Genomic DNA, 57,671 nt, shown 5'->3' with positions numbered 1-57,671 from the left:
GCAAACGAAAAAAAGGCGTTTCACTTCTTTAAAATTTCAATTGTCAGTCTGAGCGAAATCGAAGACCTCATAGCCTTGCCACACAATACAAATATGCTTCTTTTGACAAACTCTTTTTATATGCGTAAGACCTAATTTTCTATGTGTTAAGTCAAACTTTTCACAACTTACATCTCACATTTAACAGCTTACTTTTTACCCGATTTTCCTGAGTTTTTTTCAGCGTTGTATTTCTTTACCAATTTCAGTGTATGATCCAGTGATCGCAAATCTGTCCAATCGTCATGTCCCGGAACAATATATTTTGGGTGTTTAAATTTGGTCTGTACCTTCTTAATAGATTTTTCCCATGCTTTTACATCAGAATCACCTAAGTACCCTAAATCTTTTGCTTCAACACTCTTTACAAAACAACCACCATAAAGTACTTTTTCTTTATTAAACCAAGCTACAATATTATCCGGCGCATGACCTTTACCGGGATAATAGACCTCAAACTTATATTTTCCAACTGTAAATGTGGTATCATTTGGCAACACAAATTCTGCTCTTGCTTTGTTCTCTTTCTTTAGAATTTCATCAGTAGCTTTTCCCGTATAGGTTTTAATTCCTTTTTGTCTGTAAAATTCTATCCCTCCGGCTCTGTCGTCATGAGAATGTGTTGCAAAACACATAATCACTTTTTTGTTGTGTTTTGCTTTTATACTATCCAATAAGGGTTGAAATTGCTCTTTATCCCACGGAGCATCGAACAGCACAACGCCATCAGTTGTAACAAGATACATGGCATTTGCCGAAATCAGAGTTCCATTATAATCATGGAATGTTTTATAAACATAAAAGTCACCTGTGAGATGACTTATGGGTAATAACGAATTCTTAGTTTGTCCAAAACTGCTTGACAGCATGGTTAAGAAAAATAGTATTGTTCCTAATTTTCGCATTTTTATGATTTGAAAAAATGAATTTTTAATTTTTTACTCGTGTCCAATATTGTGTTCTTCCCATAATCGAAAGTCCAACATAACCACGTAGTTTCAGTTTATCAGCATTCTCTAATGTGATGTAACATTTGTATTTCTTACCTGTTGTAGGATCCAAAATAGTTCCTCCATTATATTCACTGCCATCTTTTTTAAGTCCGTTTATAATATTCATACCTAAAATTGGCTTGTTTTTTTCTGCTCCGTCGCACTTGACACACACATCTTTCTTGTGATCAGCACGAAGTATTTCTACAATTTTACCGTATACTTTTCCGGATTTTTCATAAACCTCTACAATTGATTTTGCCTCACCTGTTTCATCGTCAATCGTTTTCCATTTTCCAATAACGGTCTGACTTTGAATTGTACCTAATGTTAGAAAAAACACCCCAATCGTTAACATCCAATTTTTCATAATTTATTTGTTTTTTTGTTTTAATTTTCTGATCGTGGCATTCAATTCAAATCCCAAAAGCAGAATCATACAGTTTATCCAAATGTAAAACATTAGAATTAATAATGTCCCAATAGAACCATAAAGTTCGTTGTATTTTGAGAATTTTAGTACCCAAATCCCAAAAAAGAACGACGATATTACAATTAAGACTGTCGTAAAAACAGACCCAATACTAATAAACGGCACTTTATTATATTGTTTAGTACCATAACGCAATAATAGCGAAGATGTTATCAGAATCATCAATATTACAAACACATATCGTCCCCAAATAATAAGCGGAATACGATCACTTAATACATCCTGAATAATTGTTTTCTGGATAAAAACCTCAAAGACCACAATAGTCGCAACCGTTACAAACAAAATAATGGTCATAATCAGCGAAATAGCTAAAGCCACCAGATATTGTCTAAAAAAGCCCCGTTTATCAAAAACATGTTTTGAGGATTCGAAACCACTCAGAATTCCATTAATTCCGTTAGCCATTAAAAAAGTGGAAAGCAAAAATCCGGAAGACAATAAACCGGAATGACTATTATTTAAAATATCACTAATAATTTTACTAATGGCATCATAGGTATTTGGAGGCACGCCCTGATGCACAAACTGCAGAAAATCTGCCTGAAATCCCTCGATCGGGATAAAAGGGATTAAGTTTAAAATAAATAAAGCAAAAGGAAACAAGGCCATAAAAAAACTGAATGAAACAGCACTGGCATGATAAGAAAACGCACCTTCAATAATCCCTAAAGTATAGAGCTCCAATAAATCATACAGAGAAAACCCCTCTAGCCAAGGTAATTTTATTCCTTTAAAAACCCGGACTATAGAACGCAATACCGGAATTTTTTCAATCCGATCTTCTATCTCTTGAGACATATTTTTACCATTTTAGATTTTAGATTTTAGATTTCTGATTTTAGATTTTTAACACTGTGCGATAAGCTCTTCACAACTCACAACTCACATCTCACATCTCACATCTCACAACTCACCTTAAAAAGCCTTCAAACTCAAATCCATATTGTAAACAGAATGCGTTAAAGCACCTGATGAAATGTAATTCACCCCGCATAAAGCATATTCACGAATGGTTTTTTCGTTGATATTTCCTGAAGATTCTGTTTGACATTTGGTACCGATTAATTGTACTGCCGTTTTAGTATCCTCATAATTAAAGTTATCAATCAGGATTCTGTAAACTCCATTACTCAATAGAATTTCACGAATTTCATCTAAGTTTCTCGCTTCTACAATGATCTTTAAATCTAAATTATTAGCTTTCAGATAGTCTTTGGTTTTCTTAATGGCAAGTGTAATTCCGCCTGCAAAATCAATATGATTGTCTTTTAACATTATCATGTCGTAAAGCGCGAATCGGTGGTTTTTACCTCCTCCGATTTTTACCGCCCATTTTTCGGCTACTCTGAAATTTGGAGTGGTTTTACGGGTATCTAATATTTTAGCCCCTGTTCCTTCTAAAAGACGAACATATTGCCCCGTTTTTGTCGCAATTGCCGACATACGCTGCATGGTATTTAAAACAACTCTTTCTGACTTCAAAATAGATCGAGAGCTTCCCGAAACTTCAAAAACAACATCACCATATTCTACATGTGTCCCGTCTTCTATAAAAGTTTTAATTTTTAATGTCGGATCCACGTATTCAAAAATCATTTTCGCAAGCGCAACACCTGCAATAATACCCTGATCTTTTACCAAAAGCTTAGCCTGACCGTGTGCGGCTTCAGGAATACAAGCCAACGAACTATAATCGCCTGTACCAACATCTTCTCTAATGGCGTTACTAATAAGTAGTTGTAATTCGGTTTGAAATTGTACTTCGCTAATCATTTTTTAAAATTTTATAAGATGCTAAAGTAGGATATATTTTGGGCATTTGAAAGGGAAACAAAGTCTAAAAATTTCAAAACACTAAAAAAAACACTAGCTCTTACTCTATAAAAGCTAAAAATTCCAAAACTTTTTAAGTTCCTTTTTCCGTACTCAATAAAGGTATTACACTAAGAATAATTCACTTTTAATAACTAAGAAAAGTAAAATTAAAAAACTTAATTCTTTTACTTTTTTAATACTCCTGTAAATAAATACTCTTTAGCTCATTGGGCGTAATTTTTTATAACACATAGAAACATAGATTTGAAAACGTTAAGAGGCGTTTCACTTATTTTAAATACTCATAGTCCGATTAATAGAAATATTTTTTTACCCACTCTTTTTCGAATTAAATCTTATGAGAATTACTATTATAAAAAAACAACTCTCAAAAATTTCTAAAAACGCTGTTATTTACTTAAACCAATTACTCACAAGAAATTTCAACACTATATTTTCATACCTTAAATATCAAGCTAAACTTAATGCAAAAAGAACTGAAAAATCAATTCACATTAAATATCTTTGAGGCTCATCAAAGAAAATTATGGGATTAATTAAAGATATATACTCTGTTGCTTTTTATGAAAATTTTGGTCAGGCGGTTGCTCAGGTGCATCCGTCATTTGACAAACAAAAATTCATTGACACCATTTATGAAGGGGATTTTGCTCAAAAAGAATGGAAAGAACGCATGAAACACACCACTGTTGTTTTTCATCAGTTTATGCCTCAAAATTTTCCGGAAGCGGTTATTCTAATTGATAAAATTATTGAGAACTTAAAGAAAAACAACTTTGTCGACAGTAATCTTGCCTTTATCTTTTTTGCAGATTATATCGAAATATATGGTTTGGATGATTTTAAAACTTCGGCGAAAGCTTTTATATCCATCACACAATTTATCAGCTGTGAATTTGCTGTTCGCCCTTTTATTCTAAAATACAAAGAAAAAATGATTGCCGAAATGCTAAAATGGTCTTTACATGAAAATCATCATGTGAGACGATTGGCCAGCGAAGGAAGTCGTTCGAGGTTACCGTGGGCTATGGCAATTCCGTTTTTGAAAAAAGATCCTGCTTCAATTTTACCTATTCTGGAAAATTTAAAGAATGACCCATCAGAATACGTGCGCCGAAGTGTGGCAAACAGTTTAAATGATATTGCCAAAGACAATCCCGACATTGTACTCCAAATAGCCGGACAATGGAAAGGAATCAGTAAAGAAACCGACGGAATTATCAAACACGGCTGTCGTACTTTGTTAAAACAAGGACATCCAGAAATTTTAAGCCACTATGGCTTAGAAAGCTCCAATATTGAACTTTCGTATTTTGAAATCAAAACTCCGATTGTGAAGATTGGCGACTATTTACAGTTTCAATTTCAGTTAAAAAATGGCAATAAAGAGCCCAAAACAGTTCGCTTAGAATATGCCGTGCATTACAAAAAAGCGAAAGGATATTTGGCTAAAAAAGTCTTTAAGATAAGCGAGAAAATCTATCAGCCGGAGGAGTCAATTAAAGTCGAAAGAAATCAGTCTTTTAAAATAATTACTACCCGTGTTTTTCATACGGGGATCCATGAATTATCAATTATCATTAACGGGGCGGAAAGTGAGGCTCTTCGTTTTGAGTTGATTTAAACGGGAACGGTCCTTTAGGGCGGTCATTTGAAACGGATAATTGGAGCGGGTATTGGGACGCGGATTTTACGGATTCGCTGGGCGAAAACGCGGATAAAAACGGATTTTTTTGTTTCTTGTTTTGTGTGTTCGTGAATATTTTGAAATGCTTTTTTATCAATCTGGTTTTTACTTTGTAAAAGTTTTATGTGGTGACTTGACTTAACCAATTCTTTTCTGTTGCTTTAATTAAATATAACTGCAACTATTTAGATTTCTCTTAAGACTTTTTACACAAAACCATCCTTAATTAAAAAATAAAAAGATGTTATAATTCTCCCAAAAAGTATATTTTTTTTCTGAATCATCAGACTTTTATTCTTACTTTTACCACCGTGAAATGGATCAACATCATATTATCAATTTACTTAGTCGTACTAGCGTCTTTGCCATGTGCAGATACGTTGGAGAGCGAAAACAAATCGCATGCAAGCGAAACAGTGAGTAAATCTGATAACCCGTCTCACGAAAAAGGACTGGATCTTTGTGCTCCGTTTTGCAGCTGCAATTGTTGTGCGGCTCAGGTGTTAAGTGCAACTCCTGTTATTACATGGTCTTTTACCGCCGAAAAGGTTCTAATTAAAAAACCTTTATCCACTTACGATTCAATCCTTACTTCTAATTTCTACGGAAGTATTTGGCAACCGCCTCAAATAGTATAATGAAGCCCGAGTAATTTCGGGTAGATGTGTCGTGGGCTTTCCACAAAAAAACAGGCAAATTTTGTCTGATTTCTCATTCATTATATCCAAAAAAATGCTAGATAACATTATACAATTTAGTATAAAGAACAAATTCATTATACTTTTAATTACCCTGGTCCTTATTGCCTGGGGAAGTTATTCCCTTAAAAATTTACCGCTGGATGCTCTTCCTGATATTACCAACAATCAGGTACAAATTATTACTACCGCACCTACATTAGCAAGCCAGGAAGTAGAGCAATTAATTACTTACCCTTTGGAACAGTCTGTGAAAACGATTCCAAAAGTGATCGAACTGCGCAGTATTTCCCGCTTCGGACTATCGGTTGTTACGGTTGTTTTTGAAGAAGGTGCCGATACGTATTGGGCACGCGAACAAGTTTTTCAAAGACTCAAACAAGCAGAGGAAATCATTCCTAAATATGCAGGAACACCCGAATTGGCTCCTATTACAACAGGGCTTGGTGAAATTTACCAATATGACGTATACGCCAAAAAAGGATACGAAGACAAATACAATGCAACCAGTTTAAGAACGATTCAGGATTGGATTATTGTACCTCAGCTACAAGGCGTAAAAGGAGTCGCTGAAGTAAGCACCTGGGGAGGAAGCTCAAAACAATACGAAATCTCCGTTGACCCCAACCGATTAAACAGTGCCGGTGTCACGATCACAGAAATTTTTGATGCGCTCGAAAAAAACAACCAGAATACGGGTGGTGCTTATATCGAAAAAGATGAATTTGCGTATTTCATTCGCGGTGTCGGAATGGCGTCCGGAATTAAAGATATTGGAAATATCGTTGTTAAAAACCGAAATGCAACTCCAATTTTAATTCGTGACGTAGCAACGGTACAACTCGGAAATGCGATTCGTTTCGGTGCCACAACCAAAGATGGAAAAGGTGAAATTGTAGGCGGTCTAACACTGATGCTTAAAGGAGAAAATTCTAAAGCTGTTGTAGAACGTGTGAAAGAAAAAATGGTTCAGATCAATAAAATGCTACCGGAAGGTGTTGTTGCCGAAGCTTTTATCGACAGAAGTAAATTAGTAGATAGCGCAATCGGAACAGTTACCAAAAATCTGCTTGAAGGAGCTTTAATCGTGATTTTTGTATTGATATTATTCTTAGGAAACCTTCGTGCTGGATTAATCGTAGCTTCTGTGATTCCCTTAGCGATGCTTTTTGCCGTAATTCTAATGAATGCCTTTGGCGTAAGCGGAAACTTAATGAGCCTCGGTGCAATCGACTTTGGGATTATAGTGGATGGTGCCGTGATTATTGTCGAAGCCACCATGCACCATTTGCAAAAACTCAAGAAAAAAAGAGAACTAACACAATCTGAAATGGATGAAGAAGTTTATGCTTCGGCCTCAAAAATCAGAAATAGTGCCGCTTTTGGAGAGATTATCATCTTAATTGTATACCTGCCTATTTTGGCTTTGATCGGAACCGAAGGTAAAATGTTTAAACCAATGGCAATGACGGTAGGTTTTGCTGTTATTGGTGCGTTTATTTTGTCTCTTACTTATGTACCGATGATGAGTGCTTTGTTCCTGTCTAAAAGCACAGAACACAAACCTAATTTTAGCGACAGAATGATGGCTTGGTTTGAAAAAATATATACTCCGTTTTTAGAAAAAACACTTCGTTTTAAAAAAGCGGTTTTAGGTATCGCAGTGGCCTTATTTGCTCTTGCGTTAATCATCTTTCAAAATATGGGAGGAGAATTTATCCCCACTATCGAAGAGGGAGATTTAGCTATTAATGCAACGATCATGACCGGAAGTTCCTTGACGCAAATGGTAAAAACTACTACGGAATATGAAAAAATGCTGAAGGCAAAATTTCCGGAGATTAAAACCATCGTCACCAAGATCGGAAGCGGAGAAATCCCAACGGACCCAATGCCCATAGAAAGCGGTGATTTGATTATTGTTTTAAAAGACAAAAAAGAATGGACAAGTGCCGACAATTGGCAAGATTTAGCTCATTTGATGAAAGCCGAAATGGAAAAAATACCGGGAGCCAACATCGAAGTTTCACAACCGATACAAATGCGTTTTAATGAATTAATGACTGGCAGCCGAAGCGATGTTGCGATCAAAATATTTGGTGATAATCTCGATGTACTCGAAAGAAAAGCCAATGAGCTCATGCAGAAAATCAATAAAATTGATGGTATTGGTGATCTTAAAGCCGACAAAGTAACCGGATTACCTCAGATTACCATTAAATATGATTATGATAAAATCGCCTTATATGGTTTAAATATTGAAGACTTAAACAAAATTCTGCGTTCTTCTTTTGCCGGAGAAGCTGCAGGCAAAATTTACGAAGAAAACAGGCGATTTGACATTGTGGTCCGAATGAACAAAGACAATCGAAACGATATTAGCGATGTAAGCAATCTGTTTATTCCATTGCCAAATGGACAACAGGTGCCCTTATCACAAGTTGCAACGGTCGATTACGAACAAGGACCAGTACAAGTAATTCGTGAAGATGGTAAACGCCGAATTACAATCGGGCTGAACGTTCGTGGACGTGATGTAAAAAGTGTTGTAGAAGAAATTCAGCAAAAACTGGACAAAAACTTCAAACTCCCTGCGGGATATTATGTGACATACGGAGGTCAATTTGAAAATCTTATTGAAGCTAACAAACGTCTTTCGATTGCTTTACCCATTGCGCTGGGTTTAATTTTGGTGCTTCTTTATTTTACTTTTAAAAGTGCTAAACAAGCTGCCTTAATTTTTACCGCAATTCCGCTTTCAGCCATTGGTGGCGTATTTGCTTTATGGCTGCGCGGCATGCCGTTTAGTATTTCAGCCGGAATTGGTTTTATTGCACTCTTTGGAATCGCTGTTCTTAACGGAATCGTTTTGATTTCCTATTTCAACCAATTAAAACTGGAAGGAATTGACAATGCATTGCAACGTGTTTTAATTGGCACTAAAACAAGATTACGCCCGGTTCTGATGACCGCAGCGGTAGCCTCTTTAGGATTTTTGCCAATGGCCTTATCTACAAGTGGTGGTGCCGAAGTTCAAAAACCATTAGCAACCGTTGTAATTGGCGGTTTATTCTCGGCAACATTACTAACGCTAATTGTTTTGCCTATACTCTATTTATTATCCGAAAAACAAATTAAACTAAAATCAAAAATGATAAAACCGATAGTAACTGTTCTTTTACTGGTGGTTAGCAGTTTTTCATTTGCTCAGAATAAACAGTCTGTTACGTTGGAAAAAGCAATTGAATTGGCGAAATTCAACAATATCAATCTAAAAATTGCCGATAAAGAAGTAGAAAAACAAACGATCCTTAAAAAGACCGCTTTTCAACCTGATGCTTTACAAGTACAGTACCAAGGCGGACAGTTTAATAGTGTTAGTTACGACAGCAATGTTTCTGTACAACAGTACTTTCCTATTGGAAAAATTACCAAAGCCAACCGACAATTACAGGAAGAATTGGTCAAATTGGCCGAAAAACAAAAAGCTATGTCGGAGTATGAAATTGAAAAGGCCGTAACATTAGCTTATTATCAGTATTTATATGGTGTTTCTGTACAAAAACTAAATACCGAGTTGTTCAATGTTTATGCTTTATTTTTAAAAAATGCCGAGCTTCGTTTTAAAACAGGTGAAAGCGGAAACATAGAGGTGTTGAGTGCTAAGGCCAAAGGCAAAGAAATTCAAACCCAAAAAGAACAATTGGAATACGATTTGGTCATTTATCAAAAACAATTGCAGTTTTTTGTTCAAACCAAAGAAGACATTGTTCCCGATACAGCAACAGCTTTACAGTTTACAGCTCTTGCAGATTTAAACCAATCTAAAGTAGAGAATCTGGTTACAGACTACTACCAACAACAAATTTCGGTTTATCAGAAAGAAGCCAATACATACAAAGCACAACGAACACCAAAACTGGGTTTGGGGTATTTTGCCCAAACCATTGACACTAAATCTTTGTTTCAGGGATTTACTGCCGGCTTGCAAATTCCACTGTTTGGTGGGGTGAATACAGCTAAAGCCAAAGCGGCTGCCGTTAACATTGCCCAATCAGAATTGGAATTAGAGAAAAACAAATTTACGTTGGAACTACAAATGCAGGAATTGAAAAATGAATTTGAAAAGCAGCAAAAAGGGCTTTCTTATTATCAAAAAGAAGGTTTGCAATATGCCGAGCAAATTATCACAACAGCTCAAAAAAGCTACGCAAATGGCGATATGAGCTATTGGACCTATATCAGCTTTTTAAATCAGGCCATTGATATAAAGAAACAATATGCCGAAACTTTGAATACTTACAATCAAAGTGCTATTCGTTTACAATTCCCTTCCATTTCTAATAATTAATATTCATCATAATGAAAAATATAAAAAACACAACAAGCCGTTTTATCCTCTTATTCTTCCCTATTGCTTTTTTGCTATTGTTTTTAACGTCATGCAATGAAAAAAAGACGGAAGAAGCACCTGAAGAAGAAAAGGAAGGAAACGAAGTAGCTTTAACGGCAGCACAATTTAAAACTGTTGGTATTCAATTCGGAACTGTAGAAAACCGCAACCTCAATACCATCATTAAAGCTAATGGATATACGACGGTTCCTCCTCAAAATTCAGCCAAAATTGCAACATTACTTGGCGGAACAGTCAAAGATATCTTAGTTCTGGAAGGTACTTATGTAAACAAAGGAAAAGTATTGGCCACGATTCAAAATCTGGAAGTAGTTGAAATGCTGGAAGAATATAAATCAGCTACAGCCAATATTGAATATTTACAATTAGAGTACAACCGTCAGAAAACACTGGCGGACGAAAATGTAAATCCACGAAAAACATTTCAGGAAGTAAAGGCAAAATTAGCCGTAGAAAGAGCAAAAGCACAGGCTGCAAAAAACAAATTACAAGCGCTTAATATTAGTCCGAATAGCAATAGCGCCCTAATTCCTATTATCTCGCCAATCAATGGCTACATAGGAAAAATAAGCATTGCGAAGGGAGCATTTGCAGAAACCGGAATTCCATTATTTGAAGTTGTTGATAATAGTCAGATGCATTTGGATTTAAATGTGTACGAAAAAGATTTGGGTTCTATTTCAATAGGTCAGGAAGTCGATTTTATTTTGACCAATCAATCGAATAAATCTATAAAAGGAAAAATATTCGGTATCAATAAGTCTTTTTCTAACGAAAGCAAAACTGTTGCTGTTCATGCCAAAATAAACCCTGACGACGCCAAGGGATTAATTTCCGGAATGTATGTTTCTGCCAATATAAACCTCAACAAAGCGACCGTACCGGCACTGCCAAAAGGAGCTATTGTCAAAAATGGCGATAAATACTTTATCTTTATTAAAGAAAAGGAACACGCCGAAAAGGAAACCAAACACGATGCTAAAGAAGAAGGTGAAGAAATACATTTTAAAGCAATTGAAGTTATTCCCGGTACTACCGATATGGGATTTACCGAAATAAAATTTGTAACTTCAATCCCGAATACTAGCCAAATTGTTACACAAGGTGCTTTTTATCTTTTATCTGCCCAAAAAGGCGGTGGAGAGCACACCCACTAATCTAAATATTTATGATACACGATACTGGTACAGATTGCTGTGAAACAAAACAAAACACAGCTTCCCCAAAAAAAACAGCTACAAATTGTTGCTCACATGACGACAATGAACATAATGATCACGACGGACACGATCATTCTATAGGAGATCAGACTACTTTTCAGCTTTTTTCTCCGGCGATAGTTAGTTTTGTTTTACTAATGATCGCTATTGTTTTCGACAACTATCTGCCGCAAACCTGGTTTACGGGATGGATTCGAATCGTTTGGTACGTAATCGCTTATTTACCGGTTGGTTTCCCTGTAGTGAAAGAAGCTTTAGAGAGTGCCAGAAATGGTGCTTTCTTTTCGGAGTTTTTATTGATGAGCATTGCCACAATTGGCGCTTTTGCCATTGGTGAATATCCCGAAGGAGTTGCCGTAATGCTTTTTTATGCTATTGGCGAAACTTTCCAGACATTGGCTGTCACCCGTGCCAAAGCCAATATAAAAACGTTGTTAGATCAACGTCCGGACGAAGTGACAATCCTGGAGAACAATCAGCCCAGAATTATTAAAGCTGCTAATGCTCAAATTGGAGCTGTAATTCAACTAAAGCCCGGCGAAAAATTAGGTTTAGACGGAGAACTCCTTTCCGAAACAGCTTCTTTTAATACCGCAGCACTAACAGGAGAAAGTAAACCCGACACCAAAAACAAAGGCGAAAGTGTACTTGCCGGAATGATTAATCTTAATGTCGTAACCGAAGTAAAAGTCACCGCTTTGTATACAGACAGTAAATTGTCTAAAATTCTCGAAATGGTTCAGGAAGCGACCTCCAAAAAAGCGCCAACCGAATTGTTTATCCGAAAATTTGCCAAAATATACACCCCAATTGTGGTTTATGCAGCAATCGCAATCTGTTTACTGCCTTATCTTTTTGTTGACGATTATATTTTCAGAGACTGGTTGTACCGTGCCTTGGTCTTTTTGGTAATCTCTTGTCCTTGTGCGTTGGTAATTTCAATTCCATTGGGCTATTTTGGAGGAATTGGAGCAGCAAGTAAAAATGGAATTTTGTTCAAAGGCTCCAGCTTTTTAGACATCATGGCAGCAATTCAGGTTGTTGTAATGGACAAAACCGGAACCTTGACAAAGGGGGTTTTTAAAGTTCAAAAAGTGGTAGCCGTTGCGATTCCTGAAGCAGATTTAATAAAATATACGGCTGCACTCGAAACCAAGTCAACACATCCTGTTGGTACCGCCATTATTGACTATGCCAACGGAGCAGAAAAAAACAGCCTTGTTACCGCTGTTGAAGAGATCGCTGGCCACGGTTTGAAAGGCACCATTGACGGAAATGAAATCCTGGCCGGAAATACCAAACTAATGAAAAAGTTCAATATTAGTTATGATAGTGAACTTGATCTTACTCCTTTCACCATAATCGTTGTAGCCATCAATCAAAAATATGCCGGTTATTTTCTCATTGCCGATGAAATAAAAGAAGATGCGAAACAAACTATTCAAAGTTTACATCAAATAAATGTAAAAACCGTAATGCTTTCGGGTGATAAAACGGCAGTGGTAAATACTGTTGCCAAAGAATTAAATATCGATGAGGCTTATGGTGATTTACTACCGGAACATAAGGTTGAGAAAGTTACCGAATTAAAAAACAAAGAACTGAAAATTGCCTTTGTCGGCGACGGTGTAAACGATGCACCCGTAATTGCGCTCGCAGATGCCGGAATCGCTATGGGAGGCTTAGGAAGCGACGCCACTATAGAAACAGCCGACATTGTCATTCAAAACGATCAGCCAACAAAGATATACACCGCCATAAATATTGGCAAAAAGACCAAACAAATTGTATGGCAGAATATTAGTTTAGCCTTTGTTGTAAAAGCCATTGTACTGATTCTTGGTGCCGGTGGCCTGGCTACCATGTGGGAAGCTGTCTTTGCCGATGTGGGTGTCGCTTTATTGGCGATTCTAAATGCGGTAAGGATTCAGAGAATGAAGTTTTAAACAACATATAAAAAAAGGGTGTTCGATTAACTAAACCCGACAGGTTTCAGAAATCTGTCGGGTTTAATTTTTTAATAATTAAATATTAATTCCTTACTTTTATAATAATTGCGTTCTTAATCTACATTAAGTTAGATTTTTTATAATGATTGTAACTTTGTCAAACAATCAAAGAGAACCATTGTAGTAATTATACTAAATCTCGAACAGTAGAAGATTAATTTTAAAAATATACCATGTCAAACATCAGTTTAATTATCGAAGAACGTGCTGCCAGTATTGGCAATTTTATGGTCGGCAGATTATTGCCTTTCCGCGAAAAAAGAGCAGTCGGCCCCTTTGTGTTTATTGACCATATGGGACCTGCACATTTAAACCAGCACGAGAATATGGATGTACCGCCTCACCCCCATATCGGACTCTCTACACTGACCTTTATGTTTGAAGGAAGCATTATGCATCGCGACAGTCTGGGAACGGAATTAGAAATAAAACCGGGTGCCGTAAACTGGATGACAGCCGGAAAAGGAATTGTTCATTCTGAAAGAACTCCTGAATACCTGAGAACTTCTGACAAAATACTTCATGGGTTGCAGATTTGGGTCGCCTTACCAAAAGAACTGGAGCAAATGGAGCCTAATTTTACTCATGTTGAGGCAGAGGATATTCCACAATGGAAAGAAAATGGAGTTTCTTATAAATTAATTGCCGGAGAAGCTTTTAACAAAAAATCACCGGTTCCTGTTTATAGTCCACTGTATTTTATTGAGATCAAAAGCGAAACCACTCAAAAAATCAATATTGGAAAAGATTTGTATGGCGAAAGTGGTTTATACATCTTAGAAGGAAGTATAAAAAGTGGAGAACACGTTTACGATCCCAAGCAAATTCTGATTACAAACGACAGTACTTTATGTGAGTTTGAAATTGCAGCTCATTCTACTGTTTATATTTTTGGTGGAACTCCTTTCCCTGAAGAGCACTTTATCTTTTGGAATTTTGTTTCTTCTGATAAAGAACTAATCGAAAAAGCCAAACAAGACTGGACAGCACAGACTTTCCCTAAAGTTCCGGGAGAAACGGAGTTTGTTCCTTTACCAGAACCCAGATTTAAATAACATATGGAAACAATATCTGCACAAATTGATACCCGTTTGTATCGCACCGAAATAAAATCTGCCAGCGGAAACATTGTCATCGCCGACGAGCCTCAGGAAGTTGGCGGCAAAAATTTAGGTTTTAGCCCTTCTGAACTTTTAGCTTCCTCATTGGCTGCCTGCACGCTTATTACATTGAGAATGTATATAAACCGCAAGCAATGGGAGGTTTCAGAAATTAATATTAAAGTCGACTTTGAAAGAGATGCTGATCAAAATGTCTCTTTATTTACCAGAAAAATCGAAATCATAGGCGATGTAGACGACACACAACGACAACGTCTGGAGACTATTGCCAACAGTTGTCCGATTCATAAGACATTAACACATTCAATAGAAATTAAAACCACATTATTATAACTATCATGGAAATACAACAAATAAACGAAGGAAGAAAAGGATACTTTCAAGCAGTCGAAGACGGAAAACAAGCCGGAAAAATGACTTACAGCTGGGCCGGAGACTCCAAATTTATCATTGATCACACCGAAGTAAATGAAGAATTTAACGGAAAAGGGGTTGGAAAAAAAATGGTAATGGCTGCCGTTGAATACGCCAGAGCCAATGATTTTAAAATTATTCCGCTTTGTCCTTTTGCAAAAAGCGTTTTCGATCGAACCGCAGATATACATGACGTGCTTTTTTCATAAAAATACCCGTATCCTGTAGAGACGCACTGCTGTGCGTCTCTACGTATGGTGCGTCTCTACATACGTGCGTCTCTACATACGTTTCGACAGGCATATCGAATTGTGTTTGTACGTAAATATTTCATCATCCGTTTCAAATGTCCTGCAAAAGAACTATATTTGCATGTAATTTAAACCTAGATTATGACGAGGATAATTACACTTTTCTGTTTTTTTATAGCACAAATTGGCTTTTCTCAATCAGCTGAACGTTATTTAGAAAAAATTAGAAACAACGAGGCACTCTCAACTGCTTTTTTTCAACAAATGCCCAAAGGAGGCGATTTACACCATCATTTTTCAGGATCTATTTATGCAGAACCTCTTTTAGAAAGAGCGATTTCTGAAGATTTCTATCTGAATTTAGAAACCATGGCGGTGTCTAAAGCAAAGCCTTCAACTGGAAACTGGGAAACTTTTTCATCCCTTAAAAATAGCGGCAAGCTGGAATTCTACAAACAACAAGTAATGCAAACCTGGTCTGCAAAGGACTACAACGGCGTATCTGTACCTTCAGACGATTTGTTTTTTGATTCCTTCGATAAGTTTTCTCCAACAATCGACGGTCATTTTGCTGAAGGAATGCTTGAATTAAAGAAACGAGCTCTTGCCGAAAATGTTAGTTATATCGAAACACAGTTATCAACGATTCCTTGTGATATGAATGTTTCTGACCTAACCGATTTTAACACAAAACTCCGCCAAGCTGCAGCACAAAAAGACGAAAAAGCGGTTTTGAAGTATCTGGATGAATTGTATAAAACACTTCAGCAAAGAGAGGCTAAAAAATATGCAGCAGATTTCAATACAAACTTCATAGCAAAACTACACAAAGACTTAAAAATTGACGATGACCGTTTTACGATGCGTTATCAAAACTTTGTACTTCGTTTTATGGAACCTGTAGATTTATTCAAAAACCTGGTTATAGCCTTTATTTCGGCAAACGACAGCAAATTGGTTGCAGGCGTAAACATTGTTTCTCCGGAACATGGTGATAATTCGATGAACGATTATTGGCTTCACATGCTAATGTTTAAATACTGTCACTCTAAATTTGCTGATGTAAAATACACGCTTCACGCAGGAGAATTAACTTTAGGATTGGTACAACCGGAAGATTTAACCTGGCATATTAATTCTGCTATTTATACTGCCGGAGCAAACAGAATTGGACATGGAGTAGATATCGCTTACGAAGCAAACTCATACGATTTGTTGCGTTATATGGCTAAAAACACTATTCCGATCGAGATTAACTTAACAAGCAATGAGTTTATCTTAAAAGTAAAAGAAAACAGACATCCGTTCACCCTTTACAAAGAATTTAATGTCCCAATCGTAATTAGTACAGACGACGCCGGAATTCTTAGAACCAATATGACCGAACAATATGTTTTACTGGCAAAAAGATACCCTGACGTTACTTATGAAACGATCAAAAAATACGTTTACAACAGTATCAATTACAGCTTTATTCAGGATGCTTCTGTAAAAAAGCAATTATTGAAAGATTTGGATGCCAGATTTAAAACTTTTGAAAATCAATTTTCTAAAAATTAATTTAGACCGACAGGCTTTAAAAACCTGTCAGGTTTAAAAAATAAAAAACATGAACATCAAACTTATCGCCATTGGCAAAACCGATAATAAATCGCTTCAGACTTTGATTGACGATTATACTAAACGTTTGTCATTTTACATCAAATTTGATTTGGAGATTATTCCCGATATCAAAAACGTAAAAAACCTTTCCGAAAGTCAGCAAAAGGAAAAAGAAGGCGAATTGATTCTTTCCAAATTAGCACCGACCGATCAGCTTATTTTGCTGGATGAAAACGGGAAAAACTTCTCCAGTGTTGGTTTTTCTGAGGAATTACAAAAGAAAATGAACTCCGGAATCAAAACACTTGTTTTTGTAATCGGAGGTCCATACGGATTTTCAGATACGGTATACAATAAAGCACAAGGTAAAATTTCGCTTTCCTTAATGACATTCTCACACCAAATGGTGCGTTTGTTTTTTATTGAACAACTGTACCGCGGGTTTACGATTTTAAGGAATGAGCCTTATCATCACCAATAGTGAATTGTATTCAAGCGCATTAAGAATAAGACAAAATCAATCATGACTTAGGTCTTAAGCTCTTTCTTTTAAATTTACCAACAAAAATGACCAATAATGAAATACAAAATTGGTCATTTTTTATCTTTTTACTCAAAAAATCCGCTGCCTGTTCAGTCTTAGTCTTTAGTACCCGTTTTTAATTTTCATTTTAATAGACGATATCTTGTCTATAACTTATAAATACTAGGCTTTTATTTTTCAGAACTAATTTTTTCACTAGAATTTTGCATTGAATATAGTCCCCGAAAGACATATTTTTATCATACGAAAAAGTAATCTCCGCTTTTGGATTTATAACCAGACTATCTAAAAAAGGCGTTAGATTGTTTTTAGGAAAATCGTAAGTTCTTTTCCCTCTATATTCGATCCTTCCATTCTTTTTGAAATGCAGCTGACTGATATAAGGGTTGACTTTTTCCATTTTATAGTACACTTTCGTGAAAGGCAAAAAGGCCAGGTTCTTCCCAACTGTATCGGCGTAGGAATAATAATTTTCGGCTTTTTCGTTTTTATGGGCTTTCTCAGTTCGTTTCTTTTCCTGAAGTTTCATTACTTCCGGAATTACCAATCTAAGCGGTAAACGTTTGTCTATATTAAAAATCCAATTAGTTGAAATGATGCTGTTTTTTCGATTTACTTCGGCTATGGTGTCCTTGCCTTCTGTTTTAAAAAAAATATAAATTGGTGACAGATCTTCTACATTTTTAACCACCGTCACATTTGATTTTGGCAATAAAACATCTTCTTTTTTTCCACAAGAGAAAAGTAGAACAACAAAGAGTAAACTAAAGTATTTCATATTTTAAACTAAATAAACATTTAAGGTACCCGTTGGGCATAGTTTTAATTAATTCAAGTTGCTGGTTGAAAAATGTGAAATGTGAAATGTGAAAAGTTTTACTTAATTAATATTTTACATTACACGAGCATACAGCTACTGCAAGTCACTGAAATACAGCAACAATTCATCTGGAAAAATCCATTAAAAAAGCATTTCACATTTCACACTATACAACTAACAGTCAACAACTTGAGTCAATTACTGCAATTCACAAGCGTTAATTCAACTTTATTTAAAATTCATTTTATTAAACAAAGTCACACATTCAACCGCTTCTTTTACATCGTGAACACGTAATATTTTAGCCCCTTTCATTAAAGAAATGGTATTAAGAACCGTTGTACCGTTTAGAGCCTCCTGTGCTGTCATATTCAGCGTTTTATAAATCATTGATTTTCTGGAAATGCCGGCCAGAATTGGTAACTCTAAAATATTAAAGAGATCCATCTTTTCCATTACTTCAAAATTTTGTTCTGTCGTTTTCGCAAATCCAAAACCCGGATCCAATATCAAATCATTGATTCCGAGACTTCTTGCTTTTTGCACTTTTTCAGAAAAATAAAACAACATATCTTTTATGATATCATCATAATCTGTCAATGTGTGCATGGTCTGTGGATTGCCACGCATGTGCATCATAATGTAAGGCACATTATATTTTGCTATAACATCAAACATTTTATCGTCTAACTCCCCTGCCGCAATATCATTGACAATAGCTACTCCGCTTTCAATGCTGGCTCTTGCAACTTCTGCTCTAAAAGTATCTATTGACAATAAAGCATCAGGAAAGTGCTTTAAAATAAGTTCTATCGCCGGAATAACGCGATCAATTTCTTCTTGTTCCGACACAAACTCTGCATTTGGTTTGCTTGAATATCCGCCAAGATCAATAAAATCTGCCCCTTCAGACAGTATGTTACTCGCTCTAGAGATAATCTCCTCTTCACTTTTGTATTTTCCTCCATCAAAAAAAGAATTCGGTGTGACATTCATAACTCCCATTACTCTGGGAATTGACAAATCTATAAGTTGTCCTTTGCAATTCATTGTATTTTAATTTTAAGTTAATTCAGTTTCACACTTAAGGATTCAAGTTTTAGGTTCGAAATAGGAAACTTTAAACCCGAAACCATTAAGGCTTTAAAAAAATTATACTTATTTTTGGAAAAAAATTTAAGCAAATATACAACAATAAATGAAGAATACTTCCTTAGAATTTGATAACGTAGTAACGATTTGTCGTACCTTGTTTATCAATAAAATGAAAGATTATGGCAGTGCCTGGCGTATCTTGAGACTGCCTTCACTAACTGATCAGATTTTTATAAAAGCGCAACGAATCAGAAGTTTACAGGAGAACGAAATTCGAAAAATCGATGAGGATGAAAGTGGGGAATTTATCGGAATCATCAACTATTCTGTTATGGCTTTAATTCAATTGGAATTAGGAGTTGTAGACCAACCTGATCTGGACGTTGAAAAAGCTACCGAATTATACGATGCTAAAATCAAACTTACCAAAGAATTAATGGAAGCTAAAAATCATGATTATGGCGAAGCTTGGCGTGACATGCGCGTGAGTTCGCTTACGGATCTGATTCTTCAAAAACTGCTTCGTGTGAAACAAATTGAAGACAATAAAGGAAAAACATTAGTCTCTGAAGGCATTGATGCCAATTATCAGGACATGATCAACTATTCGATTTTTGCGTTGATTTTGAATCCAATAAAAGCTTAAATTCCAAATCTCAAGTCCTAAATTCCAAATCTCAAATTCCAAATTCCAAACTTCAATGTTAGTTTTGGAATTTTAAACTAAACTTATAAGATATGAAAAACATTATTACCCAATTCTCCAGACTCTTTGTAGGCGTATTATTTATTATTTCGGGATTAATCAAACTTAATGATCCGGTTGGATTCTCGTATAAGCTAGCGGAATATTTTAGCGAGCCGGTTTTCAACATGCCTTTCTTAGAGCCTTTAGCGCTGGGATTAGCTATCTTTTTAGTAATTTTAGAAGTAGTTTTAGGAGTAATGTTATTAGTAGGTTACAAAGCAAAAGCAACGATTTGGTTTCTGTTACTGTTAATCATTTTCTTTACTTTCCTTACCTTCTACTCTGCTTATTATGATGTAGTAAAAGATTGTGGCTGTTTTGGAGATGCCTTACACCTTACACCTTGGCAGTCGTTTACAAAAGATATTGTATTGCTTTTCTTTATCCTGATTTTGTTTATCAATAAAAAATTAATCAAACCTTTATTTTCAAAACTTGTAACCAATATCACCACTTTAATAAGCGTGATTTTATTCGTTTTTATGGCTGTTTGGGTATTAAATCACAATCCGATCAAAGATTTCCGTCCTTTCAAAGTTGGAAACAACATCGAAAAAGGAATGGAAATTCCGGAAGGTGCACCAAAATCTGTAGTTGAAATGATTTTTATCTACAAAGTAAACGGAGTGGACAAAGAATTTACCGAAAAAGATCTTATGAACATTCCCGAAGGCGCTACTTTCGTAGACCGAAAAGATAAAGTAATCACAGAAGGATATGTACCGCCAATTCATGACTTTACAATGGTAAAAGACGATTCTGATTACAAAGACGAGTTATTGAAAGAACCTAAATTGGTTATTTTTGTGACTTATGATTTGAATTTATCTGCTCCTGAAGGAATGAAAAAACTCGAAAAAATAAATCAGGGTGCCAAAGCAAAAGGATACAAAGTAATTGCAATGACTGCTTCCGGAGCTGACGAAATTGCAAAAACTAAAAAACAATACGGCTTAAATGTCGATTTCTATTTCTGTGATGCCATTGCTTTAAAAACAATCGAAAGATCAAATCCTAGTATTGTTGTTCTGAACAAAGGAACTATAGTTCAAAAAGTACACTATAACGACGTTGATGATTTAAAATTATAGTCTTTAAAAATAAGAAACGATTTAAATGGCGCCAATATTCTATATTTTTAGAAGTATTGGCGCTTTTTTTATGACTACATGCTAATAAAAATAGAATGGTCTTAGAAAAGATAAAGGATCAGTGCAAAAAGTTGCGAAGAAATAAAGTTTATACTTAAACATTTCGTTAGTCTAAATTTAACCGCAAAGATTCGCAAGGATTTTTGCTGCAGCTGATTGCAAAGTTCGCTAAGCTACATATAAAATTGTTTTTCAATCTTAGCGAACTTAGCGTAAAACTTAGCGCACTTTGCGTTTAAACCTAACAACCGTAAATACATGATTCACAAAGACATTGCATGATATTCAAAGTAAAATTAAAACATATCAGATTTCATGGCAGTTTATAAAAAACGAATAACCAAACTATATAAATTGCAAAGCCATTAAAAATTATAAAACCTAACCCAACCATAAAAACACAATGAAAAAACCATTCCATCTATTTCTTCTCTTATCCATCATCCTTTTTGGCATTTCAAGTTTTGGCCAAACCAAAAACACAGAACAGGCTTATATCTTTTTTCTTCACAACGGATTTGTGCAACAACATGATTTAAATGAAATTCACCCTGAATATGGAAGAGCCGAATACAATGAAATAATCAATTCCTTTAAAGCCGATAATTTTGTCGTTATTAGTGAGAAAAGAAAAAAGAATACCAATGGAGCACGTTATGCAGAAAAGGTTGTAAAACAAATCAACGGATTATTAAAAAAAGGAGTCAAACCTAATAAAATAACCGTAATCGGAACATCAATGGGTGGTTATATTGCGCAATATGTTTCTACTTATCTGGCAAATCCGGAGGTGAATTTTGTGTTTATAGGCTGTTTCAGAGACATTGATATGGAAGAAATTAAAGATATCAATTTCTGCGGTAATATTTTGACTATTTACGAAAAGTCAGATGTTTTGGGCGTGTCAGCTATCAAGCGAAAAGAAACTTCAAAATTAAAAATTAATCATTTTAAAGAAATAGAACTCCATACCAATTTAAAACACGGTTTTTTATATAAAGCCTCAGACGAATGGATTGCACCTTGTAAAAAGTGGGCTAACGGAAATTATGAGCTTAAATAATATCTTAAAATTTTACTTGAGTATACCTAATTATTTGGTATATTCAAGTAAAATTTAGAAATCATGTCAAAAAACACATCTATTTTTCTTGGAGACCATTTTGATAGTTTCATTAACAATCAGATAAAAAATGGAAAATACTCTTCCGCCAGTGAAGTGATTCAGGCTGCGCTACGATTATTTGAACAAGTAGAAACAAAGAAGACAGAATTAATCAATGAACTCAAAAAAGGAGAAAAATCCGGATTTGTTAAAGATTTTAATCGTGAATCTTTTTTGAACAATCTAAATAAGAAATATTCAAAAAAACACATTTGACTTTTTCTTCGCTTCACGACGTTTTTCCTCCAGAAAAATCTTTTCAAAAAACCAAAAAATGCTAACTTTTTATTGATTTAAAAATCGATACTTCACGATTTTACTCAAAATTTAGATTTTCAGAACGAACTATTACGATTTCAGTCTCTTTTTTTTAACCTAAATTTCCTGTTTTGTGATAAAACAAGACAGTGTTCAAATTTTGTTAATCTCCATTTGGCATTCGATTTGTTTGTTTAACTTTGTGAATTCGGTATTCCAAATAACAAACTAAAATCTAACTATGAAACAAATAGCTCTAATCGTTATTGCCTTTATTACTTTTTCGTGCTCGCAAGCTCAGAAAACCAGTTTTTCTAAAGAAGCACTTTCTCAAAAATTGTTAGCTACTGATGACAGTCAGGTTAGTTTCAAAAACATACTAAAAAAATACAAAGGAAAAACTTTGGTAATCGAAGTTTGGGCTTCCTGGTGTGGTGATTGTGTAAAAGCAATGCCAAAATTAAAAGAACTTCAAGCCAATAATCCTACTGTTTCGTACTTATTTCTTTCTGCTGATAAAACTTCAGACAAATGGAAAGCCGGAATTGAAAAACACGAATTAAAAGGAGATCATTTTATGATGAATGATGGTATGAAAGGTGTTTTCGGAAAAGCAATTGATTTAGATTGGATTCCAAGATACATCATTGTTGATAAAACCGGAAAAATAGTATTGTACCGTGCCATCGAAAAAGATTTTGATGCAATTGATGCGACATTAAAAGGACTAAAATAAAATTTCAAAAAAACAAAAAATTAAAAGAATACTAAAAACTACCAAAATGAGAAAAAAGATTGTCGCAGGAAACTGGAAAATGCATAAAAACGCAGCACAAACTGAAGAATTATTAAGCGAATTAATCACTAAAATACCAGCTCAAACTACTGCTCAGGTAATTGTTGCTCCAACATTTGTAAACTTAGCAGGAGCCGTTGCTAAATTAAAAAACACAACAATTGGAGTTTCTGCCCAAAATGTTCATCAGGCAGAAGGTGGTGCTTTTACAGGAGAAATTTCTGCAGATATGTTAACCAGCATTGGTGTTACTACCGTAATTCTTGGTCATTCGGAGCGTAGAGCTATTTTTCATGAAACAGATGCTTTAATCGCAAACAAAGTAGACACTGCTTTGAAACATGATATGACTGTTATTTTTTGTTTTGGAGAAGAATTAAAAGACCGTCAGTCCGGAAATCACTTTAATATTGTTGAAAACCAATTGCGTGACGGATTATTTCACATCGCAAAAGAATCATGGGCTAAAGTTGTTTTAGCTTACGAGCCAGTTTGGGCAATTGGAACAGGAGAAACTGCTTCACCGGAGCAAGCTCAGGAAATGCATGAATTTATCAGAGAGGTAGTTCGTAAAGCTTTTGGAGCTGATATCGCTGATGAAGTTTCTATTTTATACGGTGGTTCTGTAAAACCGGAAAACGCCAAAGAAATTTTCTCTAAACCTGATGTAGATGGTGGTCTTATCGGAGGAGCTGCTTTAAAAGCAGATGACTTCTTAGCTATTGTTACTGCAATCTAAATCTTATAATTATATAAATCAAAAGCGATACGTAACGGTATCGCTTTTTTTATGTCTAAAATTTATCCCAAAATTAACAACCTTCTACTATATTTATAAACAACTTCTCCTTTGTATTCTTACCTTTGCAAAAAAATTATTTATGTCGAATATATATTTAGGGTATCATTTTACAATTGAACCAAAAGAATTGGGATCAGAAATACTAATTGCTGAATTGGGAGAAAAAGCATTCGAAAGTTTTACAGAAACTGAAAATGGAATCTCCGCTTTTGTGAAGAAAGATTTATGGGATGAAACTATACTGGATGACATTTATATTTTACAATCGGAAGAATTTAAAATCGAATATACGTTTGAGGAAATCGACCAGGTAAACTGGAACGAGGAATGGGAAAAGAATTTTGAAGCTATTGATGTTGACGGGAAATGCCATGTTCGCGCTCCTTTTCACGAAAAAACCAATGCTGAATTTGACATTATTATCGAACCAAAAATGAGTTTTGGAACGGGGCACCACGAAACCACGCACATGATGATTCAGCATTTGCTTGAAACAGATGTGACAGGTTTGAAAACGTTGGATATGGGTTGTGGAACAGCAATTTTGGCTATTTTAGCAGAAATGAAAGGTGCTGAACCAATTGATGCCATTGACATTGACAACTGGTGTTATTTAAACTCAATTGAAAATGCAGAACGCAATAACTGTAAACATATTACCGTTTATGAAGGCGATGCCGCTTTGTTGGAAGGCAAAAAATACGATTTGATAATTGCCAATATCAACCGTAATATTTTGCTAAACGATATGCAGGCTTATGTGGATTGTTTAAATCCAAAAGGAACTTTACTTTTAAGCGGTTTTTACGAAGAAGACATTCCGTTTATTGATGCTTCCTGCACAGAAAAAGGATTGACCTATGTAAAAAAGTTTCAAAGAAACAACTGGGTTTCATTAAAATATGTAAATTAGTCAGTAATTACAACAGTACAAAAATCTAAACAAAATGAGTACTAAAGAAAAAGTAAGAGAAAGAGTTCGGGAAAAAGAAGCGGTAGGTTTTAATAACGAAATCATTGTTTATAATGATGATGTAAACACTTTTGATCACGTAATTGATACTTTAATGCGTGTTTGCAGCCACACTTCTGAACAAGCGGAACAATGTTCCTTAATTGTACACTACAACGGAAAATGCACGGTAAAAACGGGTCCGATGGATAAGTTAAAACCACAATGCACACAACTTTTGGAAGCAGGTCTTAGCGCCGAAATTGTTTAAATCCGAAATATTTTAAAAGGCATTCAATTTTATTCTATATTTGATTAAAATTGAATGTTTTTTTATGGAAGAATATGGAAAAATATTAATTATCGCTACGCCTATTTTTTTGGTATTAATTATAATCGAAAAAATATATGGCCTTTATAAAAAAGACGATACTGCGCCTTTAATTGACAGCGTGTCGAGTATTAGTTCAGGAATTACCAACTCGGTAAAAGATGTTTTAGGACTGAGCCTGACTTTTATCTCGTATGAATGGATGGTTTCTAAAATTGCACTTTATCATTTAGAAGCCAATGTCCTCTCCTATTGTATTGCCTTTTTTGTAATCGACTTTTATGGGTACTGGAGCCACCGATTGGCACATCAGATCAATTTTCTTTGGAACAAACATGCTATCCATCATAGCAGTGAAGAATTTAATCTGGCCTGTGCGCTGCGACAACCTATTGCAAGCTTAGTCAATTTATTTACTTTTTTACTCATTCCGGCAGCTTTACTGGGTGTTCCGGCCTCGGTTATTGCGATAACTTTACCGCTTCATTTGTTTTTGCAATTTTGGTATCATACCAAACATATCAAAAAAATGGGCTTTGTTGAACACATTTTGGTAACGCCTTCACACCATCGGGTACATCACGCTATAAATCCGGAATATTTAGACAAAAATCATTCACAAATATTTATATTCTGGGACAAACTTTTTGGCACCTTTCAGGAAGAACTGGATGAAGTTCCTCCGGTTTTTGGAATTACAAGACCGGCAAATACATGGAATCCCATACGGATTAACTTCCAGCATTTAACTTTATTAATTAAAGACGCCTGGCGTGCTCCAAAATGGAAAGATAAACTCACCATCTGGTTCAAACCAACAGGCTGGCGACCGGAAAATTTTGAAGAACTATATCCGGTAAACAAAATTGAAAATGTTTTTGATTTTGAAAAATACGGCACCAACAATTCTCAAAAACTAATTTATTGGTCCGTTGCTCAGGTTCTGGTAACACTTTTGTTTGTCACCTATCTGTTTGACCATATTGCTAAAATAGGTTTGCCTAATATCTTTGTTTACGGATTTTTTATTTTGATTACGATCTACAGTTATAGCGAACTGATGGACAAAAGTAAATATGCTGTTTTCTGGGAAGGTTTTCGTTTTATAATTGCCCTTGCGATTATTACCTATTATAGTGATTGGTTTGGTTTAAACCACAGTTTTCCATTTGCCAATTATGTCATTATTGGTTATTTGACTCTATCATTTCTTATTTCCCTATATTTTGTGACTGTTGATTTTAAAACTACCCAAAATCAGCTCGCGAATTCATAACCTAAATTTATTATGAAAAATCCCCTGCTTTTTAAAATCTATATTGGTTTTAGTACTGTTTATCTACTGCTCTTACTTTCAGGTTATGAAAGTTATGATCTCTTTTTAAAGCCAATTCTGATTCCACTATTGGTTTTTGGCGTTTATTTTCATAAAAAATTCCCATCGAAGAATACACTTCTGACCGCTCTGTTATTTTCCTGGATTGGAGATGTAGTACTGCTTTTTGCAGATATTGCAGAAATCTATTTTATTTTAGGCTTAGTAGCTTTCCTGATATCACATCTTGTTTATTGTACCCTTTTTAATAAACAGGTTAAAAATCAAAACAAAAAAAACAAGCCTCTTTTTTTAATTGGGAGTCTTGCCATAGCCTGTTATCTCATCGGAATGTTAAGTGTTTTATTACCTACTTTAGGAGAACTTAAAATCCCCGTAATTGTTTATGCCACCGTAATTTCTTTTATGCTGCTATTGGCTTTTAACGGTTTTTTAATCTGGAAAAAACCGGGTAATCAATACATTTTTATTGGTGCAATCGTGTTTGTAATTTCCGACAGTATTCTGGCAATCAATAAATTTTATACTCCAATTGAGAAAAGTTCTTTTTTTATTATGTTCACCTATCTTGTGGCACAATATCTGATTGTAATTGGTATCTTAAGATTGAATTCTAACTTTAAACCGGTTACAGGGACTACAAAGATTTAAAACCAAAACAAACCTATTTTAATCTGTATTTTTCTTTCTGCAGCTTAATTTAAAAACCACTTTTACAACTTACATTTGTAATACAAAATATGCACTTCACATGAAAAAAACAGTTCTTTTTATCGCTTTACTTATTTCAGTAACTTCTTGCATCAGTACAAAATCTACACTAAAAAATGTAGATGATAATGCTCCTGATTTAGTATTAAAAAAAGACAACACCTTTATCATTACTTTATTCAGTAACGACAAAAAATATGGTTACGATCCTGATTATCCGGTAAATATTTTTTACAGAAATACAAAAGATGAAGCTTTAAACGAAACCCGTTTTTTAAATGCTTTAGCTGGTCCAAACGGAGAAAAAATAACCTACACCCGATTAGAAACCTGCTGCCCTTTTCCAACGAAAAGAAGCGATATGGGAGCCGGATTTTTGAATGTTTATGAACTAAAATGGGACGGGCAAAAGAAGCCTGTTAAACTTTATCTGAACATTTATGAAAAAGGAATTTTGATGGTTCCAATGGGATTGCGTTTGAAACAGGATTAGATTCGGCAACCTTAGTAAATGAATTACGTTCACACGAGCGGGATGCTCGCGCGAATTTATTTTAGCAATAGCTTGGCTATTTATTTAAAATTCTCAGGATTGGCGCGAGCGTCCCGCTAGTGAACTTGAATACTATAAACTACAACCATAAATCAAGATTTAAAATAGAGTTTAAAATTACTTTTACAAATCTTATTCCGAATCAATTTTCAAAAACTACATTCAAATTCCCTCGCCTCTGCCAAATATTTAACCCTCAATGTTAAAAAAAATCAATTCCTAAAAAAAATACTACAACTACAATATTCCCCATCTTAAAAAATTCTTAAATCTTCATCTCATACTCATAAATCATAACTACCTTTGCACTGTCAAAAAAACATACTATGAACATACAACATATTCCACAAATTAAGCATACAGATAGCGGAAATTTCTTTTTATTAGCGGGCCCTTGCGCCATTGAAGGAGAAGAAATGGCTCTTAGAATTGCTGAAAAATTAGTCGGTATTACTGACAAACTTCAGATTCCTTATGTGTTTAAAGGATCCTTTAAAAAAGCAAACCGTTCCAGAATTGATAGTTTTTCGGGAATTGGTGACGAAAAAGCCTTAAAAATCTTAAGAAAAGTTTCAGAAACTTTTCATGTTCCTACAGTAACTGATATTCATACTAATGAGGATGCTGATATGGCAGCTCAATATGTTGATGTTTTACAAATTCCGGCCTTCCTTGTGCGTCAGACTGACTTAGTTGTAGCAGCTGCGAACACAGGTAAAGTTGTAAACCTGAAAAAAGGACAATTTATGAGCCCTGAAAGCATGAAACATGCGGTTCAGAAAGTATTGGATTGCCACAATGAAAATGTAATGGTTACAGATCGTGGAACTATGTTTGGTTACCAGGATATGATTGTTGATTACAGAGGAATTCCTACGATGCAACAATATGCTACTACAGTTCTTGACGTTACACATTCTTTACAACAGCCAAATCAGACGGCTGGTGTTACAGGCGGAAGACCTGATATGATTGAAACTGTTGCTAAAGCTGGTATTGCTGTTGGAGTTGACGGTATTTTTATCGAAACTCATTTTGATCCTGCTAATGCAAAAAGTGATGGTGCCAACATGTTACATTTAGACTATTTTGAAGATTTAATGACCAAATTGGTTGCAATCAGAAAAACGGTCAACGCATTTTAAATTTTAATACCTAAGTTCATTGAAAACTAAATTTTTATTTTTTGTCTTATTGGGTTTTTCATTAAACACGTTTGCCCAGGAAGAAATCGCAGTAGAAAGATACACTGCTCATAACAAAGGAAAATTCTTTGTTTCATGGGGTGGTAACAGAGAAAGTTATTCCAAATCTGATGTAAATTTCAGAGGGAAAGATTACAACTTTACAGTACAAAACATGGCAGCGCATGATAAACCTAAGGGCTGGCATGTAGATTATATTAATCCGGTTAACATGACAATTCCGCAAACTAATTTACGTCTTGGTTATTTTATCAGTGATCATTATAGTATCGCAATTGGTGTTGATCACATGAAATATGTGATGACACAGAATCAAATTGCAAATGTTAGCGGAAAAATTGAATTACCTCAGGATCAACCCGGCTCAATTTACAATGGAAATTACAATAACACACCTGTAGATATGACTGTAGGTGGTGCCCAGGAAGGAGGCGGTACTGTAGGAGGCGGTATTCCGTTTTTAATTTTTGAGCATACTGATGGTTTAAATTATGTAAACACTGAGGTTTCCAGACATGATGATATTTCGAAATGGTTCAGATTACCAAATATTGATAAAGTACAGATTAATTTAACAGAAGGTTTGGGTGCAGGTCTTTTGTATCCTAAAACCAATACTACACTTTTAGGAAAAGAACGTCATGACGATTTTCATATTTCAGGCTACGGCGTTTCTGCAAAAGCGGGAATTAACTTTACTTTTTTCAAACATTTCTATCTGCAAGGTGAAATCAAAGGTGGTTATATCAACATGCAAGACGTAAGAACAACCAGATTTAGCGAGGACAGAGCTTCTCACGATTTCTTTTTCTTGCAACGAATTATTGCTGTTGGAGGGATTTTCAGAGTTTAGAAAATACTTCAGATTATATTTTAAAAATAGCTGTCATTTTATTTGGCAGCTATTTTTTTTATTATTTACTTTGTAACTCAAAGTACTTTATTTACGATTTTAAAATATTAGAATGAAGAAGACAAAATACATTTTCCTTGGCGTAAGCTTTATCATCAGTTTTGCTTGTGCGCTTTATGTAACCTTACTGGTTTTTCCAATGGATTCCTTTTCGAAATCCAAAAAAGAGAACAGTGTTACAGCAAAAATACAGGATGGCGATATTATTTTTCAGACTTCAGAATCCAGTCAGTGCGAAGCGGTTCGAATTGCTACCGGATCTAAATTTTCTCATTGTGGAATAATTTTTATCGCAAATGGAAAAAAATTCGTTTTTGAGGCCGTACAACCTGTAAAACTTACTCCGTTAGATAAATGGATCGAACATGGAAAAGAGGGCAAATACGTCGTGAAAAGACTTAAAAATGCAACTGCTATTCTGGATTGGAAAACACTTGAGAAAATGAAAAGCTATGGCAATCAATTTATGGGTAAACAATACGATGCTTATTTTGAGTGGACCGATACCAAAATTTATTGCTCTGAGCTGATCTGGAAAATATATAAAAATGGTGCCGGTATTGAATTGTGTAAGCTTCAGGAATTGAAAGATTTTAACCTAACCGATCAAAGAGTGCAAAAAGTATTAAAAGAACGATATGGAAATGCTATTCCCCTTGAAGAAAAAGTCGTTTCTCCCTCTAACCTCTCCGATTCTAAGCTTTTAACAACGATTTTCGACAACTATTAAAAACACAAAAGCTGATTTACCATAAGAATTAGCTTTTTTCTTTACTATTTTACTTTGAAATTCAAAGAACTTTTAAAAAATAGCCTAATTATGAAAGACTTCCTTTTCGAAAAAATGTACGAATACACCAAACAACCTTATCAAAAATATTTCAAAAAAAATAATCCATGGGATATTGACCAAACTACACTATTGACCTACCCTCCGAGAAGTTTAGGCTTTGGATTGGGCAATTTTCTTCATAAAAATAATTTTGAGATTCAACCCAAACTGGAAGACCATGACATTATACATGTCCTGACCAATACAGGCATTTCTGTTCGTGAGGAAATCGGAATGCAATATTATCTGTTGGGGAATGGAAAAAAAGGCTTGTATTTGTTTCTTGTCATTTTATCATCAACACTTTTTTATATCAAACACATCAAGTACTTCATTCAACAATACAAAAGAGGAAAACAAGCGCTTCCGTTTTACTATCTGGATTTCTCAAAAATGCTGCTCACCTCAATTCAATCGATTCAGAAAACATTTAATATTTAAACTTATGAGAACTACAAACCAAAAAACTTTTAAGGAAACAGAATCCATTGATCTCACCATTGGTTCGTTTATAATTAGTACGTTGTTTTTTGTGCTTTATATACTTTCGAATGAAAGTTCCAATCTTCTGGTTTTTGCCAGCCCCTTTATATTTGCTGCGCTGGTAGTAAATGCCATAATGTTATTTCATTTGATTGACAAATTTATTGAGCTGGCAGATCAAAGAAAAGACATTGGGATTAAAATTCTGATCTTGTTGTCAAATATTCCGATAAGCTTTTTGTATTACAGCATCGCTATTAGAGCTTAATTCCATTCCTAAATTTCAAAAAAAAAGCCGCAAGAATGAACTTGCAGCTTTAGTTTTTATTTTTTGAAATCTTAGTTCACTTTAGGGATTTCGATTCCGTTTTGATCCATTAAATACATCAAAGCAGTCATAGTTGCCGCTCCAAGTTCTAATTCTCTTTTGTTGATCGCATCAAATTTATCGTTTGCTGCATGGTGATAATCAAAATAACGTTGCGAATCCGGTTTTAAACCTGCTTTTACAATTGCTTTAGATGTTAAGTGATTGATATCTGAACCTGCGTGTCCAATTTTGAAGCTATGAACTAAATAAGGCTCGAAAAGATCTCTATATCCTTGTATTTTTTTCAAATTAGCATCATCTGCTTCTATTGAAAATCCTCTTGGACTAAATCCACCTGAATCACTTTCTAAAGCAAAAATATGATTTTCATTGTTTTTCTTTGAAACTTCTTCATACTTCGCTCCGCCTTTTCCACCATTTTCTTCATTCATAAACAACACTACACGTATGGTATTTTTAGGTTTGTAGTTTAGATTTTTAAGAATACGAACTACTTCCATACTTTGCACTACTCCTGCCCCGTCATCGTGCGATCCGTCTGCCAAATCCCAAGAATCCAAATGACCACCAACTACCATAATATTTTCCGGATGTTCAGTTCCGGTCAATTCACCGATTACGTTATGTGATAAAACGTCCGGCAATGTTTCGCAGGATTGTTTGAAATAAAACTTTAAGGCCGGATTTCTCTTTAAACTGGCACTTAACAATTCTGCACCGTTTGTACTGATTGCCGCTGTTGGAATGTATTGCTCTTTTGGCAAATCACCATAACTTTGAGCTCCTGTATGCGGAAAATCGTCTAAACGCAAATTCATAGAACGAACAATCGTTCCTACTGCACCTAATTTAGCCGCTTCTTTTGCCCCGGCATATCTTTGATCTACACAAGCTCCATAAGAAGTAAAAGTCTCTATGTTTTCAGGATTCATTGGTCGGTTATAAAACACGATTTTTCCTTTTACTTTATCTCCCAATGCTTCCAGTTCCTTTATTCCCTGTACCTCAATTACCTCAGCAGTAAGACCCGTTTTTGCTGTTGCTACTGATCCGCCTAAAGCACAAATCGGAACCACTGTTTTAGTTTTATTGTCCAAGATATAAGCCGTTTCTTTTTCGCCACGAACCCAGTGTGGTACCATTACTTCCTGAAGATATACTTTATCAAGCCCCAATCTTTCTAATTGTGCTTTTGTGTATTGAACTGCTGCCGCAGCTGTTGGTGATCCTGACAAACGACTTCCGATATCGTTCGACAAATATTCTAACCAAGTATAACATTTTGACTCGGTTAAAGCCTTTTTATAAAATAATTTAATGTTTTTTTCATCATTTGACTGTGCAAAAGATGTCAATCCGTTTAAAACTAAAGCAGTTAAAAGAATCGTTTTTTTCATGGTTTTTTTAGCATTTTGGGTTAGATACTCCTTTTTTGCGAGTCTTACAAAGGAACAAAATTCTTTACAACACAGCACCTTTTTTCTTAAAGCTTTTGTTAAAAATTTGAATTATTGGTTGTGGGTTATATGTTATGCGTTGTGAGTTGTGAGTTGTGAGTTGTGAGTTTTCATTTTTAACTTTGAACCATGAACTAAAGACTAAGGCTATCAAAACGCAAAATAGAAATTGTACTGTTATAAATTTATTTTACCTCCATAATTTTATTTTTAGGTCCAATACCATTTTCGTTAAAAGCTTCAATTGCAAAATAATATTTAGTCCCTTTATCTAAACCTCTAAAATCATACATACTATCGCCATAAACCATTATAGAATTATACAATTTATCGGGAGCAGTTCCGTAATAAATAGTGTAGCCCACAGCATCTGCCCTCTTTGCCCATGAAATCATCGCATTACGGGAATCAACTCTATTTCTTTTTACTTTAAAATCAGAAACTGCTTTTGGCTTTTCTGCCAATCCATTTCCAAAAACTCTAAAATCTGAAACAGCAAACAGTCCCGATGCATTGTGAATATTGACCATTTTTACATATCTGGCTTTAATTGGTTTTGTCAGCTCAACATAATCATGAGGAACGTCTTTATCATTCTTTGATTTATCTACCACTAAAGTCCAGTTTTGGGCATCATCGGACATATATATTTGATACTGATAATAAATATCCATCGCTTTATTGTACTGCGTTGCCTTATGATCTGCATAATTAATTTGAAGAGCCTTAATTTCCATCTTTCTTTCTAAATCAAGTTGCAACCACTCCCCCGGATTATCTGACGTTGCAGACCAGTAGGTCTGAATATTCTCGTCGGTTAGGTTGGAAGCATCGTAACAGATTTTTTCATATACTTTTTTACTTCCATTGTCTACTCGATGTGTTTCTACTTCATTACAAGCTTCGGAAGAAGATACTGTCACCGGTTTTTTATACGAAAGCAACATCCAGCCTGAGAATGCTCCTTTGGTTTGGTCTCGCTGTTCGGTGGGCAACATAATCGGAAAATCACCATATGACGTAATAGAATACATTACCTCATCTTTATCAAATCCGGCCGGAAACATATCGATACGACGCTCAAAACGGTCTTTTATAGATATTTTACAGGTACCCGTGTTCCAGTAATTCCCATAATTGTCGGCAAAAGTATTTCCGTGCCCTGCTCCGATTACAAAACCTCCGGGTTTGTAAGACATCGGATTGTGTTTTTGATAGACAAATGGCCCTAAAGGATTATCTCCTACGTGAACTCCATTTGCATATCCTTTAAACTCAGTAGCGGGTGCTCCGTATTGCATGTAATATTTTCCGTTATGTTTGGTCATCCAGGCTCCTTCAATAAAATTGCCCCATGGAGCGGGTTCCATATCATTATTTGGCCCAAAACGCTCCCAACCGTGTGCAGCAGGATCTAACCCGACAACTGCTTTTGCTTGTCCATATGGTTGCTGAATATCTTCGACTTCTGTTGCAGCGTACAATTTGGCGTAGTCGGCCTGATTCCCTTTTGGAAGCCAGGTAGCATAATCTACTTCTACACCAACAAGTGGTAATTTTCCGCTTGAACCATAGTACATATACACTTTTTTATCATCGTCCTGAAAAATAGCAGGATCCCAGGTTGGCAGCATTGCAGTATTGACATGTCTGGTCCATCTTCCTGATTTTGGGTCAGCGGTTTTCCAAACAGGATGGTCTTTTTTCCAGGTTGAACCTACATAAAATAGCGTATCATTTACCACCCAGGCAGCGGGAGCACATTGATCATCGTCCCCCGGATTTCTCTGAAAACTGCCATAAACAAATTTCCAATCCGACATGTCTTTGCTCCAAAAAAAACCGGCTTGATTGGTGGCAAATAAATAATACTCCCCTTTATAAGTAATAATCACAGGATCGGCGCTCGAACGACGGGATTCGGGAATACCATTATGATTCTTAGTGGTGTAATTGTATCCAATATTGATCGGATTACAATAGGTTGATGCTTTTACATTTGGATCAAACCATACTGTTTTTTGCGCCCGAATATTCACATTGACTCCAATGAGAAGCATTAAAAGGGGCATTAAATAAAGCTTTTTCATTTTTTATCTTTTTACTTCTGTTTTTTTACATAAAACTCTGGGGAGAAATTCCAATAGGGAAATTCCAAATTCCAAATGTCATCCTGAGCGGAGCCGAAGGGCAAATTCCAAAAAAAACTAAATCTGTTTCGATAACGGCTTTTTTTTTGCCACAGATTTCACTGATTAAAATGATTAAATCCTTGAAATCTTTTTAATCTGTGAGAAAAAAAATAACCCAATAGGTTTAAGAAATTCCAAATCAAAAATTCCAAATTCCAAATGTCATCCTGGACGAAGCCGAAGGGTAAAATCTAAATTCCAAATTCCAAATTCAAAAATCTAAAATCTAAAATCTGAAATCTGAAATCTGAAATCTGAAATCTAAAATCTGAAAATTGCATTTTGAATTAAAAAAAGGCCCTTCGCTAGCGAGGCGAAGGGCCAACCAATAGAAACAAACCAACTATTTAGTTAACTCAAAACTAACTTTCTTATCGGCATTTGAATTTGTTCCTACGAAAACATCAAACTGCCCGGGTTCTGCTACAAATTGTAAGTCAGAATTATAAAATTTTAAATCTTCAACCGTGATTTCAAAAGTCACCGTTTGTTTTTCTCCTTTTTTAAGCGTTATTTTTTGGAATCCTTTTAATTCTCTAACCGGTCTTGTTACCGATCCGACTAAATCTCTGATGTATAATTGTACGGTTTCTTTTCCATCAAAATTTCCTGTGTTGGTAACGTCAACGGTTACCTCAACTTTTCCATTGAAATTCATTTTATCTGATGAAATTTTCAAATTTGAATATTCAAAAGTGGTATAACTCAACCCAAAACCGAATGGGAATAAAGGTTCGTTTCTTTCATCAATATAATTCGATCTGAATTTTTCGAATTTCCCTTCGGTGTTTACAAGTGGTCTTCCTGTATTTTTGTGCGCATAATAAATAGGCACTTGTCCTACGCTTCTTGGGAAAGTAGTAGTAAGCTTTCCTGAAGGATTAACCTCTCCGAATAAAACATCAGCAATTGCGTATCCAGCCTCGCTTCCTGCAAACCAAACATTCAAAATAGCCGGAACAGTTGCATTTTCTTCATTTAATACTAACGGACGACCATCAAACAAAACCAAAACAACCGGTTTTCCGGTTTTAAGCAAGGCTTGCAATAAATCTTTCTGAGCTTGTGGAATCTCCAAATTAGTACGACTGCTGGATTCTCCGCTCATCTCTGCAGATTCACCAAGAGCGGCTACAATTACATCCGATTGACTGGCTACTTTTAATGCTTCTGCCAATAATTCTTCTTTAGAGCGACCATCACGATGTAATGTTTTACCAAACATCGTCGCCTTAGTTTCAAAATCTGCATCATAATCTAAGTTACTTCCTTTAGCATATAATACTTTAACTGAAGATCCGGCAACTTCTTTAATACCTCTTACTAAAGATACCGCGTTTTCCATTCTTGTAGCGACACTCCAGGTTCCCGGCATGTTTTCTTTCGCATCTGCCAAAGGTCCGATAAGAGCAATTGTTCCTGATTTTTTAAGTGGTAATACCTGATTCTGGTTTTTTAACAAAACCAAAGACTGCGCTGAAATCTCACGTGCTTCTTTTCTGTTGTTAGCCGTAAAAATTTCTGTTTTGGCTCTGTTAACATCGCAATATTTATAAGGGTCTTCAAACAATCCTAAGTCATATTTTGCTTCTAAAATAAGCTTAACAGCATTATCAATTTGTTCGATTGTTACCCTTTTTTCCTCTAAAGACTTTTTAAGAGTGCCTAAAAAACCTTCTCCAACCATATCCATTTCAACACCGGCATTCAAAGACATCGCAGATACATCTTGCAAATTTCCCATTCCGTGCTCAATCATTTCAGGAATACCGGTAAAATCTGTCACTACAAATCCTTTAAAACCCCATTGTTTTCTTAAAACATCGGTCATCAACCACTTATTTCCTGTTGCGGGAATACCATCAATTTCATTAAAAGAGGCCATTACAGAGCCTACTCCTGCATCGACAGCCGCTTTGTATGGAGGGAAATAATCATTAAACATTCTGATATGGCTCATATCAACCGTATTGTAATCACGTCCGGCTTCGGGTGCGCCGTATAAGGCAAAGTGTTTCACACACGCCAAAATGCTATTGTTTTTTGACAAATCCTTTTGTTGATATCCGTTTACCATTGCTTTTGCAATCTGACTTCCTAAGTACGGATCTTCACCGGAACCTTCAGAAACTCTTCCCCAACGCGGGTCACGGGAAATATCAACCATTGGCGAAAAGGTCCAGTTGATTCCATCGGCACTTGCTTCTTGAGCTGCAATACGGGCACTTCTTTCAATTAAACCCATATCCCAGGTACACGATAATCCTAACGGAATAGGGAATGTTGTTTCGTAACCGTGAATAACATCCATACCAAATATCAATGGAATTTTTAAACGGCTTTTTTCAACAGCAATCTTCTGTACTTCTCTAATTTTTTGAACTGATTTTATATTGAACAAACCACCCACTTTACCCTCAGCAATATTTTTTGCAACATTTGAGCTATTTGCCTGCCCTGTTGTGATATCGCCGGATGTCGGTAAATTTAACTGACCTAATTTTTCGTCCAGCGTCATTTTAGAAATTAACTCTGCCACAAATTCAGACTTCGGTTTAATTTTTACTGTATTTTTAGTGTTCTTTTTCTGAGCGTAACCCAAAAAAGCACATCCTAAAAAAAGTAAGACTAATTTGTTTTTCATTCTATTCTTTTTATTTGTTTGTATTCGTTTTTATCTGTTTAAACATCCACTCATAAATTTCGGGATTGTCATAAACTCTTGTCCAACTGTCATGTCCTGCATCGTCAAAAATGATTAATCGAACATCTTTGGCCTCGCATTTTTTTAGTTCTTTGTAAACCGTCACTGCATAATCAACATTTACAACATCATCTAATAAACCATGGTAAATTTGGGTTGGAACAGATGCTATTTTGCATATCTCTTCTAACGGAATCAAATCGACGAAACCTGAAATAGGCACAATTGCCGCAAACAAATTCGGATGTGAAAGCGCTAAATTCCATGCAGCCCAACCTCCTGAACTTAAACCCGTAACATAAATCCGGTTCGAATCTATAGCGTTCTCTTTCCTGACTTTCATGATCAATTGGTAAATAGATTCTATGTCCCAATTTTCATTCTCTTTGCATTGTGGAGCAAGAACATAAGCGTCTAATTCCTGTGTTTTCAGATACTTTAAAGGCCCATGAATTTTGACCTTTTCAATCTCAGTTCCTTTTTCCCCATCTCCTGAAATAAAAACTATTAATGGCTTATTCTCTTTTGTATTAGCCGGCTTGTGCAACACATAACCTAATTCATACTGAGTCACAACAACTGTTTTTAGCTTTCCGGTTACGTCTTTTTGCGCAAAACCAAATACTGTAAAAAGCAACATCAATAGTGTTATTTTACATTTCATGCCGGTTAGATTCCGTATTTACCTGATTTAAATCCAAGTTTGATCAAACCTTGTTTCGTATCTGCGGCATTCATAAATAATTTCCATAATAAACCACTTCTGTAATTTTCGATCATTGGTGCAATCGTTCCCTGATCTATGGCCAGATAACGAGGCGTTACCCAATTATACTGTGGCGAAAAAGCATCATAAGGCCCTGCAATACCAACATATTTTGCTTTGTTTTCATCATACAGATAATGCAAAAATTTCATTGATTCTGCCGGTGTAAAAGGAAAAGAAGACAATGCAGCCGTAGGAGAAATTACGCCAGTATCATTATTAGGCTGATGTGCAGTGTAACCAGTGGTACCATCTGTATTGCGGGTATAACTTGCGGTAAGTCCCCAACATTTATCAGAGTAGTCTTTCCATTTTTTCGGGTTAGCAATACTATATTGAACCATAATTTTAGCATGATTCTGAGTCAATTGCCAATAATCGGCATATTTATCACTCAAATTATTCGGGTCTAAACCCAAATAAGAATAGTGTGACCAAAACATTGGCCCAACAGTACCCGGAGCACCATTATAACTCAAAACAACCGGTAATCCGTATTGCGAACTACTACTTACAATAGCTCCGTTTCTCGCCCAGGCCTGGTGATAGGCTTCCGCAGAAATTGGATGTGTTGGCGATGCTGCTGCCATTACATACGTAATTAAACATTCGTTGTATCCTTCAAGTTTAAAATTCATTTCCCATCCATAATTAGGAGACCAATGCCAGTACAAAGCGTTCTCACCTTTTGTGTACCAATCCCACTCTACTCCTTTCCAAAGTTCATCTGCTTTTGCAGCTAATTCTTTTTCGGTGGCTGTTCCGTTTTTAAAATACTCTCTGATGGTAATCAATGCCTGACAAACAAAAGAAGTTTCAACTAAATCGCCACCATTATCTTTTGTTCCAAACGGAATTACTTTCCCTGATTTATTATCCATCCAATGTGGCCATGCGCCGTGAAAACGTTCTGCTTTTTCAAGAAAATTTAAGGCTGTTGTAAGTCTGGAAACCGCTTCGGTTCTTGGCAAAAAACCTCTTTCTATACCTACAACAATGGTCATTAAGCCAAATCCTGAACCTCCGGTAGTTATAATATTCGATTCAAAACCGGGATCTTCGGTAAGGTATCTTTCTCTGGCCAATTTTGAAGTAGGATCAGCATAATCCCAAAAATATTTAATAGCGTCTTTCTGTACCTGATCCATTGCTTCTGCATCTGTTAGAGGTTTGGTCGGTACTGTCGGATTTGTTGGTAATGGAGTTCCTCCTGATGTGCCTTCGGGAGGAGAGGATGAACACGAGTTGAAAAACCCCAGAAAAGCGATTACGTATATTGAAATTTTCATTCTTTATAAAATTTTATGAATTAAAAATACACCCGGAGTATAATGCTCCAGGTGTGATAAAAAATATCTATCTGTTGTCTTTTTCAAGTTTATACAAAGAACGAACCTCATTTGAAGCAAGTGCTGCGTTATAAATTCTAAATTCATCCAACAAACCCGCATAACTTGTTGCCCAATCTTGCGGGCCGCCATTGTTTTGAGGTGGAGTTGTAGCAAACTGATGCGTTCCAAAAACAATTTTGCCATTGGTCCCCACCATCTTAAATTCTCCATATTTTGGAGCATTATTCATATTGTTAATATCACCCGGATTATCTGCATACAAAGTAGCCGGACCTTTTACTCCTGCAGCAGGTGCATAAGGAAATCCTCCCAAATTAGGAGCTACTTCACCATTTACGTAAGCAGAAACAGTACTTTTAGTAGCATCATAAGAGAAAACTACATGAACCCATTTGTTTAAATTCCCGTCAATATTTACAAAAGCACTCTGTCCTCTCCAGGCAACACCATCTCTACCATTTTCTAAACCAAATTTTAATCGGATACGATCCGGAAAAGCTGTGTCCGGGTTTTCTATAAACACGTTTATTCCTCCCCAAAATTCTGTTGGTCGAACTATAGTGAAAATTCCCTGTGCTCCTTTGCCCTGACCCGGTGTTGCAGGAGCAATTGTATTGGCACTGTTCATCCAAAAAGAAAAAGTAAAACTGTTTAGTCCCGTAATTGCAGCAGTTGCATTTCCAACGAAATAACGAGCTTCTGAACCGGAACCGCGGTAGGCGCTTCCTTTTACCCCTGTTGTATACCCAATATTAGTTTCCAGAGGGTTGCTAATATTACCCTTACTGTCGGTCAGATTATTATCGAAACTAAATTTCGCAACTAAATTGCCCGCAGCCACATCATCTGAACTGTCAAACCCCCCAATAGATTCGTATGGTATTGGACTGTTAACTTTATCTATACTATCTTCGCAACCCGTAAAAAGTGCCGATGCTGCGACAGAAAAAAGCAAGAAAATATATTTATTTTTTTTCATTTTGTTAGTTTTTAAAGGTTATCGTAACCAGGGTTTTGCTGTGATAGATTTCCTGCTTCTCTTAAAAAAGCCGCCGGTATCGGGAACAATTCGTGTCTGCCAACGATAAAGTTTTTTCCATCGATATCAAAAGCAGCTTTGGCTTGCCCTGTGCGCACTAAATCAAAGAATCTGTCATGCTCAAAAGCCATTTCAACTCTTCTTTCTTTCCAAATTGCAATTCTTACATCTGCCTGAGAAACCGCTGACGTTTCTCCTAAATTTGCTCTAAGTCTGATTTTATTTAATAAAGGGATAGCCTGATCTGTCTGTCCTAATTCATTTAAAGCTTCCGCTTTCATTAATAAAACTTCGGCGTATCTCAGGTATTTGATATCTACATCCGTTTCCCATGCATTTGTGTAAAGTGATGAATACGCTTTGTAGTTGTATCTTTCGTTCTCTACTGTGTTAGGGATAATTCTACCATCGTATAAAGTACTGCCTCTAAAGATGATAGTAGCATTTTTTCTAACATCTCCCGGCTCATAGGCATTTACTAAACTTTGCGATGGTGAATTGAAACCCCATCCCCAACCACCGGTACCACGAGCACCTTGTGTGTTAGAATACCCTTCTATACCTTTAGAAGGAACAGCTCCATGCGCATAAATTTCGAAAATAGATTCAGAATCAAATTTCCCGGAGGCTTTAAACATAGAAGCATAATCATCAACAATAGAATATCCTGTTACCTTATTGCAATTATCAACTACTTGTTGCCATTTCTTTTGATATAAACTCACTTTTGCCAATAACGCATAAGCCGCTCCTTTTGAAGCTCTTGCTCTTTCTCCGCCTGCATAGGCCCCTTTTTCAGGCAATGCAGCTATTGCGTCATTTAGATCACTTTCAATAAAAGCATATACTTCGGCAACCGGTTTACGGGTTAATTGCATAATTCTGTCTGAATCGGAAACAGGAACTGGTAAATGGTCAATAATTGGAACTCCTCCATAACATTTTACCAAAGTAAAATACATAAATGCTCTCAGGAATTTTGCCTCACCAGCTAATCTTGCTCTTAAAGCAGGACTGGCTTTATCTAATTTTGGCAAAATATTTAAAGCTTGATTACATCTGTTTATTCCATCGTAATTGGCTCTAAAAGTACTCTCGGCAGACGGATTTGATGCATTATAAGTTAAAGCATCTAATACATCTTTGTCCGTTCCTGTGTCTCCGGGAGAGGAGCCTTTGTCTGCATCGTCAGAAGTAATACTCGAAAGACCGATCCAGCCAAAAGAAGTCATATCCCAATTTAAAAACTTGTTGTAAATTGAGGTTACGAATGTAGCAGCTCCTGCATCATTATTGAACAATTCTACATCATCTGTAGAAATAGATTCAGTTGGGTCCACATCCAGATAATCGTCTGCACATCCCGAAAAAAAGAAGGCTGATACTACAAACGCTGTTATATATATTTTTTTCATGATATTAAAATTTTAGGTTAGCACCAATTACAAATGATCTCAAAGTTGGATAAGCATCTAACTCTACTCCCTGAAGTTTGTACGGATCTCCATCGCCATTTAATTCAGGAGAGAATCCTGAAAATTTTTGCGTTATAAATGGGTTGATCGCGTTTACATAAATTCGGCAAGAAGTAATAAAACTATCGCTTTGCAACGGTAATTTATATCCCACAGTAATGTTATTGATTCTAAAGAAATCACCAGATTCCAAATAATAAGTAGAAGCAACAGGTACCTGATTAAATGCTCCCGGATTAGAAGCGTTCAAATTGTTTGGAGTCCAGAAATTAGTCGCCAAAGACTCTTCGATGTTTTCACCTGAAAAACGTTGCGCTTTTTTACCGTTATACACCTTTGCTCCTGACGTTCCATAACCATCAACAGAAAAATCAAAGTTTTTATAAATAAGTCCTAAAGAAACTCCGTAATTAGATTTTGGTAAAATAGAGCCTACGTATTTTTTATCTGTAGCGGCATTTAAAGCATCTTGGGTCACTTTATTTCCTGCGGCATTATAGTAAAGCATATTTCCGTTTGCAGGATCAAAGCCCGCATATTCGTAGATATAAAAACTTCCCAGAGGCTTTCCTAATGAACTAGCGTCAAGCAATTTCGTATCTTGTCCATTTCCTAAACCACCACCAACAACCGGGGATAGAGTTACATTTCTTAGACTGCTAAGCTCATTCTTATTGTTTGAAAAATTTCCACCAATCCAATAGCTGAAATTTTCATTAATTTTATCATCCCAACGCAGAGAAATTTCATAACCTTTGTTAGAAACTTCACCAACATGTCCCGGAGATTCAGCTGTTATTCCCGAAGTCAATAACGGTCTTGTAAAAAGAATAACATTCGTTGAGTTTTTATCATAGACATCAAACGACCCTTTAAGCTTACTCTGAAAAAGTTCAAAATCTAAACCTATTGAAGATTCTTCTGTTATTTCCCAAGACAAACTTGGATCTATTTGAGAATTGATCGTTGTTCCTTCGTTAAGAATAGAACCTCCTAAGTAAGAAGTTTGACCCGAAGTATAACTTGCTCTGTTAAGTGGTACATTTTGATTTCCTAATCTACCCCAACCTCCTCTTAATTTTAAGAAATTGATTGCTTTCACATTTGCCATAAAGTTCTCTTTGGTGATTACCCACCCCAAACCAAAAGCTGGAAAGTTTCCCCAACGGTAATCTTTTCCAAAATTGGAAGATCCGTCACGTCTAATCGTACCGGTAAACAAATACCTGTCCATCAATTTGTATTGAAAACGACCAAGATAGGATGCTAATTTTATTTCATTAAAAACCTCATCTTTGTAACTGGTTACATTTGTAGCATATTCCACATCTTTTAAGGACCAATAATTAGAATCTGCATTTACATTTTTTCTAACGATAGTCAGTTTTTCTCTGGCTCCTTTCACACTTGTTTCGATACCGGCGGTAACCTCAATATCATGAATTTCTCCAAAAACTTTATTGTATGTTAAATAATTAGAAAGGTTCCAATTGTAGTATTGCTCTCTCCCTTTTGTAAGTGTATTAATATTAGCAGTAGGAAACGTTTTTTCATAATCACTTGCTAATTTATCAGGATTTGCAGCCAGCCAAATATTTTTGTTGTCTTCATAATTATACTGTTTCCATGTATAATATTCACCGTTAAACTGCGAAGTAAATTTTAAGGATTTCAGAATTTCATAATCTAATTTCAAACCACCTTGAAGTGTAACACTTCTTTGTTCTTCATCAAAAAAGTTCAACTGTGCCACAGGATTTCCTACATTATTAAATGAAGATCCTGTCTCGCTGGCAAAGCCATTCTCACCAATTCTTGACACACCATATTTCCCGTCAGGAAAATAAACGGGTACCAAAGGAGATTGTTTATAAGCATTTGTAAAAGCAGATAATGGTTTTGGAGTTGATTTAGAAGAGGTAAAGCTAAAGTTCTGACTAAGAGTCAGCTTTTTAGAAATTTTATATTCATTATTGTTTCTAAAAGTCGTACGGCCAAAATCCAGACCGTTCATAATTGCTTTTTCTTCATAGTTTCCTAAACTAAAAAAGTATTTAATATTTTCTGAAGCTCCCGAAACAGAAACGTTATTTTGTGTATAAGTTCCTGTTCTGGTAATTTCGTCAAACCAATCTGTATTGACAGGCTGATCTTGAGAAAAAGTAGTCGATTGCAACGCTGAATTAGTATAATGAGCATATTTATTACTACCAGCCATTTTTACTTTTTTGAGAGGTGATCTTACACCGGCAAAACTTTCTATTTCTACAGAAACTTTATCTCCCGTGCCTTTCTTAGTCGTTATAATAATAACTCCATTTGCAGCTCTCGTACCATAAATCGCCAATGCCGAAGCATCTTTTAAGATATCATAAGAAGTAATGTCATTAGCATTAATATTATTAATATTTTCTGTTGGCATTCCGTCTACAATGTATAAAGGAGTCCTTCCTCCTCTTGCAGTACCAAGACCTCTAATAATTACAGATGGTGTACTTCCGGGTAAATCAGAAGAAATAACCTGTACACCGGCTGCTTTACCTTGTATAGCTTGCGAAGCATTAAGTACTTTAGTTTTTGTGATTTCTTCAGATTTCAAAGAGCTGATAGCGGTTGTATTATCAACTTTCTTTCTGGTACCGTATCCAATTATAACGACTTCTTTTAAAGCAGTATCACCGGATTCTTTTAAAGATATCGTCATTTGCCCTGTAGTGGCTGATACAGAAACTGAATCAAATCCTAACATAGAAACCTTCAAAGTCTCTCCAACTTTAGCATTAATCGTAAAATTTCCGTCGAAATCAGCGTCAGCAGAAGTTTTGGATTCCGATGCAGTAATAATTGCTCCGGGGATACCCATTCCGCTGCCGTCCACTACTTTTCCTTTGATTGCCTGTCCGGACATATAGGCCGGAAGCAGCAAGAGCGCTAAAAAGCTAAAAATAAAATTTTTCATACAGTTTGTAATCGTTTAAGTTAGTAGAGCCAAATTAAGCAATTACAACGTTGTAGTACATCAAACAGCACTACTACACAGCTACATCACTATGGCAAAAACTAAATATAACAAACTGTAAATCAACAAAATACAAACCACTAAAATTCCTTTAACATAACGTTATGATGTAGTAATGATGTATTAGAATAATCTAAAAAAAGAATTAAAAAAGTACTAGATGTTTAAAAAATACAACGGAATCTTACAGACTTAATAAAAACTTTGACAGGTTTTCATCCTGAGTCAGGTCTAATTTCTTTCTGAGACGATATCGGTGTAATTCTACGCCTCTGAAGGAGATGTTCATCATAGGCGCGATTTCCTTTGAAGAAAGGTTCATTTTAAGATAAACACAAAGTTTTATATCTTTTGGAGTCAGATTTGGAAATTTCTTTGTGAGGTTAATGATAAACTCATTGTGAATTTGATTCAGATTAGTTTCAAAAATTTCCCATTCGTGTTTATTTACTTCATTGATTTTAATTGCTTTTTTAATTTCACTTTTAAGCTTATTAAAATCCTTTTCAGAATCCAAAATATTCTGAATATTTTCGATCATTTCGCTCTGCTTGGCAATCGACAATGATTTACCGGCAACCTCAGAGGATTTGGTTTGTAGTTCCAATTCCAGAATATGTTTTTCATATTCCTGAATATTCAACTCATTCTCTGTTTTTAATTCCATCTCCAGAATTTCTCTTTGGTGCTTTAATTCTTCAGCCTGCAATTTTAATTTTTGGGTATAACGCAGCTTATTCCATTTGTAGTAAAAGAACAATATAGTTCCTATACCTATTAAATAAAGTAAAATCATCCAAAGTGAAAAATACCAGGGTTGTGCTACTTTAAAATCAAACTCTGATACTTTGTCATAACTGGCCCCGTCATGTTTGTAAATAACAACCGAATGATAACCGCTACTTAAGTTATTTAATAAAATCACCCCGTCTGAGATCGGAGCAAAATCCTTATTTTTATCTAGCTTGTAAAACAGATTAGGTTTACTTGCTCCGTAAATTCCGGAGATCACATTTACTTTAAGCTCTTTATTGAATTTAATCTTAGAATCGTCTGCAACCAAAATTCCCTCGCTAAAGGCTTCCACTCGTAACGTTTTATGCTGCTTGTTTATGTATTTTAACTGAAGTGAAATAAAACCGTCATCTAAATTTAACAGATAATGGTTCTTATTTTTAAAAATCCTTAAATTCTCATTAATCAACTTTCCTTTATAATACTTCTCTTGAATAATGTTCCATACAAATTTATTACCGACTGCATAAATATGATACAAAATTCCATTTTGAAGTACCATAAAATGATCCTCATCTATGGCTACAACATCTGTAACATTTTTGAAATTGGTATTAAATAATTCATTCTTTTCCAACTTATTGCTGATTGAATTATAGGTGTACCATGAATTATTAATTAGAAAAAGTATTTCTTTTCTAAACTCAAAAATCTTAATACCAAAATCATTTTTTATTTTGCTTTGTTGCGTAACGTTCTCTACTTTTTTAGTATTGTAGTTATCATCTAACAGAACATGATACAATCCGCGATAGTTATCGGCTGCCCAAATCTCATTTTTTTTATTCTGCGCCACATACTTTATCGGTTTTATAAGACCTTTTATGATTTTATACTTAGATAAATTTGACAAATCATCGTAGACTAAAATACCGCTGTAAGTCGATTGAAAATAGGTATTATTAATTGTGCTTTTAGACAGATTCCACCCCCCGCTGACAATACTTATTTTACTCATTACACCATTATCGTAAGAGAACGTTCCGTCATTGTGGCCAATAATAAACTTATCGTCAATTTTAGTAATATTCCAGCCTTGTCCCTGGGTATTGGGCATCATCTTAAACTTACCGACACCAAACTCAAAAATACCGTGATTTGAAGCTATTAGATAACCATTATTGGTGTTTGCAACAGAATAAACCGATCCCAGAATTCCTGTATTATCATAAAAAATTGATATCGGAGAATTTACTTCAATGTGAGCAATACCGTTATCTAAACCAAGCCATAAATCATCTTCTTTGTCAAAACCAATACTTAAAATGGAATTATTCATTAAAACATTATTCCTGTCAATGTTTTTAAACAGATTAGAATTTAAATCTAAAATAAACACTCCCTTATTCCCCGTACCAATAACCAATTTATTGCCTTTGATAAATCTGGCCACATTTATAGTCGTTGATTTTAATGTCTCATTTAAGGGGTTGTCCCAAGGTTTAAGTCCATTTTTCTGAACAATAAAAACGCCTTTTTTTTGTGTAAAAATGTACGTTTCGTTATTGTATTTTTCAATGGCGTGAACCACTGTATTTTTTAGAATATTCCATCCTTTCGGATTGGCTATGTTTTTACCGTTCAGCTTATAAACACCACCCTTAACAGATGCTACATAAAGATTATCATCTACAGGAAAACAGTATGATATCAGAGATGGAAACTTAATTTTTTGAATGGTTTTCCTGTCATAAATAAAGACATCGTTAAAGGATTGAAAGTAAAGTGATCCCTTGAATCTGAATATCTTCCAGATCTCTTCATTGTCTTTTTCATCAAACAGACGAAGATTTTTGGTAATCGAAACATAATGCATTTTGCCATCCTTACGATACCAATAGCCAAATTCTTTATAAGATCCGGAATATATTTTATCTCCTTCAATTAAAATAGAACGAATAATCGTTTTATTAGGCAGTGTATATTTCTCCCACATTACACCGTCGTAACGCAGCAAATAATGATTGTTTGCAAAATACATGGCATCATCTTTCCCTTGGGCAACATTCCAGATCTGATTATCTCCCTGGTAATCTGATTTACTGTAATTTTCAACAAAAGGAAGTAATTCTTGTGCCTGAATTTGAGAAGCAATGAAGAAAAAGAAAAATAATTTTAAAAGTGTGGATTTCAAAATATTCGGTTTTATATTCAAAGATACTCACAAATATTTAATTTTTTATGTGACACTAAACAGTCTGTTCTTTTGTCACAAATTTGCTCTGTAACTTGATACATTTCATCACTTGTTTTTACAATTCCTATTATTCTTATTTCTAAAATCTTTACTAACCCTTTCTATTTTACCGGACTCTTTTTTCACTAAAAAAATTGCTTGGTTCGCTTTGCTCATTAGCTGAGTTTCATCCAAAAATACTTCAGAAAACTATTTTTATAAAATCAAAAACTTTTTTATAGGGTTTAGAGAGTACTCGTTGAAACTTATGAATCATAAAAAAGCCATTAGCCTACAATACAGCTACTTAGCTTTATTAGCAAAAATAAACTTGTTAAAAAACAAACAAATAAGGGTAAAAATAGTATATTTTTTTAGTACACATTTACTATGTTTTATTTATTTTCGTTAAAAAATAAGTTAATTCATTCAAAAATTAACAGATATGCAAGAAAATTATAAATTTTATTTTTCACAGTTTTAAATGCCAAAAAGAGTGATATTTTTTATTGTAGTACAAACAAATGGAAACGAAGTTCAATTCTGACAATTGTCAGGAACGCAAAAATTCCAAACGTTAAATACTACTCAAAGCAGATCTAAAGGAGCTGCCTGTTTTTTCACAAGACCTCTTAGGAATCGGCTGCAGATTCAAAAATCAGTCGACTATTAGATAATTACCTTAATTAACAACCAAAAAAAATGAAAATGAAAACAAAAAAAATCAAATCTATTTTCTTAACCGTTATCTGCTTAGGAATTGCCTTCTATGCCAAAGCTCAGAAAAATTACACTGTAGATACAAAATCACTATTTTCAGTAACCGGAACCTCTACTTTACATGACTGGGAAATGAAATCTGATACCGGCACGGGTACAGCAAACATAACAACCTTGAATCATAAAATAACCGAAATCAACAGTCTTACTATTACACTTTTAGCAGAAAGTATAAAAAATGAAAAAAAAGGCATAAACAAAGCTGCTTACGAAACACTAAATACTAAAACACATAAGAACATAAAATATGTTTTAAAATCTGCAGAAAAAGTAAATGAATCTACCTGGAATTTAACCGGAATCTATACCATAGCAGGAGTTAGTAAAGAATATAAAACTCAGATAAAAACAAGCTTTGTCAATGAAATCATAAACTTACAAGGGGTTCAAAAAATAACTTTTGCCGATTTCGGAATGACTCCTCCTAAAGCATTATTAGGAACAATTAAAACCGGTAAAGACCTTACGATCAATTTTAACCTCTTTTTAAAATAAGCACTAATGAAAAAAATTTATATTCTGGCGATAACTTTAATACATATTACTACCGTAACAGCTCAGGACAGATTCGGTCAAATTCAAAATCTGATTCCACGTAACAAAGAGGGAATCAATCAATTTGATGTAAAAAAAGACAGCGTTAAGTTTAAAGGATTGAGTGTTGATTTAGGAGCTGCTTTTGCACTGCAGTTTCAGGGATTAAAGTCTTTTAATGATCACAACTATACTTCTGATCAATACAAACTAAATAACCTTGAGAATAATTTTAATTTACCGAACGCAAATATGACTATTGGAGCTCAATTGTTTGACGGGGTTCGTGTAAATTTAGATATTTATCTGGCTTCAAGGCACCATAACGAAACTTGGGTAAAAGGTGGTTACTTACAAATTGACAAATTAGATTTTATCAAGAAAAATTTTCTGTCCGATTTTATGCAGTACGCCACTATCAAAATCGGTCAAATGGAAAACAATTATGGTGATGCCCACTTTAGAAGATCCGACAATGGAAATGCACTGATGAATCCTTTTATCGGTAACAATATCATGGATGCATTTATTACCGAAATGGGTGCTGAGATTTATTACAACCGAAGTAGCTTTGTCAGCATGATTGGTGTAACCAATTCTAAAATGAATCAAAATGTTAAAGAAATTGTTCCTGCTCCAACAACCCCTGCTGCCCCCGATCAAAACACAACCATTAGCCCTACCATTCTCGCTAAAATAGGTTATGACAAACAACTTGACGCTGATCTAAGAGTCAGGCTTACAGGTTCTTTATACCACACGGCCAATTCCAGCGGTAATTTATACTCTTCTGATAGAGCCGGAAGCCGTTTTACAGGTGTAATGACACATGCCGCTTCGACATTTGATCCGGATAATAATCCGGCCACTCCTCCTATCTCTATTGCCGATAATTTTGACCCGGCTTCTAACCACACCACCGGAAGCTTTAATCCTGGATTTGGTAACTGGGCGACGTCTTATATGATTAACCCTTTTGTAAAATACAAAGGACTTGAATTCTTTGCAACTTTGGAGTTTGCATCAGGAGGAGATAAAAAAGGTAATGACGAAAAACGCACCGTAAACCAGTATGAAGCAGATTTGATTTACCGATTTGGTTCTTCTGAAAACTTCTTTATAGGAGGAAAATACAATACCGTGAATGGTAAATTAAATAATTCTGACTCTAAAAAAGTTTCTGTGAACAGGTTTGAAGGCAGTGCCGGCTGGTTTATGACCAAAAATATACTTGCAAAGGTTGGTTACATCAACCAAACCTATAAAAATTACGGTCAGTTTAATCCCAATGGAACTCCAAACGATTTCTTTGGCGGAAAGTTCAACGGAGTAATGTTTGAAGCTGTTATTACTTTTTAACAAATAGAATGAGAAAGTTAGTTATAATTGGAATGTTGGGTCTCGTATCATTTCTAGTCTTAGGAAGTGCCAGACCCACTTTTTACCCTGATGATACTATTTTAATTATCAAAATGATTGAAATAAAAATCAGCGGAAAATCAACGATTGGAAATTATAATTGTGATAATTCACTCTTAAAAAAAGACACCATTTTTCTAAATCTAAACAAAAGAAACAACATTGTTGCAGAAATTCCGATGCTCAGCTTTGATTGCAGACACCGAATAATGACTAAAGACTTTCAAAACACGGTAAAAGTAAAAAAATACCCCATGAGCTCGGTAACTATTTACGATATAAGAGCATACGGTAAAAACTATAAATGCAACCTTTCTTTTTTGATAACAGATAAAACTTTCAAATACAAAGACTTTATACTTAACACTTCGGGAAATAAAATTGAAGGCGTTATAAATTTAAGATTCTCCGAAATCGGACTTGAACCTCCGGTAAGAATGGCCGGCTTGATAAAAGTAAAAGATCAAATACAGATTGACTTTTTTCTGCACAAAAACTAGATTGTCTTATTTATAAAAGTCCTTCTAAAGTATATTTCGAAGATGGAATAATAACTATGAACAAGAAAAAAATCCTTTTAATCTGTTAAATCTGTGGCTATTCTTTTCTTGCCACAGATTTAACAGATTAAAAGGATTCTTATAAGTTTTTAAAATTTAACTCACCAAAATTCGGGCAATTCGTGAAATTGCTTCGCCTGTTCGCTATCGCTCGGGTCGTCGCAAAAAAACTGAAAACGAATTGTTTGTTTTAATTTTGGAGCAAGTGGTAGACCTGATTTGCAATTTCGTACTCTTCGTCTGTTGGAATAATCAGAACTTTAACTTTAGAATCAGCTTTGTTAATTTCTCTTATTTCTTTAGAGCGGATCTTATTTTTTTCATCATCAATATCAATTCCAAAATAATCCATATCCGTACAAACTAATTTACGCATATACGAGGAATTCTCTCCGATTCCTGCCGTAAAAACAATGGCATCCAAACCATTTAGTGCAGCAGTATAAGAACCTATAAACTTTCTAATGCGGTAGGCATTCATAAATAAAGCCAACTGACATTCTTTATTCCCTTTTTCGGCATTTGCCTCAATGTCGCGCAAATCACTATAACCTGTAAGCCCTAACATTCCGCTTTTTTTCTGAAGAATCACATTGATTTCATCCAGACTATAACCTAGTGTATTCGACATATAAAAAATCACGGATTGGTCAACATCACCGGCTCTTGTACCCATTATTAAACCATTTGTTGGTCCAAAACCAAAAGAATGGTCTACACTCTTCCCATTTTTAATTGCCGTCATACTACAACCATTTCCTAAGTGAATTGTGATGATATTCTCAGTGGCATGTTGAATTCCTTTTAAATATTTTACAGCTTGTCCTGAAACGTATTTATGACTTGTTCCGTGAAAACCATATACGCGAATCCTTTTTTCTGTTAGCAATTCATTTGGAATTGCAAATTTATAAGCCACTTCAGGCATCGTTTGATGAAAAGCGGTATCAAAAACAGCAACTTGATCTGCTGTGTCAAAAATCTCTTCGGCTACCGTAATACCTTCTAAATTGGCAGGATTGTGAAGTGGTGCTAAATCAAAAAGCTGTTTAATTTTGGCCTTTACTTTCTCATCAATTTTTACTGTATCTGTAAAATTACTTCCGCCATGTACCACACGATGTCCGACAGCAGTAATTTCTGAAGTCGATTTGATAACTCCTTTTTCAGCATCTAAAAGCATATTGGCTACTTTCTGCAATCCAACTTTATGTGTTGGAATTGACACTGTTTCTTCATAAGAATCAGATGCTGTTTTGAAGGTAACATTTGAAGTTTCCAAACCAATTCTGTCAATCATACCGGTACAAATTACTTCATTTGCCGGCATAACCATTAATTGATATTTTATCGATGAACTTCCTGAGTTTATAATTAATATTTTCATTGTTTTTTTTAAAGTTGCTGAGTTGTTAAGTCGCTAAGTTACTGAGTAATTCTTACAAGCAGCTCAAGTATTTTTAATTCTAAATTTTTAATTATCTACAAGCCTTGTGCCTGAATGGCTGTGATTACCACTGTGTTTATAATATCGTCTACGGTACAACCACGGCTTAAATCGTTTACCGGTTTATTCAGACCTTGTAACATTGGTCCAATTGCCAAAGCTCCCGTTTCACGCTGTACTGCTTTGTAGGTATTATTTCCTGTGTTTAAATCCGGGAATATAAGTACACTTGCCTGTCCTGCCACTTCAGAATCCGGCATTTTACTTTTCCCAACAGTTAAATCTACTGCCGCATCATATTGAATCGGCCCTTCAATTTTCAAATCAGGACGTTTTTCTTTTACAATGGCTGTCGCTGCTCTCACTTTATCGACCTCATCCCCTTTTCCGGAAGATCCTGAAGAATACGAAAGCATTGCTATTTTAGGTTCAATTCCGAAAGCCAAACTTGATTCTGCTGATGAAATTGCAATTTCTGCCAATTGTTCCGCAGTTGGATTTGGATTAATCGCACAGTCTCCAAAAACCGAAACACGATCTTCCAGACACATAAAAAATACAGAGGAAACGACCGATGAATTGGGTTTTGTTTTAATAAACTGCAATGCCGGTAAAATGGTGTGCTGCGTAGTATGTGCGGCTCCTGAAACCATTCCGTCAGCGTGACCTTTGTAGACCATCATAGTACCAAAATAAGAGACGTCTTCCATTAAATCTCTCGCCGTTGTAATGCTTATATTCTTTGCTTTTCTTAGCTCATAATAGGTATTAGCATATTCTTCGTAAAGCGGAGACTCGATCGGATTGACAATAGTGACTTTTGAGAAGTCAAAACTAAGACCAAGCTCAGTGACTTTATTTTCAATTTGTTTTTTATCTCCAATAATCGAAATATCAACCACATCCATGTCTAACAATCTTGAGGCGGCAATAATGATTCGTTCATCATTTCCTTCCGGTAGCACAATATGTTTACGATGCTGTCTGGCCCTTTTAACCATATTATATTGAAACATTTTCGGTGTCATGCCTTCTGCTTCAAAAGTGATTAACTTTTCGGACAGCGCCTCAATTTGAACGTACTTTTCAAAAGTACTAATCGAGGTTTCAATTTTATGGGTGTTATTGGCATAAATTTCTGATCTGATACTGCCAATTTTATTTGTAATATGGTAGGTTCCTTCAGCAACCGCAATGATAGGTACTACTGCCGAAAGTCCTTCAATTAACTTTAAGATGCTTTGCTCCGGAATTATATTTCCGGTAAGGATGATACCTGAAATCGATGGATAATTGGCTGATTCATTTGCCTGTAAAGCTCCTAAAATAATATCAGAACGGTCTCCTGGTGTAATTACTAAAGCATTGTTATGTAAATGCACCAAATAATTATGCAATTGCATTGCCCCTACACTGTAATGTCCGATTTGATTATTTAAATGTGTACTTCCAAACAATACCTTAGCATCTAATTGGTTGACAATTTCCTGCATTGTCGGATTGTTCAGACTTGAAATGAGCGGAATTGTATTTACCAAAACTGTACTCGGCAAACTTTTTTGCAATCCCTGCGTAACCAATTCAATATTTTCCAGTTGAACTTTATTGGCAATAACCGATAAAACTTCAACCTCTTTGACTTTAAATGAATTATAAACCAAATTAAGACTGTCTACCAATTCGTCCAGCGTTTTTCCGATTCCGGATCCGATAATTATCGTTGGAATTCCGAGGTTTTTTGCAATAAGCACATTGGTGTCTAATTCTATCGAAGTTCCTTCTCCTGTGAAACTTGTTCCTTCAACCAAAACAAAGTCAAAACGTTCTTCAAGGCGTTTGTATTTTTCGATAATTAAATCTAAAACCTCTCCGATTTTTCCTTTATTCTTCTTCTTAATTAATTTACTTTTTGTAATCGCATAAGCATCCTCAAACTTAATATCAAGGTTGAAATACGAAAGAACGGTCTCGATATGATTATCTGATTCACCATCGACAAAATCTTCAATAATAGGCCTGAAATAACCCACTTTTGCCGTTTTACCAATCAGAATACTCATCAAACCGAGTGTCATAATTGATTTTCCGCTATTTTGGTCGCTTGTAGCTATGTATATTGCTTTACTCATATTTATATTTTTAAACTTAACAAATGTACTCTATCCCGAAATTTTTAACTTCGAAATAAAAGTTAAAACCATCGTCTTTTTTTGAAATAAACAATCAATCCTATAACCAGAAAAAACATCGCAACCATGACGGAATGATATCCATACTTGTACTTAAGTTCCGGTATATTATCGAAATTCATTCCGTATACTCCAACAATAAATGTCAGCGGGATAAAGATGGCCGAAATAATGGTAAGCGTTTTCATAATCTCATTCATTTTGCGACTTTGCTCCGAAAAATAAAAATTTGACGCACTTTCTAATGAACTCATATCCGATTCAATCTGCTCTAAAAGCTCTAAACTTTTCTGATGCAGTCTGATATAAAAATTAAACGTTTCTTTTTCGATTCCGTTATCAGTATCATCGTCTTTTATAGTTTTCAAATAGTACAATGAATCTCTAAGCGGGATGATTGATCTTTTTAAAAAATTTAAATTATCGCGGTGATTTTCAATCTTTTCCAGAATAATGGGTTTGGCATCTTTTTTAGTCTCATTGATTAATTCCTCCACTTTATCTTCTTCATCTTCAAGTGTAATGTAAAAATTCTCCATTACAGCATCAAGCAATAAATACAGCAAATAATCTACTTTTTTTGTTCTCACAATGCCCGAATGGGTGCGAAGACGCTCGCGTATGTGTGTAAAGAAATCACTTCGCTTTTCCTGAAACGAAATTAAAACACCGTCTTTCAGAATAAAGCTAATCTGTTCAACACTTATATTATCTGAATATTCCGAAGGTAAAAGCGATTTTATATTGAAGAATAAAATATCTTGCTGTTCCTGTAGTTTTGTTCTTTTGGTTGTATTTAAAATATCTGCCAAAAGAAAATCGTCTACTTTAAAATGCGCTCCAATCGTTTTTATTAGATTAATATCGTTTAATCCGTGAATGTTCAGCCAGTTATTTTTGGTATAATCCACGCAGGTATTTAATGCCAAAACACTTAGCTTCTCGTATTCAACAACATCTGCATCGTCATAGACAAAAAGTTGCATCTCTGATTTATGCTCTTTATGAGAGCCCGTATACTCCAGCGTAATGTGTTGCAGCTTGCGTCCTTTCTTGTATTTTATCTTTCGCATTCAAAAATCTTTTATAGAGTAATATTACGAAAAAGAATCCGAAGGAGGAATGACAATTGTCATTTTGATAGAAGACGTTATATAAAAAATTCGTACAAATTGTAGTACTTATACTATTTTTATTTTATACGCGATATTTTTTAAACCCGACAGGTTTTAAAAACCTGCCGGGTTTAAAAAATTAAAAATTAAAACTACAAATCATGCAAATTATCGAACCTTTAGAATTTGGAAAATACTATCATATTTATAACAGAGGGATAAATAGCGAGAATCTATTTAAAGAAAACAGGAATCATGAACATTTCTTAAAACTATACAGCAAACATATAGAACCAATAGCGGAAACTCTTGCCTGGTGCCTACTCAAAAATCACTTTCATTTATTAGTAAGGATTAAAAACTTTGAAGAAATTTTGCAAAGCCATGAAGAACATGAAGTAAAAAGAATTATTGCCCCTCATCAATCTTTTGGAAATTTATTTAATGCATACACCAAAGCAATTAACAAAGGCTACAACAGACATGGAGCCTTATTTGAAAGGCCTTTCAAAAGAAAATTAATTGATAACGACTTCTACTTAAGATCCGTTATAAAATACATTCATTTTAATCCTGTAAATCATGGATTTTGCCAACACCCTATAGAGTATCCGTGGAGTTCTTATGTAACTTGTATTTCAGAAAAGCCAACCAAATTACAACGTGAAAAAGTAATTTCTCTGTTCGAAAATGTTCAGACTATTAAAACCATCCATGATGAGAAAGAAAATTTCGATTCTTTAGAACGGTTTTTGGATTTATAAATTTAATGAGTAGTCCTGAAAAAGGTTGACTGGATTAATATTTTAAAATAATTAAACTGGAATAGAATTCGTTCTGTTCCAGT

At 35.1% G+C, this 57,671-nt stretch carries 48 protein-coding genes; 30 read left to right on the top strand and 18 right to left on the bottom strand.

All coding sequences use genetic code 11. The features are described from left to right. Positions 1-188: 188 nt before the first annotated feature. The 4 genes from bla-B1-FLAV to nadC form a co-directional block, all read right to left on the bottom strand. Positions 189-944 carry a subclass B1 metallo-beta-lactamase gene (gene bla-B1-FLAV / locus G3A47_RS20105; RefSeq protein ID WP_166925666.1) on the bottom strand — a complete coding sequence of 252 codons (756 nt, stop codon included), beginning with the start codon at positions 942-944 and terminating at the stop codon, positions 189-191. A gap of 25 nt (positions 945-969) precedes the next feature. After that, positions 970-1,401, bottom strand: a complete 432-nt coding sequence (locus tag G3A47_RS20100) for a DUF2147 domain-containing protein (protein WP_166925664.1) — start codon at positions 1,399-1,401, stop codon at positions 970-972. Between the two features lie 3 nt (positions 1,402-1,404). Next, on the bottom strand, positions 1,405-2,325 hold the full coding sequence (locus G3A47_RS20095; protein WP_166925662.1) for a YihY/virulence factor BrkB family protein: 921 nt from the start codon (positions 2,323-2,325) through the stop codon (positions 1,405-1,407). A 117-nt stretch (positions 2,326-2,442) separates the two neighbouring features. After that, positions 2,443-3,300, bottom strand: a complete 858-nt coding sequence (gene nadC, locus G3A47_RS20090; protein WP_166925658.1) for a carboxylating nicotinate-nucleotide diphosphorylase — start codon at positions 3,298-3,300, stop codon at positions 2,443-2,445. Positions 3,301-3,889: 589 nt separating this feature from the next. Here nadC and G3A47_RS20085 point away from each other — a divergent pair. The 10 genes from G3A47_RS20085 (at position 3,890) to rlmH (ending at position 17,260) form a co-directional block, all read left to right on the top strand. Next, complete coding sequence (locus G3A47_RS20085) at positions 3,890-4,987, top strand: DNA alkylation repair protein (RefSeq protein WP_166925656.1); 1,098 nt, start codon at positions 3,890-3,892, stop codon at positions 4,985-4,987. Positions 4,988-5,361: 374 nt separating this feature from the next. Continuing rightward, positions 5,362-5,688, top strand: coding sequence for a DUF6660 family protein (locus G3A47_RS23995; protein ID WP_306783657.1), 327 nt, complete (start codon positions 5,362-5,364; stop codon positions 5,686-5,688). Between the two features lie 94 nt (positions 5,689-5,782). After that, a complete protein-coding gene (locus tag G3A47_RS20080; RefSeq protein ID WP_166925654.1) occupies positions 5,783-10,099 on the top strand; it encodes a CusA/CzcA family heavy metal efflux RND transporter in 4,317 nt (1,438 codons plus the stop codon). Positions 10,100-10,110: 11 nt separating this feature from the next. Continuing rightward, complete coding sequence (locus G3A47_RS20075; RefSeq protein ID WP_166925652.1) at positions 10,111-11,319, top strand: efflux RND transporter periplasmic adaptor subunit; 1,209 nt, start codon at positions 10,111-10,113, stop codon at positions 11,317-11,319. Positions 11,320-11,330: 11 nt separating this feature from the next. Further along, positions 11,331-13,328, top strand: coding sequence for a heavy metal translocating P-type ATPase (locus tag G3A47_RS20070; protein WP_166925650.1), 1,998 nt, complete (start codon positions 11,331-11,333; stop codon positions 13,326-13,328). A 236-nt stretch (positions 13,329-13,564) separates the two neighbouring features. Beyond that, a complete protein-coding gene (locus G3A47_RS20065) occupies positions 13,565-14,446 on the top strand; it encodes a pirin family protein (RefSeq protein ID WP_166925648.1) in 882 nt (293 codons plus the stop codon). Between the two features lie 3 nt (positions 14,447-14,449). Next, positions 14,450-14,845 carry an OsmC family protein gene (locus G3A47_RS20060; RefSeq protein WP_166925646.1) on the top strand — a complete coding sequence of 132 codons (396 nt, stop codon included), beginning with the start codon at positions 14,450-14,452 and terminating at the stop codon, positions 14,843-14,845. Positions 14,846-14,850: 5 nt separating this feature from the next. Further along, positions 14,851-15,135, top strand: a complete 285-nt coding sequence (locus G3A47_RS20055) for a GNAT family N-acetyltransferase (protein WP_166925644.1) — start codon at positions 14,851-14,853, stop codon at positions 15,133-15,135. Positions 15,136-15,318: 183 nt separating this feature from the next. Continuing rightward, a complete protein-coding gene (locus G3A47_RS20050; protein WP_166925642.1) occupies positions 15,319-16,737 on the top strand; it encodes an amidohydrolase family protein in 1,419 nt (472 codons plus the stop codon). 49 nt (positions 16,738-16,786) lie between these two features. Beyond that, positions 16,787-17,260 carry a 23S rRNA (pseudouridine(1915)-N(3))-methyltransferase RlmH gene (rlmH, locus tag G3A47_RS20045; RefSeq protein WP_166925640.1) on the top strand — a complete coding sequence of 158 codons (474 nt, stop codon included), beginning with the start codon at positions 16,787-16,789 and terminating at the stop codon, positions 17,258-17,260. A 190-nt stretch (positions 17,261-17,450) separates the two neighbouring features. Here the strand turns inward: rlmH and G3A47_RS20040 are convergent, their stop codons facing one another. Both G3A47_RS20040 and folP read right to left on the bottom strand, forming a co-directional pair. After that, positions 17,451-18,101, bottom strand: coding sequence for a hypothetical protein (locus tag G3A47_RS20040; RefSeq protein ID WP_166925638.1), 651 nt, complete (start codon positions 18,099-18,101; stop codon positions 17,451-17,453). 270 nt (positions 18,102-18,371) lie between these two features. Beyond that, positions 18,372-19,193 carry a dihydropteroate synthase gene (gene folP / locus G3A47_RS20035; RefSeq protein WP_243860527.1) on the bottom strand — a complete coding sequence of 274 codons (822 nt, stop codon included), beginning with the start codon at positions 19,191-19,193 and terminating at the stop codon, positions 18,372-18,374. 148 nt (positions 19,194-19,341) lie between these two features. Between folP and G3A47_RS20030 the strand changes: the two genes are divergently transcribed. The 16 genes from G3A47_RS20030 to G3A47_RS19955 all read left to right on the top strand — a co-directional run bounded on the left by G3A47_RS20030 (position 19,342) and on the right by G3A47_RS19955 (position 31,742). Next, on the top strand, positions 19,342-19,884 hold the full coding sequence (locus G3A47_RS20030; RefSeq protein ID WP_166925636.1) for a DUF1599 domain-containing protein: 543 nt from the start codon (positions 19,342-19,344) through the stop codon (positions 19,882-19,884). A 92-nt stretch (positions 19,885-19,976) separates the two neighbouring features. Then, positions 19,977-21,077 carry a BT_3928 family protein gene (locus G3A47_RS20025; RefSeq protein WP_166925634.1) on the top strand — a complete coding sequence of 367 codons (1,101 nt, stop codon included), beginning with the start codon at positions 19,977-19,979 and terminating at the stop codon, positions 21,075-21,077. Positions 21,078-21,540: 463 nt separating this feature from the next. Next, complete coding sequence (locus G3A47_RS20020) at positions 21,541-22,200, top strand: dienelactone hydrolase family protein (protein WP_166925632.1); 660 nt, start codon at positions 21,541-21,543, stop codon at positions 22,198-22,200. Positions 22,201-22,263: 63 nt separating this feature from the next. Beyond that, the gene (locus tag G3A47_RS20015) at positions 22,264-22,518 is read left to right on the top strand and encodes a type II toxin-antitoxin system ParD family antitoxin (RefSeq protein WP_166925630.1); all 255 of its coding nucleotides are present in this window, start codon (positions 22,264-22,266) and stop codon (positions 22,516-22,518) included. 283 nt (positions 22,519-22,801) lie between these two features. Then, positions 22,802-23,296: a TlpA family protein disulfide reductase gene (locus tag G3A47_RS20010; RefSeq protein WP_166925628.1), complete on the top strand. Its 495-nt coding sequence runs from the start codon at positions 22,802-22,804 to the stop codon at positions 23,294-23,296. 46 nt (positions 23,297-23,342) lie between these two features. Then, entirely contained in the window at positions 23,343-24,095 is a 753-nt protein-coding gene (gene tpiA, locus G3A47_RS20005; protein WP_166925626.1) for a triose-phosphate isomerase, read from the top strand. 142 nt (positions 24,096-24,237) lie between these two features. Next, a complete protein-coding gene (gene prmA, locus G3A47_RS20000) occupies positions 24,238-25,071 on the top strand; it encodes a 50S ribosomal protein L11 methyltransferase (protein ID WP_166925624.1) in 834 nt (277 codons plus the stop codon). A gap of 34 nt (positions 25,072-25,105) precedes the next feature. After that, positions 25,106-25,381 (top strand): ATP-dependent Clp protease adaptor ClpS, encoded by a 276-nt coding sequence (locus G3A47_RS19995; RefSeq protein WP_166925623.1) that lies wholly within the window; start codon positions 25,106-25,108, stop codon positions 25,379-25,381. 64 nt (positions 25,382-25,445) lie between these two features. After that, positions 25,446-26,717, top strand: a complete 1,272-nt coding sequence (locus tag G3A47_RS19990; protein WP_166925621.1) for a sterol desaturase family protein — start codon at positions 25,446-25,448, stop codon at positions 26,715-26,717. A 12-nt stretch (positions 26,718-26,729) separates the two neighbouring features. Then, on the top strand, positions 26,730-27,428 hold the full coding sequence (locus G3A47_RS19985) for a lysoplasmalogenase (RefSeq protein ID WP_166925619.1): 699 nt from the start codon (positions 26,730-26,732) through the stop codon (positions 27,426-27,428). A 100-nt stretch (positions 27,429-27,528) separates the two neighbouring features. Then, on the top strand, positions 27,529-27,981 hold the full coding sequence (locus tag G3A47_RS19980) for a 2-dehydro-3-deoxyphosphooctonate aldolase (protein ID WP_166925617.1): 453 nt from the start codon (positions 27,529-27,531) through the stop codon (positions 27,979-27,981). Between the two features lie 386 nt (positions 27,982-28,367). Further along, positions 28,368-29,186, top strand: coding sequence for a 3-deoxy-8-phosphooctulonate synthase (kdsA, locus tag G3A47_RS19975; RefSeq protein WP_166925615.1), 819 nt, complete (start codon positions 28,368-28,370; stop codon positions 29,184-29,186). Positions 29,187-29,205: 19 nt separating this feature from the next. Next, positions 29,206-30,099: a hypothetical protein gene (locus tag G3A47_RS19970; RefSeq protein ID WP_166925613.1), complete on the top strand. Its 894-nt coding sequence runs from the start codon at positions 29,206-29,208 to the stop codon at positions 30,097-30,099. A 112-nt stretch (positions 30,100-30,211) separates the two neighbouring features. Then, positions 30,212-30,889, top strand: coding sequence for a YiiX family permuted papain-like enzyme (locus tag G3A47_RS19965; protein ID WP_166925611.1), 678 nt, complete (start codon positions 30,212-30,214; stop codon positions 30,887-30,889). A 90-nt stretch (positions 30,890-30,979) separates the two neighbouring features. After that, the gene (locus tag G3A47_RS19960; RefSeq protein WP_166925609.1) at positions 30,980-31,432 is read left to right on the top strand and encodes a hypothetical protein; all 453 of its coding nucleotides are present in this window, start codon (positions 30,980-30,982) and stop codon (positions 31,430-31,432) included. Between the two features lie 4 nt (positions 31,433-31,436). Then, the gene (locus G3A47_RS19955) at positions 31,437-31,742 is read left to right on the top strand and encodes a hypothetical protein (protein ID WP_166925608.1); all 306 of its coding nucleotides are present in this window, start codon (positions 31,437-31,439) and stop codon (positions 31,740-31,742) included. Positions 31,743-31,813: 71 nt separating this feature from the next. Here G3A47_RS19955 and G3A47_RS19950 read toward each other — a convergent pair whose 3' ends face one another. The 9 genes from G3A47_RS19950 to G3A47_RS19910 form a co-directional block, all read right to left on the bottom strand. Beyond that, positions 31,814-33,202: a M20/M25/M40 family metallo-hydrolase gene (locus G3A47_RS19950; protein ID WP_166925606.1), complete on the bottom strand. Its 1,389-nt coding sequence runs from the start codon at positions 33,200-33,202 to the stop codon at positions 31,814-31,816. A gap of 245 nt (positions 33,203-33,447) precedes the next feature. Further along, positions 33,448-35,352, bottom strand: coding sequence for a discoidin domain-containing protein (locus tag G3A47_RS19945; protein WP_166925604.1), 1,905 nt, complete (start codon positions 35,350-35,352; stop codon positions 33,448-33,450). Between the two features lie 445 nt (positions 35,353-35,797). Further along, positions 35,798-38,098, bottom strand: a complete 2,301-nt coding sequence (bglX, locus tag G3A47_RS19940; RefSeq protein ID WP_166925602.1) for a beta-glucosidase BglX — start codon at positions 38,096-38,098, stop codon at positions 35,798-35,800. Between the two features lie 10 nt (positions 38,099-38,108). After that, on the bottom strand, positions 38,109-38,822 hold the full coding sequence (locus tag G3A47_RS19935; protein ID WP_166925600.1) for a carboxylesterase family protein: 714 nt from the start codon (positions 38,820-38,822) through the stop codon (positions 38,109-38,111). A gap of 5 nt (positions 38,823-38,827) precedes the next feature. After that, positions 38,828-40,213, bottom strand: coding sequence for a glucoamylase family protein (locus tag G3A47_RS19930; protein WP_166925599.1), 1,386 nt, complete (start codon positions 40,211-40,213; stop codon positions 38,828-38,830). Between the two features lie 67 nt (positions 40,214-40,280). Beyond that, positions 40,281-41,255 carry a LamG domain-containing protein gene (locus G3A47_RS19925; RefSeq protein ID WP_166925597.1) on the bottom strand — a complete coding sequence of 325 codons (975 nt, stop codon included), beginning with the start codon at positions 41,253-41,255 and terminating at the stop codon, positions 40,281-40,283. 11 nt (positions 41,256-41,266) lie between these two features. After that, on the bottom strand, positions 41,267-42,730 hold the full coding sequence (locus G3A47_RS19920; RefSeq protein WP_166925595.1) for a RagB/SusD family nutrient uptake outer membrane protein: 1,464 nt from the start codon (positions 42,728-42,730) through the stop codon (positions 41,267-41,269). A 4-nt stretch (positions 42,731-42,734) separates the two neighbouring features. Continuing rightward, positions 42,735-45,749: a SusC/RagA family TonB-linked outer membrane protein gene (locus G3A47_RS19915; protein ID WP_166925592.1), complete on the bottom strand. Its 3,015-nt coding sequence runs from the start codon at positions 45,747-45,749 to the stop codon at positions 42,735-42,737. A 244-nt stretch (positions 45,750-45,993) separates the two neighbouring features. Further along, positions 45,994-48,738: a ligand-binding sensor domain-containing protein gene (locus tag G3A47_RS19910; protein WP_166925590.1), complete on the bottom strand. Its 2,745-nt coding sequence runs from the start codon at positions 48,736-48,738 to the stop codon at positions 45,994-45,996. 750 nt (positions 48,739-49,488) lie between these two features. Between G3A47_RS19910 and G3A47_RS19905 the strand changes: the two genes are divergently transcribed. Genes G3A47_RS19905 through G3A47_RS19895 form a run of 3 tightly spaced genes read left to right on the top strand, consistent with a single transcriptional unit; the run spans position 49,489 to position 52,013 of the window. Next, positions 49,489-50,055, top strand: a complete 567-nt coding sequence (locus G3A47_RS19905; protein WP_208328379.1) for a YceI family protein — start codon at positions 49,489-49,491, stop codon at positions 50,053-50,055. A gap of 6 nt (positions 50,056-50,061) precedes the next feature. Then, complete coding sequence (locus tag G3A47_RS19900) at positions 50,062-51,453, top strand: hypothetical protein (protein ID WP_166925586.1); 1,392 nt, start codon at positions 50,062-50,064, stop codon at positions 51,451-51,453. Positions 51,454-51,461: 8 nt separating this feature from the next. Continuing rightward, positions 51,462-52,013, top strand: coding sequence for a hypothetical protein (locus tag G3A47_RS19895; RefSeq protein ID WP_166925584.1), 552 nt, complete (start codon positions 51,462-51,464; stop codon positions 52,011-52,013). Between the two features lie 250 nt (positions 52,014-52,263). Here G3A47_RS19895 and G3A47_RS19890 read toward each other — a convergent pair whose 3' ends face one another. The 3 genes from G3A47_RS19890 to corA form a co-directional block, all read right to left on the bottom strand. Continuing rightward, positions 52,264-53,460 carry an acetate/propionate family kinase gene (locus tag G3A47_RS19890; protein WP_166925582.1) on the bottom strand — a complete coding sequence of 399 codons (1,197 nt, stop codon included), beginning with the start codon at positions 53,458-53,460 and terminating at the stop codon, positions 52,264-52,266. 95 nt (positions 53,461-53,555) lie between these two features. After that, positions 53,556-55,649, bottom strand: a complete 2,094-nt coding sequence (pta, locus tag G3A47_RS19885; RefSeq protein WP_166925580.1) for a phosphate acetyltransferase — start codon at positions 55,647-55,649, stop codon at positions 53,556-53,558. Positions 55,650-55,711: 62 nt separating this feature from the next. After that, positions 55,712-56,782, bottom strand: a complete 1,071-nt coding sequence (gene corA / locus G3A47_RS19880; protein WP_166925578.1) for a magnesium/cobalt transporter CorA — start codon at positions 56,780-56,782, stop codon at positions 55,712-55,714. A 203-nt stretch (positions 56,783-56,985) separates the two neighbouring features. Between corA and G3A47_RS19875 the strand changes: the two genes are divergently transcribed. Continuing rightward, a complete protein-coding gene (locus G3A47_RS19875; protein ID WP_166925576.1) occupies positions 56,986-57,588 on the top strand; it encodes a hypothetical protein in 603 nt (200 codons plus the stop codon). The last annotated feature ends 83 nt before the right edge of the window (positions 57,589-57,671 follow it).

This window comes from Flavobacterium poyangense, from assembly GCF_011751075.1.
Taxonomy (GTDB): Bacteria; Bacteroidota; Bacteroidia; order Flavobacteriales; family Flavobacteriaceae; genus Flavobacterium; species Flavobacterium poyangense.
The sequence above is the reverse complement of the archived record's forward strand: the minus strand, read 5'-3'. Positions and strand labels throughout refer to the sequence as shown.

Bases quoted from the DNA above. Each gene is read 5' to 3' on its own strand.
- G3A47_RS19995 (WP_166925623.1), top strand. From the start codon at position 25,106: ATGAGTACTAAAGAAAAAGTAAGAGAAAGAGTTCGGGAAAAAGAAGCG.
- G3A47_RS20010 (WP_166925628.1), top strand. From the start codon at position 22,802: ATGAAACAAATAGCTCTAATCGTTATTGCCTTTATTACTTTTTCGTGC.
- tpiA (WP_166925626.1), top strand. From the start codon at position 23,343: ATGAGAAAAAAGATTGTCGCAGGAAACTGGAAAATGCATAAAAACGCA.
- G3A47_RS20075 (WP_166925652.1), top strand. From the start codon at position 10,111: ATGAAAAATATAAAAAACACAACAAGCCGTTTTATCCTCTTATTCTTC.
- G3A47_RS19900 (WP_166925586.1), top strand. From the start codon at position 50,062: ATGAAAAAAATTTATATTCTGGCGATAACTTTAATACATATTACTACC.
- G3A47_RS20080 (WP_166925654.1), top strand. From the start codon at position 5,783: ATGCTAGATAACATTATACAATTTAGTATAAAGAACAAATTCATTATA.
- folP (WP_243860527.1), bottom strand. From the start codon at position 19,193: ATGAATTGCAAAGGACAACTTATAGATTTGTCAATTCCCAGAGTAATG.
- G3A47_RS19965 (WP_166925611.1), top strand. From the start codon at position 30,212: ATGAAGAAGACAAAATACATTTTCCTTGGCGTAAGCTTTATCATCAGT.
- G3A47_RS19920 (WP_166925595.1), bottom strand. From the start codon at position 42,730: ATGAAAAAAATATATATAACAGCGTTTGTAGTATCAGCCTTCTTTTTT.
- bla-B1-FLAV (WP_166925666.1), bottom strand. From the start codon at position 944: ATGCGAAAATTAGGAACAATACTATTTTTCTTAACCATGCTGTCAAGC.
- G3A47_RS19935 (WP_166925600.1), bottom strand. From the start codon at position 38,822: ATGAAATGTAAAATAACACTATTGATGTTGCTTTTTACAGTATTTGGT.
- G3A47_RS19875 (WP_166925576.1), top strand. From the start codon at position 56,986: ATGCAAATTATCGAACCTTTAGAATTTGGAAAATACTATCATATTTAT.
- G3A47_RS20015 (WP_166925630.1), top strand. From the start codon at position 22,264: ATGTCAAAAAACACATCTATTTTTCTTGGAGACCATTTTGATAGTTTC.
- G3A47_RS19915 (WP_166925592.1), bottom strand. From the start codon at position 45,749: ATGAAAAATTTTATTTTTAGCTTTTTAGCGCTCTTGCTGCTTCCGGCC.
- pta (WP_166925580.1), bottom strand. From the start codon at position 55,649: ATGAGTAAAGCAATATACATAGCTACAAGCGACCAAAATAGCGGAAAA.
- G3A47_RS19930 (WP_166925599.1), bottom strand. From the start codon at position 40,213: ATGAAAATTTCAATATACGTAATCGCTTTTCTGGGGTTTTTCAACTCG.
- G3A47_RS19945 (WP_166925604.1), bottom strand. From the start codon at position 35,352: ATGAAAAAGCTTTATTTAATGCCCCTTTTAATGCTTCTCATTGGAGTC.
- G3A47_RS20030 (WP_166925636.1), top strand. From the start codon at position 19,342: ATGAAGAATACTTCCTTAGAATTTGATAACGTAGTAACGATTTGTCGT.
- G3A47_RS20050 (WP_166925642.1), top strand. From the start codon at position 15,319: ATGACGAGGATAATTACACTTTTCTGTTTTTTTATAGCACAAATTGGC.
- G3A47_RS19955 (WP_166925608.1), top strand. From the start codon at position 31,437: ATGAGAACTACAAACCAAAAAACTTTTAAGGAAACAGAATCCATTGAT.
- G3A47_RS20020 (WP_166925632.1), top strand. From the start codon at position 21,541: ATGAAAAAACCATTCCATCTATTTCTTCTCTTATCCATCATCCTTTTT.
- G3A47_RS19890 (WP_166925582.1), bottom strand. From the start codon at position 53,460: ATGAAAATATTAATTATAAACTCAGGAAGTTCATCGATAAAATATCAA.
- G3A47_RS20060 (WP_166925646.1), top strand. From the start codon at position 14,450: ATGGAAACAATATCTGCACAAATTGATACCCGTTTGTATCGCACCGAA.
- rlmH (WP_166925640.1), top strand. From the start codon at position 16,787: ATGAACATCAAACTTATCGCCATTGGCAAAACCGATAATAAATCGCTT.
- G3A47_RS19990 (WP_166925621.1), top strand. From the start codon at position 25,446: ATGGAAGAATATGGAAAAATATTAATTATCGCTACGCCTATTTTTTTG.
- G3A47_RS20040 (WP_166925638.1), bottom strand. From the start codon at position 18,101: ATGAAATACTTTAGTTTACTCTTTGTTGTTCTACTTTTCTCTTGTGGA.
- G3A47_RS19905 (WP_208328379.1), top strand. From the start codon at position 49,489: ATGAAAACAAAAAAAATCAAATCTATTTTCTTAACCGTTATCTGCTTA.
- bglX (WP_166925602.1), bottom strand. From the start codon at position 38,098: ATGAAAAACAAATTAGTCTTACTTTTTTTAGGATGTGCTTTTTTGGGT.
- G3A47_RS19895 (WP_166925584.1), top strand. From the start codon at position 51,462: ATGAGAAAGTTAGTTATAATTGGAATGTTGGGTCTCGTATCATTTCTA.
- G3A47_RS19980 (WP_166925617.1), top strand. From the start codon at position 27,529: ATGAAAAAAACAGTTCTTTTTATCGCTTTACTTATTTCAGTAACTTCT.
- nadC (WP_166925658.1), bottom strand. From the start codon at position 3,300: ATGATTAGCGAAGTACAATTTCAAACCGAATTACAACTACTTATTAGT.
- G3A47_RS20055 (WP_166925644.1), top strand. From the start codon at position 14,851: ATGGAAATACAACAAATAAACGAAGGAAGAAAAGGATACTTTCAAGCA.
- kdsA (WP_166925615.1), top strand. From the start codon at position 28,368: ATGAACATACAACATATTCCACAAATTAAGCATACAGATAGCGGAAAT.
- G3A47_RS20085 (WP_166925656.1), top strand. From the start codon at position 3,890: ATGGGATTAATTAAAGATATATACTCTGTTGCTTTTTATGAAAATTTT.
- G3A47_RS20095 (WP_166925662.1), bottom strand. From the start codon at position 2,325: ATGTCTCAAGAGATAGAAGATCGGATTGAAAAAATTCCGGTATTGCGT.
- prmA (WP_166925624.1), top strand. From the start codon at position 24,238: ATGTCGAATATATATTTAGGGTATCATTTTACAATTGAACCAAAAGAA.
- G3A47_RS19985 (WP_166925619.1), top strand. From the start codon at position 26,730: ATGAAAAATCCCCTGCTTTTTAAAATCTATATTGGTTTTAGTACTGTT.
- G3A47_RS20070 (WP_166925650.1), top strand. From the start codon at position 11,331: ATGATACACGATACTGGTACAGATTGCTGTGAAACAAAACAAAACACA.
- G3A47_RS20100 (WP_166925664.1), bottom strand. From the start codon at position 1,401: ATGAAAAATTGGATGTTAACGATTGGGGTGTTTTTTCTAACATTAGGT.
- G3A47_RS19960 (WP_166925609.1), top strand. From the start codon at position 30,980: ATGAAAGACTTCCTTTTCGAAAAAATGTACGAATACACCAAACAACCT.
- G3A47_RS20065 (WP_166925648.1), top strand. From the start codon at position 13,565: ATGTCAAACATCAGTTTAATTATCGAAGAACGTGCTGCCAGTATTGGC.
- G3A47_RS19950 (WP_166925606.1), bottom strand. From the start codon at position 33,202: ATGAAAAAAACGATTCTTTTAACTGCTTTAGTTTTAAACGGATTGACA.
- G3A47_RS20025 (WP_166925634.1), top strand. From the start codon at position 19,977: ATGAAAAACATTATTACCCAATTCTCCAGACTCTTTGTAGGCGTATTA.
- G3A47_RS19925 (WP_166925597.1), bottom strand. From the start codon at position 41,255: ATGAAAAAAAATAAATATATTTTCTTGCTTTTTTCTGTCGCAGCATCG.
- corA (WP_166925578.1), bottom strand. From the start codon at position 56,782: ATGCGAAAGATAAAATACAAGAAAGGACGCAAGCTGCAACACATTACG.